Origin of the sequence: Grimontia sedimenti, assembly GCF_011045095.1 — a bacterium.
Lineage (GTDB): Bacteria > Pseudomonadota > Gammaproteobacteria > Enterobacterales > Vibrionaceae > Enterovibrio > Enterovibrio sedimenti.
In genome coordinates, this window is the sequence record NZ_JAALDL010000006.1 from 173,015 (window position 1) to 220,235 (window position 47,221).

The window sequence follows — 47,221 nt, forward strand, 5'->3', positions numbered from 1 at the left end:
TCAAGAGCTACCGGAGCGACGTAGTCCATCCAAGATTGACCACCATCTACAGAGTATTGCATTGGCAGACCCGGCATGCTGATGTTCATGTGCAGTTTGCCGTCTTGCATGATGGCGCCTGGAACAGGAATGCGGTAGTTGATACCTGATGCATCCAGTTTCGCCATTTCGCGCTGACCCATCACATTGGCAAAGCGCGTCCAGTCTTGCAGTTGCGCATCTTTATTAACGTGAGAAGTCTCTTGGTTGAATTGCTTACCCAATTGGTAATCCAATTCCCAGTCTGCTTTGTGCCATGCACGCTCAGCGGCGGCAATCACACGAGGGAATACCATGTATTCGTATTGCTCGTCAGTACGAACGGTTTCACTCCAAAGTTGTGCAGACAGACCGTGGAAGCCTTCGTTGTATTCAACGGTACCTTTACCATTGAATCCGTTACCATCGCGGTCCACAGATGTTTCTGCGTTCTGAGGCAAGTTTTCTGGCGCGAACCCAAACATCTTGCGAGTGTCAGTTGCACGGGTTGCCCAGTAGTAACCACGCTCTTTCGGGTCTACTTCGTATGGCATATCCATGTACACGTAGTCTGGGTTAGAGACGATCAGGTCGTAACCTTTTGCAGCCCAGTCGTATGCAGATGCATCACCGCCCCAGTACAGCACATCCCAGAAATTCACGCGGGTGTTTTCAGTTTTGAACGCTGAAGCATCTTTTGAGTACTTCAGGCCGTCTTGCCATGCCTGGAAGTTCTCAATGCCTTGCTCAGCAACTGCACCACTCACTTTCTCTGCAAAGAAGCTTGGTAGGTGACCAAAATCAGATACCACACCTTCTTCGATCAACTTCTGGCACATTGGAGACTTAGCGAATGGCTTGTCTTGCTGGCTCAGGTCAATATTGCCTTTCCACGCTACCTGGTCAGTTGCGTTGATATCTTGGAAACCTGCGTTCAGTTTGATGTTCTTCGCTTCGTCACCACCGAAATGCCAAGTGTTAAGCGGCATACCAGCAGCGTCATGCATCGCTTTTACTTCAGCGATCACTTTGTTCACGAAGTTCATGGACGAGTCCATACATGGGTTGATGAAGCTGCGCTTATCGTAGAACTGAACCGTGGTTACGTTAGACGTATCTTGCGGATCCATCAGACGAAATTCTTCTGCTTTCGCCAGATCGCCCTGCTCTGCATATTTCTGGTAACGCGCTTCCATAGAAACCACCGCCGCACGTGAGTGCGCAGGCATGTCGATTTCTGGAATCACTTCAATACCACGTGCTTTCGCATGACGCAGAATTTCCATGTAATCCGCTTTCGAGAAGTAGCCAGAACCAAAGTTGTCAGTGCTTGGACCTGAGCCCAACTGAGGCAGAAGACATGATGTTTCGCTCAGGTCGTGACAGCGGTTTGCACCTACGTCAGTTAGCTCAGGCAGACCTGGGATTTCCAAGCGCCAGCCTTCATCATCCGTCAGGTGAAGGTGTAGTTTGTTCAGCTTGTATGCCGCCATTTGATCGATAGTGCGCAGCATCGCTTCCTTCGAGTGGAAGTTACGCGCAACATCTACCATCACACCGCGGTATTCAAAACGAGGCGCATCTTCAATCGCTACCCAAGGCAGCATCTCGTCGTCACCGTTGTCCATCAGCGCCAGCATAGATTGCAGACCGTAGAATGCACCCACACTGTCGAAGCCCAGCACGTCAACACCACCAGCATTCACTGCCAGTTTGTATGCGCCTGATACCGCTTCTTTGCCTTCGAACGCATTAGAATCAACATTGATGTTCAGCGCGATATCACCCTCAACATTCACGCCCAGAAGCTCAGCGCGCTTTTCGAATGCCGCCAGTTGGTCAGCATCCAATGCGTTGTTGGTTACTGCGAAGCCTGAGGCAATGTGCAACGCGCCACGCATTTGCTTGGTTTTCAGCGGAGTTGGAATGATAGAGGCTTCAATTGCACCTTCTGCCAGTGCGGCGACATCGCTGTTTTTCGCATAACGGGATGCAGCAGTCGCCAGAATGTTGTTATCTTCCGGCGTGCGCTTCCAGTTCTTACCTTCGATCTCTGTCACGTAAGCGTCGACGTTTTCTGTATTCAGCGAAGCAATCGCTTTAGGAATAGCATTACCTGCGGTCACGTATGCACGAGGCATAAAATCAGTTTCAAACAGCGTCCAGTATTCCTGAACAAGTGGGATCTCAATCGTTTCGCCAGCAGCAAAACCATCGAAAGACGCTGTTGGGGTCATCACATAAAGATCACCGGTGATGTGTTCAATCGCGAAGTCTTTGTTTTCAACATCCAGAATGACACGAATACTGTGCAGGTAAATTTTCCAGTCATTGCCGGAAACCGCTTCACCATCATTAACCACAGTCATCAGGATCTTGTTACAAGACGCCCACTCTGCGCCCATATCCTGACATGCCATGCCTTCCTGTGCACCGTGGTTTGTCTCCACGTCGTAACTGATGTTCAGCTGAGAAGCCAGTACATCAACCTTTCCTTGTTGCGCTGCGTCTGACTGCAGAGAACTGCAACCAGCCAGACCAGAAGCAATCGCAACAGACAAGATACCCATCTTAAATGTTTTGTTCATTGTTCATTTTCCCTACGAATAGCCTTAAAAAAGGCCCAAAAAAAGCCGACCCCGTTAGAGGCCGGCTATGTTGACTGTTTAGTCAGTATTTTTTATTAAGGCAGTTTTACGTCAGACAGGTCTTCAGTAGTGCCGACTTTTTTCATTTCGCCAGCAACGATTTCTGCCAGTGGGCCCAGAATAACCTGAAGGTTGTTGGTACCCAGTTTAACAACACCCATCGCACCCAGTGCTTTCAGTGTTTTCTCGTCGATTTGGCTGCCGTCTTTAACAGTCAGGCGCAGACGAGTAATACATGCATCGATGTTAGTCAGGTTGTCGTGACCACCCAGAGCTTTCAGGTATTGACGAGCCAGAACACCAGTTTCTGCTGAACCTTGAACGTCTGAAGAAGTTTCGTCATCTTCTTCACGACCTGGAGTTGCCAGGTTGAACTTCAGGATAGCTGCACGGAATACGGTGTAGTAGATAACCGAGAACACCAGACCTTGAGCAATCAGCATGTACCAGTTAACCGCCAGTGGGTTACGGGTAGACAGAACCATATCCACCAGACCTGCAGAGAAGCCGAAGCCCGCAATCCACTGCATAGATGCTGCGATGTATACAGAGATACCAGTCAGCAGTGCGTGCAGTACGTACAGACCAGGTGCGAGGAACATGAATGAGAATTCCAGAGGCTCAGTTACACCGGTGAAGAAAGATGCGAAAGCAGCAGCCAGCATGATAGATGCAACTTTCTCTTTGTTTTCTGGCTTCGCACAGTGGTAGATAGCCAGTGCCGCACCTGGCAGACCAAACATCATGATTGGGAAGAAGCCCGCCTGGTACATACCAGTCACACCTACAACGCCAGTGCCTTCAGCGATAGACTTAGCACCGCCCAGGAAGTTAGGGATGTCGTTGATGCCAGCAACGTCGAACCAGAATACTGAGTTCAGAGCGTGGTGCAGACCAACAGGGATCAGAAGACGGTTGAAGAACGCGTATACACCCGCACCCAGCTCGCCCATACCTTGGATGCCTTCACCGAAGCTTACCAGACCGCCGTATACGGTTGGCCATACGTACATCAGGATGAACGCGATGAAGATACCAGCAAAAGAGGTCAGGATAGGTACAAGACGCTTACCAGAGAAGAACGCCAGTGCTTTGTGCAGTTCAACATGTGAGAAACGGTTGTACAGTTCAGCAGATACGATACCAACCAAGATACCTACGAACTGGTTGTTGATCTTACCGAATGCTGCAGGTACTGCGCTTGGGTCGATGCCCTGAATTTGCGCAACCGCACCTGGAGACAGCAGCGTGGTCACAACGAGGAAACCAACGAAGCCTGACAGTGCAGCTGCACCATCTTTATCTTTAGACATACCGTACGCAACACCAACCGCGAACAGTACAGACATGTTATCGATGATTGCGGCGCCCGCTTTGATCAAGAATGCTGCCAGTGCGCTGTTCGCACCCCAGCCATTCGGGTCAATCCAGTAACCAACACCCATCAGAATTGCAGCAGCAGGAAGCGTGGCGACTGGCACCATCAGCGCTTTACCTACTTTTTGGAAATAACCGAGAATATTCACCTTTGTTCCCCCTATAGTGGTTCTTTCTCAGATGTGTAATGACAACATGGGACTTTTTTTACTATCCAATGTGAGTCAGGAGGAGTTTATTCCATTAATTTCGCCCCGCAAATTAAAACGGATGCAATTGTGATTATCGTCACTCAAAACACTACAAGATCGGGTTTTTTGCTAGCACGCTCATAAAACTTATTTTATGATGAAAACTAAGATACAAATCCACTATCATGTATAGTCAGAATTTGAATTAACTGAGAGGTGTCCCGTGAGACTTATCCCGCTACAAACAGCACATGAAGTAGGCCTTTGGTCAGCACGCCATATCGTTGATACGATTAACAAATTTGCCCCAACCGAAGATCGTCCGTTTGTTCTTGGCCTGCCAACCGGTGGCACCCCTCTGAACACTTATAAGCAACTGATTAACCTTCATAAGCAGGGCGAAGTAAGCTTCAAACACGTGGTGACTTTCAACATGGACGAGTACTGTGGCATCCCTGCAGACCACCCAGAGTCATACCGCAGCTTCATGTACAACAACTTCTTCAATCACATTGATATTCAAGAAGAAAACATCAATCTGCTGAACGGTAACGCAGAAGATCACTACGCTGAGTGCAAGCGCTACGAAGACAAGATCAAATCTTACGGCAAAATTAACCTGTTCATGGGTGGCGTAGGTAACGACGGTCACATCGCATTTAACGAACCAGCGTCTTCTTTGTCTTCACGCACCCGTATCAAGACACTGACTGAAGACACACGCATTGCAAACTCGCGCTTCTTCGATAACGATATCAACCAGGTACCTAAGCACGCGCTGACTATCGGTGTTGGTACACTGCTTGACGCTGAAGAAGTCATGATTCTGATCACCGGTCACAATAAGTCACTGGCACTGCAAGCAGCTGTTGAAGGTTCAGTAAACCACCTGTGGACTGTATCTGCACTGCAACTGCATCCTAAAGCGCTGATGGTATGTGATGAGCCATCAACTGCTGAGCTGAAAGTGAAGACGGTTAAGTACTTCCAAGAGCTGGAAGCAGAAAACATCAAGAACCTGTAAGGGAAGGAAGTATTCATGTACGCACTGACAAACTGCCGAATTTTCACCGGTAGCGAAGTGCTGGATAATCATGCCGTTGTCGTTGATGGCGGCTTGATCCAGAACATCTGCCCAGAAAATGACTTGCCAGAAGGCATTGAAACCCGTTCATTGGACGGCGCATTCCTGACTCCTGGTTTCATCGACCTGCAACTGAACGGTTGTGGCGGTGTAATGTTCAACGACGAAGTGACGGCGGACACCATCCGGACGATGCACTTGGCAAACCTCAAGTCTGGCTGCACTAGCTTCCTGCCTACCCTGATCACATCTTCTGACGAAGATATGAAGGCATCTGTCAGTGCGATTCGTGATTACCAAGAGCAGTACGCTAACCAAGCGCTTGGCCTGCACCTGGAAGGTCCTTACCTGAATGTTGCCAAAAAAGGCATTCACAGCGTGGATTACATCCGCCGCTCTGATGATGCCATGATTGACTTCATCGCGGCTAACGCCGACGTGGTAACGAAAGTCACATTGGCACCTGAGCTAACACCTTCGGAACATATCGAAAAGCTGGCAAAAGCAGGCATCGTAGTTTCAGCAGGTCACACCAACGCTAGCTACGTTGAAGCACGCGAAGGTTTCAAAGCAGGTATCACGTTCGCGACTCACCTGTTCAACGCAATGACCCCAATCGCGGGTCGTGAGCCAGGAATGGTTGGTGCAATCTACGACACACCAGAGGTTTACACCGGTGTTATCGCTGACGGTTTCCACGTTGACTATGCAAACATCCGCATTGCACACAAACTCAAGGGTGAAAAACTTGTTCTGGTTACCGACGCAGCAGCGCCTGCAGGAGCAGACATGGATCACTTTATTTTTGTTGGCAAGAAAGTATATTACCGAGATGGTAAGTGTGTTGATGAAAATGGCACGCTTGGCGGTTCGGCATTGACCATGATTGAAGCAGTACAGAACTCTGTCGAACATGTAGGCATCGCTTTGGATGAAGCGGTACGCATGGCAACCTTGTATCCTGCACGAGCAATCGGCATGGATGACAAGCTTGGCGCTATCAAACAAGGATATGTGGCCAACCTGACCGTGTTCGACCGTGAATTCAATGTCAAAGCGACTGTGGTTAACGGCGAATACACATTGAATTAGGAAACTTATGACAGGCGGACAAATTGGTAACGTAGATCTGGTTAAACAGCTAAACGGTGCCGCCGTTTATCGACTCATCGACCAACAAGGGCCGATTTCTCGAATCCAAATTGCTGATGTAAGCAGCCTTGCACCAGCCAGTGTTACCAAAATCACCCGCCAGTTACTGGAGCGCGGCTTAATCAAAGAAGTCGCGCAACAGGCTTCCACCGGTGGCCGACGAGCCATATCGCTGACCACCGAATGTGCACCTTTTCACTCGTTGGCCGTCCGCCTTGGACGTGATCGCATCGAACTGACCTTATTCGACCTCGCTGGTAATCCGCTGGCAGAGCATGACGAACCATTTCACTACCCTAATCAGGACACACTGATTGAGGGGCTGATCTACAAGCTTCATACCTTCCTTGCATCAAACCAAGACGTCGTCAGAGAGCTGATTGCGGTGGCCATTTCCTTGCCAGGTCTTGTCGATGCTGAAGCGGGTATCGTTGAATACATGCCACATATTACGATTGATAAACTACCGCTTAGTGACTTAATTCGTGATGAGTTTGGCGTGCAGTGTTTCATTGGAAATGACACACGTGGTCAGGCATTGGCAGAACATTATTTCGGGGTGAGTAAAAATTACTACGACACCCTGCTGGTAAGTGTTCATAACGGCGCAGGTGCCGGTATTATCGTTAACGGTCAGGTGTTTCTGGGCTATAACCGTAACGTAGGCGAGATTGGCCACATCCAAATTGATCCACTCGGCAAGAAATGCCAGTGCGGCAACTTTGGCTGTTTGGAAACTGTTGCCTCCAACCCTGCGATCATTGAACATGCTCAACAGTTGTTGGCCCAAGGCCACGACAGCATGTTACAAGGAAAGAAAGATTTGAACGTATCAGACATCTGCCGTGCTGCTGTGGCTGGCGATGAGCTGGCACGTCAGGTTCTGGTGAAAGTGGGTAACCATCTTGGCAAAGCGATCGCCATGACCATCAACCTGTTTAACCCCCAACAAGTGGTTATCTCAGGCGAAATCACGGAAGCAAAGAGCGTTGTTTTCCCCGCGATTCAACGCTGTATTGAAAACCAATCTCTGCGTACCTTCCATCAGAACCTCCCTATCGTTGCGGCAGGGCTTTCTTCAACGCCAACACTCGGCGCATTCGCTCTGGTTAAGCGTGCTATGTTGAACGGAGCGTTGCTTCAAAAACTGCTGGAAGACTAGAAACTCATACTGATGCTGAATTAAGCGCATAGTTTGCAAAATGTTACAAAGGCAATGCTGGTGACCAGCGTTGCCTTTGTTTTATCATTGCAACCAACTTTTCAGAGTTGATACTCAGCATTTCCGTTTTCAGCTCTCACCTTCTTTCTAGGACGTTTACAGGTTTATGGATTTAGTCATTATTGCTGTCGCATTCATCAGCGGCTTTCTTATGCTCCGCTGTCAAATGCCACCTCTTGTTGGCTTTCTGATCGCTGGCTTTGTCTTGCATGCAGCGGGTTACACAAGTACACCGTTGATTCAAACCCTGGCAGATCTTGGTGTCACCCTATTGCTGTTTACGATCGGCTTGAAGCTTGATGTCAAATCCCTACTGAACAAAGAAGTCTGGCTCGGAGCAACGCTCCATAACATGGCAACCACTGCCCTCTTTACTCTGTGCTTGGTGGCCTTAAAAGGCATCGGCATGTCGACATTTGCCAGTCTGAATCTCAATGATCTTGCTCTGATTGCTTTCGCTCTTTCCTTTTCCAGCACCGTTTTTGCCATTAAAGCCCTTCAAGAAAAAGGTGAGATGAACGCAACCTACGGCACACTCGCTATTGGTATCCTCATCATGCAGGATATTTTTGCAGTGATTTTCCTTACCATAGCTTCAGGCAAAGTACCGGGTGTTGAAGCACTGTTGTTGTTTGCTTTGCCTCTCGCCCGCCCTTTGCTGTTTAAACTGCTCGACAGGGCGGGCCATGGCGAAGTGCTGGTGCTTTACGCCGTGTTCCTAGCGTTGGTCGCTGGCGCTGGCTTATTCGATGCAGTTGGTATGAAGCCAGACCTAGGTGCCCTTATTCTGGGGATGTTAATGGCAGGTCACACCCGCGCGTCGGAAATGGCAAAATCCTTATTCAACCTAAAAGAACTCTTTTTAGTTTGTTTCTTCCTAAACATTGGCCTGTCAGAACAACCAACACTTCAAGGCTTTTTCATCGCAGTAATACTTCTCTTCCTTCTGCCGCTTAAAGGCCTTTTGTATTACTTTATTTTCAGCGGGTTTAAATTCCGCGTGCGCACATCACTCTTCGCTACTCTGACTTTGTTTAACTACAGTGAGTTTGGTTTGATCGTTGGCGGTATCGCCTACCAGATGGGCATCATGCCTGGCAGCGTGTTAGTGGCGATTGCCATTGCTGTTTCTTTGTCTTTCGTTTTGGCTGCGCCTCTCAACACCTTCAGCCATAGAATTTACGCCTATGCGTCTGACAAGCTTCACGACCCCAACCCCAATAAGCTGCACCACAACGACCAACTTATCAGCTTGGGTAACGCTCGAGTCGTTATCCTTGGAATGGGACGTATCGGCACTGGTGCTTACGACGAACTGTCGGATGATTACCCACAAGCCGTGCTTGGTATCGAAGCACGTGAGGATTCCGTTGAACGCCACCGCAGTGAAGGGCGGGACGTCATTCTGGGAGATGCAACGGACCCCGATTTCTGGTCTCGGGTAACGTCTTCTAAACAAATTGAATTGATCTTATTGGCAATGCCAAACAGTCATGCCAACACCATTGCTATGGAGCAAATCAACCAGCTCAACTTTAAAGGCAGAGTAGCAGCTATCGCACGTTACGCTGACGAACTGGAACAACTCAAAGCGCTTGGTGTTAATGAGGCCTATAACATATACCGAGAAGCAGGTTCCGGCTTCGCTCGACATGTGAAAGAGCATATGCCTCACTAGGCTAACTTTGTCCCCCTAACCTTTTGAAAGCGCCATTTCATACTTGAAATTGGCGTTTTTTTAATCACCACCTAACCACCATTCACCTAAATACCGCATTTGATAAATTATTTCTAATCACACACTAAGTTTGATATTTTTTTTCTCGCTGTTGCTTGCTTTTTTTATCCAAGTTGGCAAATTGAACACAACACAAAATAAAACGCGCCTTTGAAAGGCGGCAGCAGGAAGTTTAGAGAGGGATTTATGTGTTCTGTATTTGGCATTCTGGATATTAAGTCAGATGCAACCGCACTCCGAGAAAGTGCGTTGGAAATGTCGAAAAAACTACGACACCGTGGCCCAGACTGGTCAGGTATTTATTCATCTGAGCGAGCTATTCTAGCGCACGAGCGTCTGGCCATTGTTGGCCTGAACTCCGGCGCCCAACCTCTCTATAGCCCAGATGGCAAAGTAGTATTGGCGGTAAACGGCGAAATCTACAACCACAAAGAAATTCGTGCACGTTACGAAGGCAAGTACGATTTTCAAACTGATTCAGACTGTGAAGTGATTCTGGCTCTTTATCAGGACAAAGGCGCTGATCTTCTCGAAGAATTAAACGGCATTTTTGCTTTTGCACTTTACGATGAAGAAAAAGACGAATATCTGATCGGCCGCGACCATATCGGTATTATCCCTCTGTATCAGGGCTATGATGAGCACGGCAACTACTATGTCTCTTCTGAAATGAAAGCGCTGGTTCCAGTATGTAAAACCATCAGCGAATTCCCTCCAGGTTGCAGCTACGGTTCTAAAGATGCTGAGCCTGTTCGTTACTATGTTCGTGATTGGAATGAGTTCGCAGCCGTTGAAAACAACACCTCAAGCAAAGAAGAACTGACAGCAGCGTTGGAAGCCGCAGTTAAGCGTCAGCTGATGACTGACGTACCCTACGGTGTTCTTCTGTCGGGCGGTTTGGACTCTTCTATCACTTCAGCTGTGGCTAAACGTTTCGCCGCAATGCGTGTTGAAGATGATGACCAAAGTGCAGCATGGTGGCCACAGCTTCACTCCTTTGCGATTGGCTTAGAAGGTGCGCCGGATCTAAAAGCTGCTCGTGAAGTGGCAGAGAAAATTGGTACTGTTCACCACGAAATGACCTACACCATTCAGGAAGGTCTTGATGCTATTCGTGATGTTATCTATCACATTGAAACTTACGACGTAACAACTATCCGTGCATCCACGCCGATGTACCTGATGGGTCGTAAAATCAAAGCCATGGGCATCAAAATGGTACTGTCCGGTGAAGGTGCAGATGAAATCTTCGGTGGCTACCTCTACTTCCACAAAGCACCAAACGCCCAAGAGTTCCATGAGGAGACTGTGCGTAAACTGCTAGCTCTGAATATGTTTGACTGTGCCCGCGCGAACAAATCACTGGCGGCATGGGGTGTGGAAGGTCGTGTTCCTTTCCTAGATAAAGAGTTTATCGATGTTGCTATGCGCCTGAACCCGAAAGACAAGATGTGCGGCAACGGCAAGATGGAAAAGCACATCCTGCGTGAGTGTTTTGAGCACTACCTGCCAGATTCAATTGCATGGCGCCAGAAAGAGCAGTTCTCAGATGGTGTTGGCTACGGCTGGATTGATACCCTACGTGCCGTTGCAGAAGAGAAAGTCACTGACCAGCAAATAGAATCAGCCAGCTTTCGCTTCCCATACAATACGCCACAAACTAAAGAAGCTTACGTTTACCGTGAGATCTTTGAAGAGTTGTTCCCACTGCCATCAGCAGCAGAATGTGTTCCAGGCGGCCCATCAATCGCCTGTTCAAGCGCCAAGGCGATTGAGTGGGATGAGAGCTTCAAAAACAGTGCAGACCCTTCAGGCCGAGCTGTAGCCGCGGTTCATAACGAGGCTTACAACAAAGCATAAGCTTCAGCACTTAAACCGCTATAAAAAAATCCGCCCATGTGGCGGATTTTTCTTTATGAAATAGGCAATCACAACTTAGTTGGTACTTAGACAAGGCGATAAAATGATTTCTGCTCGGGAGCTTAGTCCGCTAAGTGACCGAGAGAAATCATGAAATCAACGCCGCATAAGTGCCAAATAAGGCAGTGATTTAGCGTTCCCAGTAGGCCTCTTCGAGCGAATCCTCTTTCTCTGGCAGGCCACGAGACAAACGTGGCGAATGCTGCGCCAGCACTTCATAGCTTACGCGGTTCGCATATTTACATACCTGAGAGAACGAGCTGTAGGTCAGGAATGAATGGGCGTGCTTGCTGGAGTTTGGCACGTTATCACGGTGATAGCGGTTTGCTGACATATCGTGAAGCACCGCTGACAGCGCACCATCACCCGCACCATTGGTGTTTTTGATACGCTCTGGCCCCCCCATGTAAGGCGCAATGTGTGAGTAAACCTTAAATGGGTTCTCACAGTCCGATTTTTTCATTGGGCGGCTGAATTCGTAGCGGTTGAATTCGGCAATTGAACCAGGCAGTAATGGCAAACTGGTTTCACGCTTGGCTTCTTCTTCCGTGTAACCAGCCATGTAAAGTCCCACAGGACCAGCTGTACACAGCACCATGTCTACCCATTCAAGGGCTTTGTCTGCCGCCAACAAAGGATCAGATTCGCCCGTCAGCGCTTCCGCTTCTTCTTCGTTCATTGCAACAACAGAAACATGTTCTGACAAGAAGTCACGCCACCATTGCGGATTGTTTTGAATCACGTACTTGGTACCCATAGTCATTACCACAGGTACGTCGTGTTTCTTCGCGTATTCGATCGCTTTCATGGTTGCTTCCGGCATCGGGTCGCCCTCTTTACAGCGAACCAGATAAGCGGTCAGTACCAATGCAGATGCATTTTTGAAGATATGCTCTGGAATAGAATCAGCGTGAAGTTGATTCATCAAGCCTTCACTGATCGCAAAGGTACGTTCACCTTCTTCACTGATCAGAGTGTAACAACGACCGATTGGTCCTTGAACTGCCTGCAAGTAGTTAAGGTCCATGCGGCTTGAAGTGTTACAAAGATAGCGATATGCATAGCTGCCGATGGTGATGTCTTGGCTCATGACACCTAGCAGAATAGATTTGTCGTCGGCAAGCGTTGAGTAGTTGTGCAACGTGTTACCAATAGTACCGCCTGCAAACTCGTGACTAACCATGTTGTTATCTTTTAGCTCTTGATACAGCGCTTCTGCGCGCTTGTCATCAATCACCAAAGAATGCCCTTTACTCAACTCATATTTCGCAACGAAATCGTCGGCTACTTTCGCTTCAATATCCACCAGCGTCTGGTCGATACCGATAACATGTGGACGTTTCAGCTTGCGCTGCTCGCTCGATTGCACCAAAAGTGGATCGCGTGCATGGACAGGAAAGTAATGCTTAGACTTGCGTTGGCCCGGGAATTTCATGATTCAATGCGTCGTTGTTGTGGCGAAAGTGCGAATTCTATCACACAAATTTCAACGAGGAATCTTTCGGGCAAAAATATGCCTGGGTGAAAAATCAACCCAGGCATAAATAAAAATGAAAAGAAGGCGTTACCAACCTTTGGTATTTCTCTCCACTAACAACTTCATCATGTCGATATGTGCAGGAGAATCATTGAGGCAAGGGATGTATCTGAACGTCTCGCCGCCCGCTTCAATAAAGCTCTCATGGCACTGCTCAGAAATCTCTTCCAAAGTCTCCAAACAATCCGCAGAGAATGCTGGCGTGATCACATCCAGACGCTTCACCCCTTCACTTGGCAATCTTTCTAGCGTTTTGTCGGTATAGGGCTGTAGCCACTCTTCTCGACCAAAACGCGACTGGAAAGTCGTTTTGAGCGGTACGTCGCTGGACAATCTTGCCACCAGTTTTTCTGTTGTCCCTAAACAGTGCGTTTTGTATGGGTCACCGTTATCTGCGTAGCGTTTAGGAATACCGTGATAAGAGCAAAGCAGCATGTCAGGTTTACCATGCTCTGCCCAGTGCGCTTCAACCGATTGCGCCAGCGCTTCGATATAGCTGTCTTCACTATAGTAGTGGTTCACAAAACGGAACTCCGGCAATTCGGGCATTTGCTTAAGTGATTTCGCAATTTTATCGAAAACAGCCGCCGTCGTGGTGCGCGAGTACTGTGGATAAAGCGGCAGCACGAGAATTTTATCACAACCTCTGGCTTTTAATGCTTCAACACCTGTCAGAATGCTTGGGTTGCCATAGGTCATACCCAGTTCCACAGGCAGTCCAGTTTCACGCTCCAACGCCGCTTTTTGACGCTTGGAATAGACCATCAGCGGTGAACCCTCTTCCATCCAGACGGTTTGATAGAGTTTTGCTACCTTGGGAGAACGCACAGGCAAGATAATCCCGTGCAATAGCGGACACCACAGCCAACGTGTCATATCGACGACACGCTGATCATGAAGGAATTCGCTGAGAAAGGCTTTTACTGCTTGTGCGGTCGGTGCTTCCGGTGTGCCGAGGTTAGCCAGCAACACTCCTACTTTGTTGTTTTTGTTTTCCATTTCGTCCTGCAACACAGATTGTTTTACCACGAGGATACCACTACTTTTCTTTGGGAGAAAAAGATCAAAAAAGGGCAATCGTATTGATTGCCCTTTTTTTAAACACTGGGGTTATTAATCCAGCTGTTTAGCGATTTCTTCGCTGACTGCAGCAACTTGCTGAGTACCATCAAATTTCAGGTACTTGGTGTTGCCTGCTTCTGCTTCTTTCGAGTAGTAAGCGATCAGTGGCGCTGTTTGGTCGTGGTAGACACCCAGACGCGCACGTACGGTTTCTTCTTTGTCGTCATCACGAACAACCAGATCTTCGCCAGTCACGTCGTCTTTACCTTCTACTTTAGGCGGGTTGTAAACAACGTGGTAAGTGCGGCCAGAAGCCAGATGCGCGCGGCGACCACTCATACGCTCAACGATAACGCTGTCTGGCACGTCGAATTCCAGTACGTAGTCAACCACTACGCCGATGTCTTTCAGGCCATCTGCCTGTGGAATAGTGCGTGGGAAGCCATCCAGAAGGAAGCCTTTCGCACAGTCTTCTTGTGCAATGCGCTCTTTAACCAGACCAAGGATAATATCGTCAGATACCAGTTGGCCCGCGTCGATAACTGCTTTCGCCTGTTTGCCCAGCTCGGTGCCGGCTTTGATTGCTGCACGCAGCATGTCACCAGTGGAAATTTGTGGAATACCATATTTTTCCATGATGAACTGCGCTTGAGTCCCTTTACCTGCACCTGGTGCGCCCAGAAGAATGATGCGCATAGTTATCCCCTTTATTTACTTTGGAGTTTCGCAAAAACACGAAACATACACGTATATTGATACCTAAACAACCTCGTGCCCGACGTTTTCAACACAATTGGCGCTGATATCGGCTCAGGTCTCTTGGTTACTTCATTTAACACTCAGTAAGCAAAGAAAGCGTGACACCGCACAAAATCGTTTAGGTATTGAAGTTAATAAGCCCAGCATTCCCGCTGGGCTCGGTCATATTAATAGCGATAATGAATCGTTATTCAATTAGCCTTTAGTCAGAAGTTGGTTCACCGCACTCAGGAACTGAGATGGATCATCCATCGAGCCGCGTTCTGCAAGCATCGCCTGACCCAGCAGCATCTCGACCCAGCGACCGAACACTTCTTCGTCCGCTTCGTCAGCCATTTGCTTCACCAGAGTGTGCTCTGGATTCATCTCAAAGATGTATTTCACTTCTGGTGCTTCTTGCCCAGCCGCAGCCAGTAGCTTCGCCATCTGTGTACCCATTTCAAACTGATCGGTGACCACCACTGCTGGTGTGCCTGACAATTTGAACGTAGGACGAACATCTTTCACACGATCACCGAGATATGCTTTGGTTCTATCAACCACAGATGCAAACTCTTTTTCGGTTTCTTCGCGTTTCTCTTTCTCAGCGTCATCTTCAAACTTGCTGAGATCCAGATCCGCTTTAGTGATCGCCTGGAATTTCTTGCCGTCAAAATCTGGAAGATAACTCATCAACCATTCGTCGATGCGGTCGTACATCAGGATCACTTCAATGCCTTTGGCTTTGAATTGCTCCAAATGAGGACTGTTTTTTGCTGCCTGATAAGAATCTGCAGTCAAATAGTAAATCTTGTCCTGCTCTTCCTTCATGCGAGATACATAGTCAGCAAGAGAAACGGTTTGTTCGCTGCTGTCTGTTTCGGTCGAGGCAAAGCGCAGTAGACCCGCTACTTTGTCACGATTTGAGAAGTCTTCCGCTGGACCTTCTTTCAGTACCAAACCAAATTCTTTCCAGAAACTCTGGTATTTGTCCGCGTCATTGTTTGCCAAACGCTCAAGCATGGTCAGAACACGCTTGGTGCAGGCATTACGCAAAGACTGAGTCACTTTATTGTCTTGCAGTATTTCACGGGAAACGTTCAATGGCAGATCGTTTGAATCAATCAAACCACGGACAAAGCGCAAGTAGCTCGGCATGAACTGCGACGCATCATCCATGATGAACACGCGTTGCACGTAAAGCTTCAGACCGTGTTTATGATCGCGGTTGAACATATCCCACGGAGCTTTAGATGGAATGTAAAGAAGGCTAGTGTAGTCGTTTTTACCTTCTACGCGGTTGTGGCTCCACTGCAGTGGGTCAGCGAAATCATGGGACAGATGCTTATAAAACTCGTTATACTCTTCATCAGAAATGTCTGATTTTGAACGAGTCCACAGAGCCTGAGCTTTATTGACCTTTTCCCACTTACCTTCGCCAGTTTCTTTACCTTCTTCGTCGCGTTCCTGCTCCCACATTTCGACAGGGATACCAATGTGATCAGAGTATTTACCGATCACGTCACGCAAACGCCATTCATCCAGAAACTCTTTGTCTTCTTCACGAAGGTGAAGCGTAATAGATGTCCCTCGAGACGCTTTTTCAATGCCTTCGATGGTGTATTCACCTTCGCCAGCCGATTCCCACTGAACACCTTCTGAGGCTTCAGCACCTGCTGCGCGGGTCATAACGGTGACTTTGTCTGCAACAATAAATGCAGAGTAGAAGCCCACACCAAACTGACCAATCAGCTGGCTGTCTTTCGATTGGTCTTCTGACAGCTGCTTGAAGAAATCTGCTGTGCCGGATTTTGCAATCGTACCCAGGTTTTCAATCACCTCGTCACGGCTCATACCAATGCCGTTGTCTTCAACAGTCAAAGTGCCCGCTTCTTTATTGACGCTCAGACGGACACGAAGATCACCATCATTCTCGTACAGTGCTGAATCCGACAGTGCCTTGAAACGCAGCTTGTCAGAAGCATCCGATGCATTAGAGATCAGTTCACGCAGGAAGATCTCTTTGTTGGAATAGAGTGAGTGGATCATCAAGTGCAGCAGTTGCTTCACTTCAGATTGGAAACCACGAGTTTCCTTACTTTGTAGAGTCGCTTGATCGCTCATTTTAACCCCAAACTAAATGTATTTTGATTGAATCACTTCCTGTAAATATGGCCGCAATTTTCCAATTCAAGGGTAGGCAAGGAATTTTTGATTTCTTGAGCTATTTTTCGCATTTCAGGTATAATCGTCTTTATTTTTAGCCAATTTAGGCGCTATTCACCTCCAATTTCGAGGTTAACCCGCCAAACTTTTCAAGATTCGCGCAGGTAAGTAAATCGAATGTTAAATAAATCGAACCGTTACCTTCTGGGAGAGCGTTTTGTTTTTTCTCCCAGCGACAGTTCTTTGATTGATCTTTATGAAAATAACGAATTGATCCGACTGGGCAGTAACGAGTGCCGAGTATTGATGGTTCTGATAGAAGAGCCTCACGCTATTGTCACCCGAAACCGAATCCACGACTTTGTATGGCGTAAGCAAGGTTTCGAAGTCGACGATTCCAGCCTGACACAATCTATTTCTACCTTAAGAAAAGGCCTGAAAGACTCCACGAAAAGCCCGATGTTTGTCAAAACCGTGCCAAAACGCGGATATCAGGTAGTGTGTTCAGTAGAAGTCTATAACGATCAGGAAGTTGACCTGCCAAAATCTACGGTCACTGAGAAGGAAGACGACGTTGTCGAAGCAGAGATCGTAGCCGCTGAGGCTGAAAGCGAGTTGCAAGAGTCACCAACAGACGCTGCAGCACCCTCAGCTCAGCCAGAACAAGCGGACATTCCTAGAGCTCCGGTTGCGGTGAAAGTCCCGCTTGGCTCATGGGTAGCATTCGTGCTCGCATTGCTGGTACCTCTGGCGTTTTACGTTGCTTCCACTCCTAAATCTGAAGCATTTCGGAAAATCTTAACGATCGAAGATGTACCGGTTTACATTCCCGTGACCAATGCGCGTATCAACCAATGGCAACCCATGGTTCAGCGCTGTGTTGAAAAGTACATTGGTTTCTATCGTGAAGAGCGCGAATTGGAAGAAGTGATTGTGACGGGCGGTCAAGATAACCAAATTTCCCTGAACTATATCCACAGTGCCAGAGACGCAGATGACAACATTACTTATGTTCTTCTTACCAGCCAGCAAGGGAGCGACGGACTATGCCGATGAGTCTTCATGCACCTCGACGCCGTGATCAGATGAAGCGCTTCGGGCCATTTTTCTTGTTGTTGATATCATTTATTGCCAGCGCCTGGGTATTTCTGGGTGAAGACATGCGCACGGCTAACCTTCTGCTTTCTAAAGAGTGGAAGTCGCGCACAATTAATCACATTGAGGAAGCTAGATTTCGCGATGTAGCTGGGCTTACTGAAACCGAGCAACAAAGCAATATGGTGTTTTTGCCTGATAATACTTATTCCCGCGACACACAAATCGTGTTGAAAAATGAAGAGCAGAATACTCAAGTGGTGATGTCGATTTCCGAGTCTGGAGAGTGGGAAATCAGTGGCGGCTATCTGAAACTCAAGCTCGGTAGCATCAAAGATGTGACGACCGGAGATACGGCAGATTTCTCTGAAGAGGATTTAACACTGGTGCGTACCTTCTATCGCCTAGGCGCTGAAAAGGTTCGCCGCATTGATGTATTGAATGACGGTTCACTGCTGCTTACCAGTTTGAACCATGGTTCGCTGGTGCTTTACAGCAAGTCGTGATCTACACAAACTAAAAAGGCCGCTAAGCGGCCTTTTTTATCCCAGACGGTGACGTCCAATAATCGAATGAGAGAGCGTGGTACCATCCACCAACTCCAACTCTCCGCCCATCGGCACACCGTGCGCAATGCGACTGGCAATGACGCTATGCTCGAGACAAAGCTCACTGATGTAATGCGCTGTCGCTTCACCTTCTACCGTTGGATTAGTTGCTAGGATAAGCTCAGAAATTGACTCTGACGATAAACGCTTTTCCAATAAATCCAAACCGATATCAGAAGGACCAATGCCATCAAGCGGTGATAAATGCCCCATAAGAACAAAGTAACGGCCAGAATATTGGCCAGTAGCCTCAATCGCAGCAATATCAGCCGGGCTTTCTACCACACAGATCTGACCGTTTTCCTGACGACGAGGATTAGCACAAATCGCACACTCCTCTTCCTCAGTGAAGGTGCGGCATTTACCGCAATGTCCAATGTCTGTCATCGCAGAAAGTAACGCTTCAGAAAGCTTCACACCACCTTGGCGATTACGTTGCAAAAGATGAAAAGCCATGCGCTGTGCTGACTTGGGACCGACCCCAGGTAAACAACGCAAGGCTTCCATCAACTGCTCAAGCAGTTGGCTTGTACGCATACTTAGAATGGCATTTTAAAGCCTGGTGGCATCTGCATGCCGCCAGTGACTGAAGCCATTTTCTCTTTCTGAGCTTCTTCAATGCGGCGCGCTGCATCGTTAAAGGCTGCAGCAATCAGGTCTTCCAGCATGTCTTTGTCGTCTTCCATCAGGCTGTCATCCAGTTCAACGCGACGAACACTGTGGCTGCCAGTGATGGTCACTTTTACCAGACCTGCACCCGCTTCGCCGGTGACTTCCATATTCGCAATTTCTTCCTGCATCTTCTGCATGCGCTCTTGCATTTGCTGCGCCTGCTTCATCAGGTTGCCCATTCCGCCTTTACCAAACATACTCTTCTCTCTATTTAGCTTTGCGCTGAGATATCTAAATCACAGCCCTTTTAGGTTTATATAGGTCTAACGCTCTCTTCATCCAGCTGCGCGGAAAAACGCTGGCAGATAAAGCGAACATTGGGATCATCACTCAGGCTTTGTGAAGCCTGAGCCAATTTTCTGTATAAAGTCTGTCACGCCATTCCAGCGGTGTCGTTCCCGCTTCTCCCTGCACGACAGACAATGTAATTGAAGTACCCAGCTGATTGCTCAATGCCTCAAGCAAGGCAGACTGTGCTTTTTCGGTGTTCAAGTGCGCTTGCTCAGCACGCAAACAAAGATTGATCTGGTCGCCATGTCGCTCCATGGATGCGTTCAATGCCATCTGCTTGACCAATCGCGGCGCTTCCAGCGCGCTGGCAATGCGACTCCACTCATCCAACTCAATCGACTCTTTTTCCAGCTTATCGCGCATTTCCGGCGTGCGCTCGTGTTTCAGCGCTTTTTTAATCTTATCCGGCGTAACAGTAACGGGCTTTTCTTCGGCCGTTTCTATCTTGGTCGGTTTCCAACGATAAGCTTCATCTTGGGTCGCGGCATTTTCATTCGGCATCGACGCTTGCTGAAAAATAGCAGGATCAGCAGGTTTATGTTTTGCTGCGATCCGGTCGATAACCGACAGTGCATCACCGCCGGCTGTTGCCGCACTACCCTTTTTGGCGATTGGCCCTCTTGCTGGCGAACGCGACTTCTCAACATGTTGCGTGCGGCCACCAGACTCCCTGCGGAAGAAGGTGCTGTTTGTTGAGGCTGCTGAGGCTGCTGAGGCTGCTGAGGTGATGGTACTACCGTTGATTGAGACGGCAAATCGTAGTCAGCGTGGGACTCAGTTTCCCGCTGCGCTTCCATTTCCATCGCTGCCATGTGCGCAGACATCTGAGGATCGTCCTGAACCACATTCGGCTGAGCAGCTTGCAAAGGTTGAGACTGCGTTGGATTAAGCGCTGGCTGCGGAGGAGCAGGAGCAGGAGCAGGAGCAGGAGCAGGAGCAGGAGCAGGAGCAGGAGCAGGTTTGCTCACTGCACGACTAGCTTCAACCTGCGCTTTTAACGTTTCTAGTCTGGTGTTGGACTGAGGTGCAGATACCGCGGTTGCTTTGCCTGGTTCATTTGTAGGGACGCTAACCACAGAAGGCTGATATTGCTGGGACGTGACTGGCCTAAATGCCAGCATTCGTAGCAACACCATCTCAAGACCTGCACGTCCATCCGGTGCATAAGGCAAGTCCTGACGCCCTTGCAACGCAATCTGGTAGTAAAGTTGTACATCTTGCGGAGAGATGGATTGACCCAGCATTAAAATACGTTCTGCATCCGGAGATGAAGCATCAACAGACTCTGGTAAGGCTTGCGCCATTGCCACGCGATGCAATTGCCCCGCAATTTCTTTTAATAGTCCATCCCACTCAACACCCACTTCGGCTAAGTGCGTCAGGCACTGCATAACATGATTTGCATGACCTTCAGCCAACGCTTCAAGCAGCAAGATCGCCTGATCAGTGCTCAAAGTACCCAGCATTTCTGTTACTTGGCCTTCGAGGACGCTGCCATTACCCAAAGCAATTGCTTGATCAGTCAGCGATAGCGCATCACGCATACTGCCTTCGGCCGCACGAGCGATAAGGGAAAGTGCTCTAGGCTCTGCCGAAACCGTTTCTTGCTCAAGAACGTATGACAATTGATCTTTTATCTGCGTGGCGTCCAAATGCTTCAAATGGAATTGCAGACAACGCGACAGAATGGTGACTGGCAGCTTTTGTGGATCAGTGGTCGCCAGCAGAAATTTCACGTACTCAGGCGGCTCTTCGAGTGTTTTGAGTAACGCATTAAAGCTGTGGCGCGAGAGCATGTGCACTTCATCTATCAGATAGACTTTGTAGCGACCACGAGCGGGTTTGTACTGGACGTTGTCTAGAAGGTCACGCGTGTCTTCTACTTTGGTGCGAGACGCCGCATCAATCTCCAATAGGTCAACAAACCTACCTTGATCGATTTCCTGACAGGTCGAGCACACTCCACAAGGCGTTGAGGTTACACCCTGTTCGCAGTTCAAGCCTTTGGCAAAGATGCGGGCGATAGTGGTCTTACCCACACCGCGCGTGCCGCTGAACAGATAGGCGTGATGCAAACGATTGTGATCGAGCGCATTCGCTAAAGCGGTCAATACATGGGATTGGCCAACCACATCCTGGAACTGGTGTGGTCGCCATTTTCTGGCTAGTACCTGATAACTCATGCGTTATAAATTCTTCCAATAGTCTACCGCCATGCTAGCACAGACGTAAAAAGAGCGCGATCTTGACGATCACGCTCTTCTCGCTCCAACGGTTTGAACGCTCGATTAATGACCGTCAAACTGGCAGATGCTGTAAACGTCGATGCCATTTTCTTGAAGACGTTTTTCTCCGCCAATTTCTGGCAGATTGATGATAAATGCAGCATGGGCCACATCGCCACCCAAACGGCGGATTAGTTTAGTGGTTGCTTCAATCGTGCCGCCAGTCGCAAGCAGGTCATCAACCATCAGTACTTTGTCGCCTTCAACGATAGCATCCGTGTGAATTTCGAGCTTGTCTGTGCCGTATTCCAGTTCGTAGCTCTCGCTGATCACTTCACGTGGCAGCTTTCCTGGTTTACGAACAGGAACAAAACCGACGCCTAATTCCAGTGCCAATGGTGCTCCAAACAGAAAACCACGAGACTCAGTACCCACAATTTTTGTGAAGCCCTGATCTTTGTATTTTTCCACAAGCAAACCAATGGTCGCTCTATAGGCTTCTGCGTTTTCCATCAGGCTGGTGATGTCGCGGAACATAATGCCTGGTTTTGGATAGTCAGGAATGGTTTTAATGCTGTCTTTGATAAATGCGATTTTGTCTTGGCTCATAATGACTCACCACGGTATGTGGCTTCCGGTAATGCTGGAAGTAAATGACCCCATTTACGCCCGCTTTCAATAGCCAGCCGATGGGGAGACGAAGGGCTCATGTTATGTATTTTCTGAGGCTCCGGCAACAGCTTCGATTTCACGCAAACGGTTAAACCAAAATAAAAGTGCGACACACATGGTCACTAGCATGATCTTGTGCCAAAGCTCAGGAACAATCGCGATAGAGAGTGAAAAGCTGAGCACGATAAAGACAGTTGCCCGTCGCTTAATTTTTTTGTCAATGGCCCGGTGCTCATTCCAGTTATTGATCGCCGGACCAAAGGTTGGATGGTTATGGAGCCAGTGAGCGATACGGGGAGAGCCACGCATGAAACATGCGCTCGCGAGAAGCATAAAAGGGGTTGTTGGCAATAATGGGAGAAAGATGCCAATCACACCTAACAGTACACAGACCCATCCGATACTCAGAAGCAGTATGCGTTTAATCGACTCTTGCACTCTTCCTCCCAAACAGGGTTTTATCTGCTTAGCATGCCAATCCAGGTCAAGGTAGCTGGCAGCGTAGGAATGAGCAGCACAGCGATCATTCCCAAGAAATAAGCAAAGTTAAACGGGTCTTTAAAGTTAGTGTCCATCTCGTACATCCTTTTTGTTCTGACTTTTGTTGAGCAGGATGCAAATATAACCGTTTAGCGTACGGCTAAATACCGACAAACTGCAGGGTCAATATACGCATTGCTCAAACCTAACTCGTTTTGTCTTGATATATATCAGAACAAATAAGGCTGGTATCACTACACTGATCCGGTTACAACGCGCACCGAGAGATCACAATGATTGATACAGAAACTGTAGCACAGCTACAACAAAAGCTCGCGAATGAGAAGGAAGCGGTACGCAGCAGATTGGAAGATGCACTGATCACATTGACGGGGTTGGACGCGTCCAACGTCCCAACAGCGCATCTGATTAAATTATGTAGAAGGGAAAAAAGTACGACTTTACATGATGATGGCTTACGGCTAGAGAAAATCGATGCCGCACTTTGTGCTATTCATACTGGCCTATTTGGGCTTTGCGCTGACTGCGAAGAAGAAATAGAAGTCGAGGATATTCTTTCAGACCCTGCAGAATCGCGCTGTCGAGCTTGCAGAGAACATAGTCGATATCACCATGTGTAAAATGGCCTCATTTGAGGCCATCGCAATCTCCAGCTTTTACTATGTCGGTGACAAACCCGCCGCTACCGGCAAACCAGGTTCGTACACCTAGTCCTTGATCAATTGCATCACCAAAATCACGGCAAGTTTGCGCCAGTACATCATCTGAAATTTGTGACTTATGCATATCCCAAGTCCACCTCGCGCTTCGTAACTTCTGGACAATAGTTACAAGAGCTCTATCTTCTTGATAGATGACATGAACTGTCTGTCCGCGAAAAGACTGTATCGGTTGATCGTTTAGCTTTAATAGTTGCGCATTTAGGTCAGCCGGGACTTTCCCCTGAAAATCAGTTTCTGGTAACGATGTTCCAGTGGACTGACACCCGCCCAAGATCAATACCAATAAGCTCGACATCCATATTCTCATACCAACCTCTCTAACAATGGTTTACTGGAAATCCTGCTCTATCATCCACTTACGGAAGGATTTCTTTTCTTCATCCGTAGCCTTTGTATACCATAGTTTAAGCTGGGTGAATGTATCACCATCGATACTAACACTTCCATTTTCTTCAACTGATACAAGGACTTCCTCAAGGTTTTGAGCTTGGCCGTCCTCAAAAACAATACCATTTTTACGGTTATAGTCAGCAATCGCTTGTTCCATATTTTTAAATGAGCCAAAGCCACTGCCCACTAACTTTTCAGATTGCAGATTTGTATTTAATCCAGTGGTTTTATTCGTCAAAGTCCATGAAGGTTTTCGGAAAAAAGCCGTAGCTTGACTTTCGAACTTTAGACGAGGGATAGTCAATACCAGATCGTCCTCACCCATAGCTACCGTTAAAATATAAGGCTTAGATGTAAAAATTGTTGATCGTGCGCCACGTTTAACTTCATCATCAAACCTTGCAACTATTTGATAAGTGGCAGGATAAAGATCAACCGCTTTGTCCGCATGCTTTCCATAGCTTTTCGCTTTTTTTCCATTGATCAGTAACAACTCTAAACCATTTTCTGCACTCAACTGCGCAGCGAATACTGATCCAGAAAACCAACATAGCAGCGTAAATAGAATTATTCTTGGCATATTCTCTTCCCGTTTGAGACGAAAAAGCCGCCTAACAGGCGGCTTCATTGCACAGAGTCTAAATCAGATTAGAATTTAACTTCCATGCCCAAAACATAGCCAGTGTCAGTGTCTATATCAACACCGGCAACTTCCTCATCTGCTACACCGACTTCAGCGTACACTTTTGCGTTGCTTGCAAGCTTGTAAGTGACGTTTGCATACAGGCTTGAGCTTTGGTTGTTAGAGTCAATATCAATGATATCATAACCAAGTGCTAAACCAGTTTTTTCATCAGCTTGGTAACCTGCAGAAATACCGATTACATCCACGTCAACCTTCGCGTCAGTCGCAACAACTTTGTACTCGATCTGACCATAGCTAAGTGCTACATCGAACGCTTCGTTGATCGCATAATCAACTTCTGCGTTGAAACCGCTAACGTCCCAAACAAGCCCATCGCTAGGTAGGTTTTCGCCGTCGTACAGGTATACTCGCGCATCCAAGCCCTCATATCGTGCACCAACGCGTCCACCGATGATTTGACGGCCATCTACTGACTCAGATTTATTATTGTCAAGATCGATGTTAGCACCAGCATAGAAAGTACCGTTGTCGTATACCCACTTAACTACTTGGTTACCTGAGGTTTGTACAAAGTCAACTTGCTCAGTACCCAACTCATAGTCTTTTTGGTTGCCTGCATCGTCAGAAATCAGCAGCTGACGACCAAAAGTAATAGTACCGAAATCACCACCAAGACCTACATACAGCTCGTCGTTTTTAACAGCGCCGTTGTCTTGACCAACGGTCCCATCAAACTGGTCTTCATACTTGAAACCCATTCCAGCAACTGCATCCAAACTGTCAGTCACTTCGATAGATGTAGTCAAAATCAGATCGGCGTCATCAATGCGCAGGTGCGCGTCTTCAGTGTTGCTATAGCCTTTGTAATATTGGATTTCTGCAGCACCTGATAAATCAACGGTAACACCGTCTGCATCGTACAGGTTAACGCTTGCTTGTGCTGCACCAGCAGCCAGCAGAGCTGGTACTGCCATCGCTAGGATAGTCTTTTTCATGTTAATCCACTGCCTTTTCTTTATTAGATTGGAATTCCTGTTCCAGGATCCCTTTTATGTTTGTACGTGTCACAACGTCACTAAAACATCACAACAAGTACGCTTAAACTTCGAAACTTAGAGTGCAGAGAAATCTAAAATCTGTCAAATCAACCAAAATCAATATCAAAAAATAAAAATACCCTTAAATACATATAGATAAACACAACCTATCGAGCGGGGTCACGGAAACGAAACCACATTGTCAAAATTCTGTAAAGTTGATCGCAATGCTTTATCAGAGTATTAATCTGTTAATCTCAACAAATAACACGTTTAATAGAATTATATTCTGCACGTAAGCAATTTGTGCAGTGAATGGCATTCCCTTTGGATTTCATAGTGATAGCTAATATTAGTTCAATTGATATTCGTGATCTAAATCGCATAAATTGGAATAAATGATCGAATACTTGAACTCTTTCACATTCTCCGCGCGTGATATACTGCGGCTCTGCCATTCAGACTGTGACAAACATGCTTAGCCCATCAACCAAAAAAGACATCCGCTCCAGCTACGAGAATTTGAGAGCCCAGCTACAGAATTTTATTCCAAGAAAAGCGCAAAACTACCTCGTTGCTGAAATTGCAAAAACACTCGCAGGGGAATACAACCCCAAAAGACGTATTCTGGTGGCGGAAGCGGGAACGGGTATCGGTAAGTCAATGGCTTACCTGATGGGATCCATTTGTTACGCCCTCAACAACAATAAAAAGGTGGTGGTTTCCACGGCCACAGTCGCTCTGCAAGAACAGCTAATAGAAAAAGATCTGCCGCTTTTTCGCCGAGTGGTTTCCAGGGAGTTTAGCTTTGTACTGGCAAAAGGCCGTCAGCGCTATTGTTGTGGGGAGAAACTCGCAGCCGCTGCCAGTGCTGAAGGACATGGGCAGCAAGCCTTGTTTACAGAAAAACCCAAAAAGACAGATATCGACATGGTCAACACCATGTATAGCGCCTATTCCCGCGGAAAATGGAACGGCGACAGGGACGCTTGGCCGAAAAGTATTCCTGATCACCTCTGGCAAACTATTGTGTCCGATAAGCACACCTGTCACTCAGGGTTGGCCGCCCACCGCAACTGCCCATTCGCAAAGGCCCGCGAACATCTGGACAAAGCCGATGTTGTTGTTGCTAATCACAGTTTATTGATGGCGGATTTAGAACTTGGTGGGGGGGTAATCCTGCCTGAGCCAGAGCATGCTCTTTATATGATCGACGAAGCGCACCACTTGCCCACTGTCGCTCGAGATTTCTCTGCCGCATCTGCAAGCTTGGTTGGCGCTGCATCCTGGCTGGAAAAACTCAACCAAAGCGCATCCAAGATTGCCAATGGCGGCGACATCAAACGCAGTGGCCGCTTTTTAGATGCCTTGCAATCAGGAATCCAAGTGCTTATTCCCGGGCTTCGAGGCATCCGGCACATGCTGATTGGTTTCCCTCTTAATAATGACGGCGTCTATCGTTTTACCGATGGTGAATTGCCAGAAGCTTTGCATCTTGAGTCTAAAGAAATGCAAAAAGCCGCAAAAAAAGCTAATCAGTCGCTCGCAAAACTCCACGACCTTATCTCAGAGCGTTTAAAAGACGGTGAACTTGCTTCAAGGCTTGCGGACCCTCTTCTTGCCGAATCCGCCTTTTTCTTGCAGCGCTTAGAGAATCTCGAAAAGGTGTGGACGCTGATGGCGCAACCTAATTCAGACAAAGGAGCGCCACTGGCGAGGTGGATTCAAAAATGTCCCGAGCGAGAATCTGACCTTATTGTTCATGTATCACCGTTGGAAATCGGTTGGCGACTGGACCAACTGCTTTGGTCTCGCGCTGCAGGAGTGTGTCTTCTTTCAGCCACCTTACGTGCTCTAAACTCATTCACATACTTTTGTCGACAGGTGGGATTGGACGAAAACGATGGCACACGGTTTCTTGCGCTGCCCTCCCCGTTCAATTATCAGGAAAACGCGCGCCTGGTCATCCCAGCTATGCCTTGCGAACCGCAGGACGAGAAGTTTACCAGCTACCTTCCCGATATATTGATGGAATACCTCGAAGCTGAAACTGCCAGCTTGGTACTTTTTTCCTCTTACTGGCAGATGAATCAGGTCGCTGAAAAGATGCGTGCCGATATCAAAAAACTTGGCTGGCACCTTCATGTGCAGGGAGAAGCATCACGCACCTCTATATTGGATGCGCACCGCAAATGTTGTGAAAAAGGCCAGGCCAGCATCCTTTTCGGAACAGGCAGTTTTTCTGAAGGTCTCGATTTGCCCGGAGAACAGCTGACCAACCTTATCATCACCAAAATTCCGTTTGCGGTACCCACCTCTCCGGTGGAAGAAGCTCATGCTGAGTATCTAGAGCGAAAAGGCGGTAATGCATTCCTCCAGATCTCCGTGCCGGAAGCCAGTAAAAAGCTTGTTCAATCAGCAGGTAGACTGCTGCGCAAAGAACAGGACTCTGGTAGAGTCGTGTTGCTAGACAGACGAGTTGTTACAAGGCGTTATGGAAAAGCCTTGTTGGATTCATTGCCTCCCTTTAAGCGTGTTATCGAACACTAAGAAAAATAAGAATGCTCGAACTTCTAGATCCCAATACCCTCATTATTCTGGGAATGGTCGCACTTGCGGCAGGTTTTATTGATGCTGTTGCCGGTGGAGGTGGCATGTTAATGGTTCCTGCCTTGCTTTCCATTGGCTTACCGCCGCATATCGCATTAGGCACCAATAAGCTGTCAGCAACGTTTGCCTCCTCGACGGCTGCATTTACCTATTACCGGAAAAAGCTGTTTTCGCCCTCATTTTGGATTCATGCCTTTCTCGCCACTTTCATTGGCGCAATTTTGGGTACTTTAGTCGTGGACTATATTTCCACCGAGTGGCTCGAAAAAGCCCTGCCGCTAGTGGTGCTGGCAACCGCCGCCTACACCATCTGGCATCGCCAACCAAAAGCAGAGAATCACAATCTGCCGAAGGATGAGCCTCACCTAAAAGAAAAGCAGTGGGCTCAAGGGCTCACCTTAGGATTCTATGATGGGGTTGCAGGGCCGGGAACCGGCGCATTCTGGACTGTGTCTTCGATGTCGATGTATAAAATGAATATTCTGCTTTCGTCAGGTTTGGCCAAAGCGATGAATTTCGTCAGCAACATTACATCACTCGTTACCTTTATCATTTTGGGTCATGTGAACTGGGCGCTTGGGCTGACTATGGGTGTCTGCCTGATGGTAGGTGCTTACATCGGCGCACATTCTGCTATTAAGTTTGGCGCTAAGTTTATCCGTCCTGTGTTTGTTACTGTGGTTGTGGTTCTATCCGTTAAACTGGCCATCGACGCTTGGCTTTAAGCCCAATAGGTATTAAGAGCTATGGATTTATCATCCCTCAGAACCGAGCTTCAAACGCTGGCAAACCGCGCAGCGGAGATTGACCGAAAGCGCGGCGAAAGTGCAAAGCCGCTGTTCGATGAACGCCTGTTTTCTTGTCTCGCTAAGCTGCTTACACCTTGTGTGTCGGAAGCAAAAAGTGTCGTTGATACCATCGAACGGGAGCAGGCAAGCGGACGCCTTTCAGCGATGCGTGCCGAGCACCTATGCGAAAAACTGGTAAATCAAATCGGTGCGCTTCAGCGTGAAATGGCTACATTGGCTATACGACAGCAAGAAAAAGCCATGGCTCCGAAAACCGGCGCTTCTATCAGCCAGCTCTACCAGGATCTAGCACAGCATCAGGGATGGGAAAGAAGACTGGAAGATATGGTTCGCGATGCTGAAGCAAAACTGGGGCAATACGCCAGTTTTCCTGAACAGCAGCAAGCCCAGAAGCAGTTGCTCGCACTTGAAAAGCGCCTATCACGCTGTCGTGAGGCCAGACAAAAAATCGAATCCCGTATTTCTTTCCGTGAGCGTAAAGGCTGAAGTTTTCATGCTGCCTATTGTTTACCATCCGATCTATTCTGACTTTCCATTGCCTGAAGGTCACAGGTATCCGCTACAAAAATACCGGCTGCTCAAAGAGCACATTGATAAGTTGGGCTGGCCAGTTAAGGCCTTCCAACCAACGCCACTCGATAGCGAGCACCTCAAGCGCTTCCATGATGAAGACTATGTTGATGCTTTGGTGAGCGGCTCTTTATCTCTGGTAAAAATGCGCAGAATTGGCTTCCCCTGGAGTGAAGCACTGATACAACGTAGCCTCACATCACTGGGAGGAACCACTCTCACCGTCGATAAAGCGATAGAGCACGGTGTCGCTGTCCACCTTACTGGTGGATACCATCACTCGCATAAAGACTTTGGCAGTGGCTTTTGCCTATTCAATGATTTGATTCTCGCAGCCGACCACGCACTTTCCTATCCGAATATAAACAAAGTACTTATCGTCGATTGCGATGTTCATCATGGCGATGGCACGGCGACACTCGCTCAAGAGAAGGAAGACATCATTACCCTTTCGGTGCACTGTGACAAAAACTTCCCATCACGAAAGCCAGACTCGGACATTGATATCCCGATGCCTATTGGCGTTGAGTCAGATGCCTACCTTTCTGAGTTCGTGCCTGTGCTAACCCTTGCTATCGCACAACACCAGCCCGACATGGTGATATATGATGCGGGCGTTGATATTCATGTAGATGATGAACTTGGCTATATGAATGTTTGCCAACACGGCATCGCTGAGAGAGATAAAGCCGTCATGGAAGCTTGTCACCAACACGGCGTTCCTATCGCCGCGGTTATCGGCGGCGGATATCGTACAGAACAGAGCGCTTTGGTTCCGCTTCATGCCGAATTGATAAAAGCAGCATTCAATATCTATTTCCCAAATTGGAGTAAAGAATCATGAGTCAATCAGGACTAGACAATGCCCTGATGAAATCAAACTTGCTGTTGATTTAATCTACCTTTGGAAAGCAATGAGGTCGATCCTGAGACAGCATTAAAAGCACTGGAGATCGTCAGATCGGACCTTGAACAAAAAGTGTCGAAAGCAAACGATTAACTCTCAGTAACGTCTTCTAACTCCCTCGATTGAGTGGCCAGATTCCCCCTTCGTAAATGTTAATGTTGATAGTAAATAATGTTGTAAAAACATCCTTCCATTAAACTATTTGCCTAACATTTAATCTTTTAGTGAAATTTACAGATGCCAGAAGATCAAATTTGGAGTATTATCCCGCCGCTTTATTTGCTTATCTTGACGTCAAGTGAGCAAAAAACGGCCACAGATCATGCTCAAATGGATTTGTAAGTAGCGCAATCGAAGCGCAAGTCTGCTGGCTGGAATCTCTGCACGGAAGCGTCGCCAGGACAAGTTATTTGTCCGGGGCAGAGAGCTGAAAAGGAAGTTTCAGATCCCTTGTCTCCTCCTTCTCACTCAACTGCCACTCTAAATTTGACGACAGTAGAGTTTGTATATGACGGAACTAAAAGAACTATTCGTTTCCTTTATCGACGCCGGGAATGGCTTGTTGTGGGGAAGCGTGCTTATTTACCTTTTGATCGGCGCTGGTCTTTACTTCACTTTCCGCACCGGTTTCCTCCAATTCCGCTCTTTCGGGCACATGTTTGAGCTCATCAAAGGTAGCCGTGAAGGCGCCGATGGTGGTATCTCATCATTCCAGGCATTCAGCACCAGTCTCGCAGCCCGCGTAGGTACAGGTAACATGGCAGGTGTTGCCGTGGCTATTTACCTTGGTGGCCCTGGCGCAGTTTTCTGGATGTGGATTACTGCATTGGTCGGTATGTCTACCAGCTTTGTGGAATCTACACTGGCACAGGCGTATAAAATCAATCACAAAGACAACACCTTCCGCGGTGGTCCAGCCTACTACATTGAGAAGGGTTTGGGTCAGCGCTGGTTGGGCATCGCCTTTGCTATCTGTTTGATCATCGCGTTTGGTCTGGCATTCAACGGCGTTCAGTCAAACTCTATCGCCGCGGCGATGAACACCGCTTTCGGCACTGATAACACTTGGGTAGGTGTGATTCTAGCGCTGGCAACGGCACCTATCATCTTTGGTGGTATGCGTTCTGTCGCCAAAGTGGCCGAGCTGATTGTTCCATTTATGGCGATTGGTTACCTGGTTGTGGCCTTCTACGTTATCGGTATCAACATCACGCTGCTTCCAGACGTTTTCGGCACCATCATCGGCAGTGCGCTTGGTTTTGAACAAGCAGCAGGCGGTGCAATTGGTGCAGCCATGATGCAAGGTATCAAACGCGGCCTGTTCTCGAACGAAGCAGGTATGGGCTCTGCGCCTAACGCGGCGGCAACAGCGACCACCCGCCCTAACCACCCAGTGGCGCAAGGCTATGTGCAAATGTTGGGCGTGTTTATCGATACCATCGTTATCTGTACCGCGACCGCATCTATCATCCTGCTATCAGGTATGCTGGACACTGACAGCGGCGTCACCGGTATTGCGCTGACTCAAGCGGCTCTGGTTGAAGAAGTGGGAGCTTGGGGTGCAGGCTTTATTGCTATCGCCATTCTGCTGTTTGCATTCACCTCGCTGATTGCCAACTACTCATACGGTGAATCAAACATTGAGTACATCTTCAAAAGCAAAAAGGCCATCAATGTCTACCGTGTTGCTGTTCTGGCAATGGTAGTGATCGGTGCTGTTGTTGACTTACCGACGGTTTGGGCATTTGCCGACCTGTCTATGGGTATGATGGCCCTCATCAACCTTGTGGCAATTCTTGCGCTGTCTGGCATCGTATTTGCGCTGCTTAAAGACTATGAAACCCAGCGTAAAGAAGGCAAAAAGCCGACGTTCGATCGCACCAAGTTCCCGAAGCTGGACAAGCAGATCGACAAAGACGTTTGGTAATCTAATACCTAACGTCAACAGACCCCAAAAAACACAACATCAAAAAAGGGAGCCGATGGGCTCCCTTTCCTTTTCTTTTCAGTTCCATTCCGGTTTATTCAGGGTGTGACCTTAAAATGCGCAGCGCTTCTTTTGCATGCTCAACCGCATCTCGACCAATCGAAGTTAAGTAACCACCGTCTTTTGCTGTGATCAGCTTTTTGTCATAAAGGCGTTCTGTTGCAGCCACAAGATCAGGATCCGCATCACTGTGAACCTTGATACCCATGAGATCAGAAGAACGAGAAAACTTCACCAGGACGTTCATTTCGTCGACCAGTTCAGACGTAAATGGCATAGCGCCTCCAACATTTATCCGTGTTTCGTTACCCTTGAATATAGTTGGTCGTGCCACATAGAATTTGTGCCGAGATCAAGAACTGATCGATAAGCACAATCAAGCAGCTACAAATAGACAGAAGTTTGAATCACGCCACATCCTGAGCACGTTTTCGACCTAAGAAACTGACTTCGTTACCGGATTCTGGTGCTAAAGGAACCATTCTAGACAAAGTCAGTGACCCCAAAGCAAGGCCGGTACCGACTAAAAAGACCGTTGTTGGTGAGTACAACCACACCACACCCAAAGCAGCAGGAATCACCACTGCCGCAATGTGATTGATGGTAAAACTCACACCCGCCGTGGATGCAATGTCTTCCGGATCGGCAATCTTCTGGAAGTAAGTTTTAATCGCGATCGCCATGGCGAAGAACAGGTGGTCCACAATGTATAACACACCTGCCATCGTTGCACTTTCCACAAAGGCATAGCCGGTAAACACACACGCCAATCCGACATACTCCACGGTCAGGGCGCGTCGCTCGCCCACTCTGCCAATCCAAGCACCAATTTTGGCTGCAAACAGCATGTTGAAGAGGTAGTTGATGATAAACAGCAGACTGACATCACCCACGGAATACCCAAACTTCTCAACCATCATGAAGCCGGCAAAAACAATGAAGATCTGACGACGAGCCCCACTGAGGAAAGTCAGGCCGTAATAAAGCCAATATCTTTTACGAATAATCAGCTTTCGGGTCTGAACGTGTGGGCTTTCAAAGGAAGGAAACATTGCCCAAAGCACAAGCACTGCTATCAAACTGACAAAGCCAAACAGCATATAAACTGTGTTGTAACTGACCGCCATCCATTCCATCAATAGCCAAACGGCAGCATAAGCGACAAGGCTTGCTGCGCCCTTCCAGGCAAGAATCTGCCCCATAAAGTGCGCGCTTTTATCTTTATCTATCCACTGTAAAGTCAGAGACTGATTAACGGTTTCGAAATAGTGAAAGCCAATCGACATCACAACCGTGGTCAAATACAGCCCCCATACCGTTGGAAACCAACCTGTCACCGCAACACCGAGACACATCACAGCCAGAAACACCAAGGCAAAGCGCTGCTCTTTGATAAACAACAAGAGATAAATCGCCGTAAACGCCAGGAAGCCAGGGACTTCACGCAAACTTTGCAGCATGCCGATCTCTTTACCGGTAAACGCGGCTTTTTCTACCACAAAGTTGTTGAGTAATACGTTCCAGACAGAAAACGCCATGGCCATGATAAAAGCCATCGCGATAAGAAGATGGGCGGGAGTTCTATAGCGTTCCACGTTGTTGTTTCTCGATATTTATTTGAAGTTGTTTCCGCCAATGTAACTGCGAATCAATAAATAAGCTAACGGGAATCATTGAAGTCATTGTTCAAAAATCATGAACAAAAAAAGAGCAGCCACTTGGGCTGCTCTTGATTAGGGGGAATGTTTGCGAATACTTTACGCTTGAATGCCAACGATCAACCAAGGTGCGTTTGGTTGTGTCATATCACGCTCTAGGTGCCAGATATCAGTAATGTCCTCTTCAACACCTTCCTTACGGTCAGTGTAGCGGCCGCTGAACTGCAGGCTCAGTTGAGCAAGTTTGCCGTCGTAATCAGCACGGACGATTTCCGCATCGACATACATGACTTCTGTGTGCTGCTCGCCTTCCAGCTTACGGCGCTCTTCAGCCAGATCGTTATATAGCTCAGGCGTCACGTATTCCTGAATAGTTTCAAGCTGGTTGTGGTTCCATGCACCTTGCAGAATGCGGTAATGCTCACGCGCACCGTTTACAAATCCAGCCATATCGAAATTCGGCGGGAAGTTAAACGGTACATCGTTATTTACTGCACCAAAACCACCCGTCGAAGATGTCGCCGCTGACTCACGGAACTGAGGCTGTTGTTGCTCGTGGTAGTAACCTTTGTTTTGCGGCTCTTGGCCACCAGCGTAAGCTTGTTGATGCGGTCGGTTCATCGAACCGTTCTTCGCCGCCATCAGGCTCTTGAAGATCTTAAACAGTACGAATGCGATCAGTGCGATAATCAGGAAATCCATGATTTGGAAGCCTTCAAATGCCCCTCCCATCATGGCTGCGATCAGACCACCAGCTAGCAGTCCACCCAGCAAACCACCCATCAAGCCTTTCTTAGAGGACGACTTCGCTGCAGCCGCAGGATCGTTTTGCTTATTGATGGAATTAGTATTGGTAGGTTGTGATTTTGGCGCTGGTGCCGTCTTAAAGCTTTTACCGAAAGACTTACCGCCACCGAACTTCTTCGCCTCAGCGTGTGGTGCAGATACCACCATCACGAACATCAGCGCGAATAGAGTAAAAAAGCGTTTCATTGCAAACCTTTTGTTTCAATGTCAAATAACGCAACAAGCGTAAGGTACTTTCATGCTATGTCAGCGGCACGGAAAGTCAAACCCTGTTGCGGGCGAATATGTTACCAATCGTTTAAATTTTCCCTAAATGGCTATACGTAACTGCGAGCAAGATTTCTCCTTTTGGCGACTTTTTAATAAAAATGCGGTAAACCGTTGAGGAGATAGCGCTCTTAATGGAACGACTACCTTACAATGCAGTCCATATTCACAGAGAGAAAACAAATAAAGGTTGATGCGATGAACGATACACACAGTAAAACCGTTGGGTACATTTTATGGATCTTCGGTTTTCTCGGTGCACACCGTTTTTATTACGGTAAGCCTGTGACAGGAACCATCTGGCTCTTCACGCTCGGGCTATTGGGTATTGGCTGGTTAATTGACCTGTTTCTGATCCCGTCAATGGATCGCGAAGCAGACCTTCGTTTTAACAGTGGACAAGTCGATTACTCGGTCGCTTGGATATTGCTGACCTTCCTAGGCATCTTCGGTATTCACCGTATGTATATGGGCAAATGGGTGACTGGCATCATTTATCTGTTTACTGGTGGCTTCTTCATCGTTGGTGTGATTTATGATTTTTGGACACTGAACGATCAGGTTTCGATTAAAAACGCAGAACGTTTCAGCTAAGCTTTTGCTTCCAAAGCCTCTCAGTTGTTGGCATTTAGCTAAACTGAGAGGCACATAACTTGCCCTTTCCCGACCCCACTCCTAAAATATCGAACATTGTTCACTATTTGCAGCAGAAGTAATGGCACGCAGGAACGACCACAGCCGCGAAGAGCTGGTAGAAATGACGCTTAACTGCGTTGAAAAGTATTTAGACACCCAGCCTTACCACGCCCTGAGCTTGCGAAAAATCGCCGCTGAGATCGGGTATGTCCCAAGCACCTTGGTCAATGTCTTTGGCAGTTATAATATACTGCTACTGCATGTTGTCGCTCGTACGCTGGACGATCTGCGTCATCAGGCACAACAAAAGCTGACCGACACATCAAACTGTCGGGATGCACTGTTCACTCTTGCGCACCTTTACCTCGAGTTCGCATCGAAAAATCCTTACCGTTGGCAGCTGGTGTTTGAGCACAGCATGAAGGGTGACAAGCTTCCTGATTGGCAAAGTGACCGCATCCAAAGTATGACGGGCATGCTGGAAAGCCTGCTTAAGCGACTTTCTCCCACCAAAAGTGATGAGGAAGTAGTGGAAGCAAGCCGCGTGCTTTGGGCGGGAGTTCACGGCATCACGCTGCTCGCGGTTGACGACAAATTCTTCACCTCAGTGCCTGTCAATGGCGCAGAGCTTATTGATAACCTACTGACAGGCTACCTTAAGAGCTGGATTGACGCTTAAGAGCCGGGAAGGAAAGGATGACAAGCCAAACCGGGCTTCTGAAACAGCGACGTTTCCTGCCATATTTTATCACCCAAGCACTCGGCGCGTTTAACGACAATGTCTACAAAAATGTCTTGTTGATCCTTGTTGCCTTTGCTGGCCCGGGTGTTATCGGGATAAGTACTGATCTTTTCATCAACCTCGCTGCTGGCCTGTTTATTCTCCCCTTTTTTCTGTTCTCTGCTTTTGCCGGAGAGCTCGCGGATAAGTTCGAGAAATCCCAATTTATCCGCGGCGTGAAGTTACTGGAAATTGGCATTATGAGCCTCGCTGCCATTGCCTTCATCTACGAAAGCTACATGGCACTTTTAGTTCTTCTTTTCTTGATGGGTACGCAGTCTGCATTCTTTGGCCCTGTGAAATACGCCTTACTGCCTCAAACCCTCAAACCACAGGAACTGGTTTCGGGTAATGCTTTGGTTGAAACGGGTACATTTCTTGCGATTTTGCTTGGCACCATGGTGGCCGGGGTTATCGCAAATATGGATGGAGCGCGAGATATTGCTGCTATCTCTGTAGTGGTGTTTGCAGTGCTCGGTTATTTGAGCGCCCGTTCTATTCCTGAGGTAGCTGCCGGAAACCCTTCTCTCAAAATCCGTTTCTCTCCTATCCGGCAGATGAAAACCACGCTGGCGATTGCACGAAAAGACAAAGTGGTGCTGCAGTCGATTCTCGGGATCAGTTGGTTTTGGTTTCTCGGTGCCAGCTATCTCACGCAATTCCCCAATTACGCCAAGCTTCACCTTGGCGGTAATGAAGCGACCGTTTCGTTTCTACTGACACTATTCTCCGTCGGCATTGCTGTTGGCTCTTTGCTTTGTGACAAGCTTTCAGGCCATCGTATTGAACCAGGCATTGTGCCAATTGGTGCACTGGGATTGACTATTTTCGGCATTCACCTGATGTTCTCGACACCTGCGATGCCTTCAACTGCGGCAAGCTTTGTAGAATTTATTGCCGACCCGTCTCTGTGGTGGGTATTTGTCGATTTACTCTTGATCGGCATCTTCGGAGGGATTTTCATTGTTCCTCTGTATTCCATGATGCAGGCACGTTCAGAAGATAGTGAGCGCTCACAGGTCATTGCCGCCAACAACATTTATAACGCTCTGTTTATGGTGACCAGCGCCATTCTCGCCATGATTCTTCTGGGTGCTGTGGGCATCAGCATCCCTGAATTTTTCCTGGTACTCGCCCTGCTGAATCTTGTTGTCACCCTCTATGTCGGCAAGCAGGTACCACTGTTCGCTTTACGCTTTGTTATTTGGTTTTTAAGCCACAGCTTCTATCGCGTGACCCACAAGAATCTCCAGAACATTCCAAAGGAAGGCGGCGCATTGCTGGTATGTAACCATGTCAGCTATGTCGATGCCTTGATTCTGGCAGGCGCTTGTCCGCGCCCCATTCGTTTTGTGATGGACGAAGATTACTACCACCTGCCCGTGCTGAATTATTTCTTCCGAGCCAGCCGCGTCATTCCTATCAAGCTCACCAGTGGCTCCATACGCTGCGCACTCAAGGAAGTCAAAAAGCAACTGAATGACGGCGAGATAGTGTGTATTTTCCCGGAAGGCCAGCTCACGTCAGATGGTGACATGCAGCCCTTCAAACGTGGCATAGACCTAATTCTGAAACAATCACCAGTTCCTGTGATACCTATGGCGTTGAAAGGTTTATGGGGAAGTTATTTCAGCCGAGAAGGTGGTCGCGCCCTCCTGAAATTTCCCAAGCGGTTTTGGTCGAAAGTGGAAGTCGAGGCGGGGAATCCGGTTCAGCCAGAAGATGCAAGATGCGACCGATTGTTTAGTGATGTGAAAACGTTAAGAGGCGATTATCGTTGAGCCAGCTTTTCGTTAGCCAGCCAATCAGCTAACGCGCGGCGGGAGATTTTTATCCCGCCATCCAGCAAATGCTTCGGTATCGAGTATGCGGCTTTAGGCACCTGATGTGGCGGCAGCAACGACTTTGCGTAAGCAAGAAAATTACCTTGATTAACATTGCCCATCACCAACGCAACAGGAACCTGTCCCCACTTGGCATCCACTACGGGCAAAATAAACAATTGCTCAATCCCTTCAAAGCCTGAAAGCACCCTTTCAATACTCTCGGGCTGCACATTCTCCCCGCCACAGATAAACATGTTATCCAAGCGACCAAGAATCTGAAGCTCGCCATCTACCCATTCACCTTTATCTTTAGTCGCAAACCATCCGTCCGAAAAAGGCTCCAACTTTCCGCCAATCAGGTAACCCGATGAAAGCGTGTCTCCTTTCACCATGATTTCACCAAGGCTGGAAAGCATAAGTTCACGATGCGGAAGCGGGCGACCTACCGAGAAAAGTCCATTCGCCCGTTTTGCCGTGATGGTCGATGCCATTTCTGTCATCCCATAACCACACCAACAGCCAATACCTTTTGCTTCTGCTTCATCCACCAGCGCTTGAGGGATAAATGCACCGCCCAAAAGTACGGATGTCAACGAAGCAGGACGCTCTCCTTGCAGCAATCGCTGCAATTGCGTCGGTACCAAGGAAGCGTGAGTCACACCTTCTAAAGCTGAGCGCAACGCATCACCTTTGGTGTCTGCAATCTTCAGAGTCGCTCCACGTTGTAACCACCGCCAGATAATAGCAAGACCAGAAACATGGAATAACGGCAGGGAAAGAAGCCAACAATCACTTTCACCAAACGGCATCAGTGAAAACAATCCGCTGGCACTCGCTAAATGGGCTTTGGCATTGTGAGTAACCGCTTTGGGTGTCCCCGTCGAGCCGGAAGTCAGCACAAGGGTTAGGATATCCTGGGTGTCAAATGGCACCAGTTCCGACTGTTGCGACTCAGTAGAAGGAAAATCGGTATGCGGATCGATAACCATCTCAATCCCCGCTTTATCGAGCACTTCTTTCTGATGTGCTTGAGAGAAAGCCGGATTGATCAGCAGCGTTTTCAAGCCTTGTTGCCAGGCAGCAAGGATAACCAAAAGGGTTTGGTAATCATTTTGCGAGAGGATGGCTACGTAGCGACTCTTAGGCTTAGGTAATGTTGGGATATTGCCAATATCTGAAACAAGGCGCTGCCAGCTAATAGCTTCGCCTTCCAGAAATAAAGCTGTATGTCGAGGTTTAACCTGACCCCAGTAAAGCCAGGGCCAAGTGTCGAAGTTTATTGGTGCGCCTGCCATACCACTTCACAGTCAGTCAGTGTTTTCAGTGGTAACTCACAGTTTGGCCACGCTTGCTCTAGCTGCTCACCAAACAATGAGACCGTATCAAGCCCAGGTACGGTTTCCGGCGTTAGCCAGTGGGCGATGCGCGCCAGTGTATTGAGACCCAAGCTGGATTCAATACTGGAGCTGATCACCGCTTCCATGCCCATGGTATGTGCCTGCTCAACCAGTGCTTTCACTGTTTTCAGTGAGCCCACTAAAGTGGGTTTAATCACAATCGCAGACAATCCGGTTTTGCATTCTAGCGAAAAGCTTTCATCGCGCAGGGTTTCATCCCACGCAATGGCAATTCCGGTTTCTTCACTGAATGCGAGGCTTTGCTCTGGCGTCTGACAAGGCTCTTCTAAAAAGGCGATGCGGGAACGGAAAGCGGGATTCACATAATTGGCAAACTGTGTTGCTTTTGCCGGCGTCCACTGGCGGTTGGCATCCAGTCGAAGGCGCAAGTCTGGAAGGATTTCCAGAAACATATTCACCACCATGCCATCGCGAATAGGCTCGTAAAGGCCCACTTTAATTTTCGCGACTTTCTCGCCCGGCAATTCGGCGAGCTTTTCAACCAGCTCATCCGGATCGCCGCTACACAAGGGCGCAGCGAGGAAATTACCTTCAGCCGGGATTTCACCATCAAGCTCTGCCAGTGCAACGGACAAACCAAAAGCGACGGATGGATAGAGCGAGTCCCAATCTATTTCGCGGCCTTCCAGCCACTGCGCTAAACAGAACTCAATCTGAGTTTGTGCTTGCTCGATGGTTTCAGCGCTGAATTCAGGCAAAGGCGCAATTTCGCCTCGGCCAGATTTCTCACCATCTTTAAGTTCGACAATCAAGCCATCTCGCTGCGCCAGACGGGTGTGACGCAAAATCACACCACTGTCCATCGGCAACGAATAACGGTAAAGCGTTGCGTGCTTCATCTTCCCGCCCTGTTATGGGTTACGTGGGAATTTGTCGAAGTCTGGGCGACGTTTTTCATTGAAAGCGTTGCGGCCTTCCTGACCTTCTTCGGTCATGTAGAACAACATGGTCGCATTACCTGCCAATTCTTGCAGGCCCGCCTGACCATCACAGTCAGCATTCAGTGCCGCTTTCAGGCAGCGCAGCGCCATTGGGCTGTGCTGAAGCACTTCACGACACCAACGCGCAGTTTCACGCTCAAGCTCTGCGTAAGGGACAACGTGGTTAACCAGACCCATATCCACCGCTTCTTGCGCATCGTAGAAACGACATAGGAACCAGATCTCACGGGCTTTTTTCTGACCCACGATACGCGCCATGTAAGATGCGCCCCAACCGCCGTCGAAAGAGCCGACTTTTGGGCCAGTCTGACCAAATTGCGCGTTGTCTGCTGCGATCGTCAAGTCACACATCATGTGAAGCACATGACCACCACCCACAGCGTATCCTGCCACAGAGGCAATCACAGGCTTAGGACAGGTACGGATTTGGCGTTGGAAGTCCAGCACGTTCAAGTGGTGTGTGCCTTCGTCGTCACGGTAACCGCCGTAGTCGCCACGGATCTTCTGGTCACCACCAGAACAGAATGCATGTTCACCCTGACCACGCAGCACGATCACACCCACTTTTTCGTCGTAGCGTGCATCGGCCAGCGCTTTGATCATCTCTTTCACTGTTTGAGGGCGGAATGCATTGCGGACTTCAGGACGGTTGATAGTGATTCGCGCGATACCGTCTTCCGATTTTTCAAAAAGGATATCTTCATAGCCTTCAGAGCAATCATTCCACACCACTGGTGTATACAGTTCCTGTTCGGTTAAACCTGTTGTTCTAGCCATAGTGTTACCATTAAATCATTGAATTAATAAGGTTCAATCAGTTGTCTGACCAACTGGCAAAACAGCTTGGGCTGTTCTGCATGAATGTTGTGGCCGGCGTCTGGGACAACGGAATAAGACAGCCCCGAATGCATCGCCAATGCCAGAAACTTATTGTCCTTCTCGCCACACAGGTAATACACCTTTGCTGGCAACGTTCTAAGCAAATCGCCCAGAAAATCCTGTTGGGATAAGGATGTAGCACGCAGCATACTTGCCACTTTTGTACCGAGGTTATCACTGCGCTTAACGATCAAACTTTGTCTTTGCGCATGATTTAGTGAGGAAAATACAGGTTGTTGGTACCAATCTTGAAGCACATCAACAATGGGCTCACTTTCAAAACGCACCGCCCATTGTTCATCATGTTCACGCCTTGCCGCTCTCTCGGGTTCAGGTAAACCTGGGTGCCCATTTTCGATAATGAGCCCAACAAAAGGCGCGTTGATTACCTTCAGAGAGCTTGAACAGTGAGTGGCGAGATACATCGCAATGCGTGCGCCCAGCGAATAGCCCACCAGCCAAAAAGGTGAAGACAATGTCTCACTGATCGTTGCTATTACTTTGATGCAGGTATCTTCAAAGCCGACCGCTTCGATATGTTGGCTACCACCGTGTCCCGGCAAATCGATAGCCAGGCATAGATACTCTTTGGAAAGCTCATCAATGACAGGTTGCCAATCCCTATGATCGCCAAGCAGACCATGAAGGAAAACAAGGGCAGGTTTGTCTGCCTGCCCTTGGAGGGAATAATTCAATCTTTCAGAGCAGTTCTGCATTGGCAATTTCACCAAACAGCGCTTTAAGTGCCTTGCCGCACTCGCCCGCCCCAACCTTGAGTTCAATCACCGTCGTTCCCGGCGTAGACTGCGCATCGATGCATTGTGCTCGCGCGGTTTCCAGCGATGAAGGGCATACATAATTGAGCCCGAACATCGCAGCTGCATGGGAGAAATCGATGCCATGCGGCATACGATAGAAGGTTTCTTTGTTCTGATCAGGCACCGGTAACATGTCGAAAATACCGCCGCCATCATTGTTAATGATGATCAGCGCAAATGGCTGCGGGTTGTTTGCCAGTAACGCAAGGCTGTTGAGGTCATAAAGTGCGGAAGTGTCGCCCATCAACATCAACATCGGCCGCTGTCTGCTGCGTTGAACACCTGAAGCCGTGGCAATCAGACCATCGATACCCGATGCACCGCGATTGGCAAACACGGCTTTTTCTGGCAGCTGGCTGCACATGTCCAGCAGGCGGATTGCCATGCTGTTTCCAATAAAGAGCTCGCTCTCTTTCGAAAGCCAATGGCTGAAGTCAGCAGCTAAGGAGACTTCTGACAGCGATTCATCAGACGAACCGTTGAAAGCCGCCAATCTCTCAAAATATTGTTGGCTCGCCACAACCAACGCATCAGCCCAATGCGCGTGTTCGTTATCACGGGTGATATCAGACAAAGCCAGCGCCATATCTGCCAGTGGCGCATTGATGCGCAAACCCTTTCTATGACTTGGGTCCAGCCTCCCGGGATGTCTCTCAACCAACCAGTAGTTGCCCTCAAACTGGTTGATAAACAGGCCGAGGCGCTTTGACACCAAACGGCTGCCAAATTGAACGATAACATCGGCTTGCTTTAGCACTTCGAGACAGGAAGGGTTTTGCAGCCAAACATCAAAGCCTGCGAATGCAGAGCCTTGGCTCGCTTGCGGATCACAGAGAATAGGCCAGTGAAGTTTCTGAGCCAGCGCATCAATGGCTTGGCGTTCGCTCACAGAAGCTTTACCCACCACCAACACACCTTTTTCGTGCTGGAACTTAGTCCAATCGCGCAAAGGCTGGCTTAAATCTGCCTGTGAAGGAGTGAAAGACAAGTAAGGCTTATCACTCTTCAGCCAAGTTCGAACTGGCTCAAGGTAGGACGAAGGGTCTTCCATTTCTCCGTATAACGGTTCAGGGAACGGACAGTTGATATGATAGCTCCCGCCCAGCTCTGACTGACGATGCAGCCCCTCTGACACTGTCGACAACAACCAAGCAGGCGAAATGTGTTCTGCGGGTGACGGCAAGAAACTCGTCACTTCTGCATGCTCGCTGAAAATGCCCTGCTGGCTGATTGCCTGATTGGCGCCACATTGAATAAGTTCAGCCGGACGGTCGGCAGTTAGCAGCACCAGCTTTTCACGGGTTAAACGGCTTTCTGCCACAGCGGGCAGCAAATTCGCCACCGCTGTACCGGACGTAACAATCACAGCCACAGGACTGTTAGAAGCTTTCGCCAATCCCAACGCTAAAAAGCCTAAACCACGCTCATCGAAATGGGTATGCAGACGAATAGAGGAGTCAGCGCTTTGAAGTCTTTCCGCTTCCAAAGTCAGCGGTGTTGAGCGCGAGCCCGGTGCAATACAAATGTCTTTCACACCCGCACGTTGCAGCGACATCAAAATCAGTCGCGCCCAGATACGGTTGATGGTTGAAGGCTTCATCCGGCCTTTTTCTCCATATGTTTGTCCGGCGAAGGACCCAGCAGGTTTCTGAGTGTCGCCATTTTCCGGTCGAGCTCTTTCCACTCGCTTTCCGACACTGAACCCGGCACGATACCTGCGCCCGCAAATAGATGCACCTTGTTATCAACAATCAGAGCGCTGCGGATAGCCACGCAGAATTCACTTTGCTCAGGGCTAAGGTAACCCACCGAGCCGCTGTACCAGCCGCGCACAAAGGGCTCATTCTCCACGATAAAATCCACCGCTTTCTCGCGGGGTAAACCTGCCACCGCAGCGGTTGGCTGCAATAAATCCAGCAATGTGGATGAAGGTACGTCAGGGATTAGATTCGCTTCAATATCGCGCTTTAAGTGCTGCACATTACGAAGACGCACTAAATGTGGCGTGATCTCAACATCCAATTGTTCGCTATGCGGATTCAGTCGCTGGGTAATATCATCAACAACCAAACGGTTCTCATAGATGTTCTTGCTGTCATTGAGCAACCAGGTCGCCAGTGAAAGGTCTTCCTCGGCGTCTTTGCCGCGACCTATGGTACCTGCGAGAGCTTCAGTATAGAGTTCGCTGTCATTGCGCCAGAATAAGCGCTCCGGTGTCGAGCCAACAAAACAGTGCTTTTCATCCAGCGCCAGCAGGAAATGGAAGTTGGACTTATTGATCTCGACAGAGGCTTTAAGCAGGCTGGCTGCGGGTAAGGTTCGATCAAGCTCAAGCGTTGTCTTGCGTGCCAGCACCACTTTTTGCAGTTCGGTTGTTTCAATCGCCGACAACGCATCACCAATCATGGTCGACCATTGGTCAAACTCTGGTTGATGCTGGGTTGCCAACACGTCGCAATCCGGGGGGGATAAGCGTTGGGATTGGGTGACTAGCTTAGATAATGCCGCGCGAACTTTTAACAGGTCATCGCAAAGATTCAGCGTGATGTACCACTGGCCTTTTCGGCAGGCCATCTCGATCTGTGGAAGGAAAAAGAAGGACTGAAGACAGCGCTGGTTACGTTCCGTACGCCCATCAAAAGAACGTCCGCCCCAAATGCGCTGACCTTTGACGAGTTGACGCTCAGCCGAGGCAGGATCAGAAAAAGTTTTAACCTGACCAAGTGCCAATACCTGCTCTGTATCGTCTCGGGTTTGCCAATAGAACTTAGGGAATAATGGCTGGGTATTTAGCCAGTCGATAGGATCGGTACGCTCAGGCCATTGGAATGGCAGCGTGATCTGCTTGGGGAGTGGCGACACTGTCGACAGGGATTCAACAAGCCTGGCGATAGCTTGGCTTAAATCGGTCAAACTAACCTCACTTACACTCACAACCTGAAAGGTAATGTCCGATTCCCTGGGAGACCCAAATGCTGCATGGCGTGGCTGCGAAGACTTTCTTTTCTGTGTTTGTCAGAACATCCTGCGATGACGAATGCGCAAAATACCATCACTCCGGTTAATTTCGCATCAAGCTCCGCCAATTTACGACAAACTCGATAAAATTTCCTGTTGGAAAGCCATTCTACAACCTTATTGATTGTGATGAAATCCGAATGTTCTAGAATAATATTCCAACAAATCAGGATTTAATTGCTTATATTTCTTCTTTTCCCCGTTTTTTACTATTCGCTACTTATATATGCCCTTTCGTTAGTGTAATTTACTGGAAACACTTAAAAATAAGCTCAGGAATCATGATGCAAGAAATCGGGATGTCGACGAAGCTGGACAACGTTTGTTATGACATTCGTGGTCCAGTGATGAAAGAGGCAAAGCGCCTCGAAGAAGAAGGCCACAAAATTCTAAAACTGAACATCGGCAACCCAGCCCCATTTGGTTTCGACGCACCGGATGAAATTCTGGTCGACGTGATTCGAAATCTGCCGACCTCTCAGGGTTATTGTGATTCCAAAGGAATTTACTCCGCGCGTAAAGCGGTCGTTCAGCACTACCAAAAGCGCGGCATGTTGGATTTGGATGTTGAAGACGTTTACCTGGGTAATGGTGTCTCTGAGCTGATCGTGATGGCAATGCAGGCATTGCTGAATAGCGGTGACGAACTGTTGGTGCCTTCTCCGGACTATCCACTGTGGACAGCAGCCGTCTCTCTGTCTGGCGGTAAGCCCGTTCATTATATGTGTGATGAAGAATCGGACTGGTACCAGATCTGGATGACATTAAAGCCAAGATCACGCCAAATACCAAAGGTATCGTGCTGATCAACCCAAATAACCCAACGGGCGCGGTTTACAGCCGTGACTTCCTGTTGGAAATTGCGGAAATCGCCCGTCAGAACAACCTGATCATTTTCGCGGACGAAATCTACGACAAGATCCTGTACGACGGTGCCCAACACCATTCTATGGCGCCGCTGGCTCCGGATGTTTTCTGTGTGACCTTCAGTGGCCTGTCGAAATCCTACCGAGTGTGTGGCTTCCGCTCTGGCTGGATGATCCTGTCAGGTCCTCGCCATCTGGCAAAAGGCTATATCGCAGGCTTGGAGATGTTGGCGTCAATGCGTTTGTGTGCAAACGTACCCATGCAGCATGCAATCCAAACCGCGTTGGGTGGTTACCAGAGTATCAATGAACTGATTCTGCCAGGTGGCCGTTTGCTGGAGCAACGAGATAAAGCTTGGGAATTGTTGAACCAGATCCCGGGTATTAGTTGCGTGAAACCAAAAGGCGCGCTGTATCTGTTCCCGAAAATCGACACCAAGAAATACAGCATTCATAACGATGAAAAGATGATGCTCGACTTCTTGCTACAGGAAAAAGTGTTGATGGTGCATGGCACGGGTTTTAACTGGCACAAGCCGGATCACTTCCGTATTGTCACGTTGCCTCGTGTAGATGATTTGGAAATGGCGATTGGTCGCTTCGAACGATTCCTAACGACGTATCGTCAGTAAGATAATAGGTCCTGGGTTCTAGGGTCCTGGGTCCTGGGTCCTGGGTCCTGGTCCTGGGTCCTGGGTCCTGGATCCTCGG

38 protein-coding genes and 3 pseudogenes (1 of these 41 only partly in view) are annotated in these 47,221 nt (G+C 48.4%); 18 read left to right on the forward strand and 23 right to left on the reverse strand.

The window, feature by feature from the left end:
- Together G5S52_RS10510 and nagE are read right to left on the reverse strand one after the other, a co-directional pair.
- On the reverse strand, positions 1–2,606 hold the 5' portion of the coding sequence (locus G5S52_RS10510; protein WP_165013370.1) for a beta-N-acetylhexosaminidase. Its footprint begins 73 nt before the window's first position; the window shows 2,606 of its 2,679 coding nt (coding positions 1–2,606); its start codon is at positions 2,604–2,606; its stop codon lies beyond the left edge, outside the window.
- Positions 2,607–2,701: 95 nt separating this feature from the next.
- On the reverse strand, positions 2,702–4,192 hold the full coding sequence (gene nagE, locus G5S52_RS10515; protein ID WP_002539582.1) for an N-acetylglucosamine-specific PTS transporter subunit IIBC: 1,491 nt from the start codon (positions 4,190–4,192) through the stop codon (positions 2,702–2,704).
- A 265-nt stretch (positions 4,193–4,457) separates the two neighbouring features.
- On the opposite strand from nagE, the gene nagB reads away from it, so the two are divergent.
- The 5 genes from nagB (at position 4,458) to asnB (ending at position 11,290) form a co-directional block, all read left to right on the forward strand.
- Complete coding sequence (gene nagB, locus G5S52_RS10520) at positions 4,458–5,258, forward strand: glucosamine-6-phosphate deaminase (RefSeq protein WP_002539584.1); 801 nt, start codon at positions 4,458–4,460, stop codon at positions 5,256–5,258.
- Between the two features lie 15 nt (positions 5,259–5,273).
- On the forward strand, positions 5,274–6,410 hold the full coding sequence (gene nagA / locus G5S52_RS10525) for an N-acetylglucosamine-6-phosphate deacetylase (protein ID WP_165013372.1): 1,137 nt from the start codon (positions 5,274–5,276) through the stop codon (positions 6,408–6,410).
- 7 nt (positions 6,411–6,417) lie between these two features.
- Positions 6,418–7,632 (forward strand): DNA-binding transcriptional regulator NagC, encoded by a 1,215-nt coding sequence (gene nagC / locus G5S52_RS10530; protein ID WP_002539586.1) that lies wholly within the window; start codon positions 6,418–6,420, stop codon positions 7,630–7,632.
- 166 nt (positions 7,633–7,798) lie between these two features.
- Complete coding sequence (locus G5S52_RS10535) at positions 7,799–9,370, forward strand: cation:proton antiporter family protein (RefSeq protein WP_165013374.1); 1,572 nt, start codon at positions 7,799–7,801, stop codon at positions 9,368–9,370.
- A 246-nt stretch (positions 9,371–9,616) separates the two neighbouring features.
- On the forward strand, positions 9,617–11,290 hold the full coding sequence (gene asnB / locus G5S52_RS10540; RefSeq protein WP_165013376.1) for an asparagine synthase B: 1,674 nt from the start codon (positions 9,617–9,619) through the stop codon (positions 11,288–11,290).
- A gap of 190 nt (positions 11,291–11,480) precedes the next feature.
- Here the strand turns inward: asnB and G5S52_RS10545 are convergent, their stop codons facing one another.
- From G5S52_RS10545 to htpG, 4 genes are all read right to left on the reverse strand, one after another.
- Entirely contained in the window at positions 11,481–12,785 is a 1,305-nt protein-coding gene (locus G5S52_RS10545; RefSeq protein ID WP_165013378.1) for an inosine/guanosine kinase, read from the reverse strand.
- 129 nt (positions 12,786–12,914) lie between these two features.
- Complete coding sequence (gene hemH / locus G5S52_RS10550; protein WP_165013453.1) at positions 12,915–13,886, reverse strand: ferrochelatase; 972 nt, start codon at positions 13,884–13,886, stop codon at positions 12,915–12,917.
- 114 nt (positions 13,887–14,000) lie between these two features.
- Positions 14,001–14,645 carry an adenylate kinase gene (gene adk / locus G5S52_RS10555; protein ID WP_165013380.1) on the reverse strand — a complete coding sequence of 215 codons (645 nt, stop codon included), beginning with the start codon at positions 14,643–14,645 and terminating at the stop codon, positions 14,001–14,003.
- A gap of 258 nt (positions 14,646–14,903) precedes the next feature.
- Positions 14,904–16,811, reverse strand: a complete 1,908-nt coding sequence (gene htpG / locus G5S52_RS10560; RefSeq protein ID WP_165013382.1) for a molecular chaperone HtpG — start codon at positions 16,809–16,811, stop codon at positions 14,904–14,906.
- 219 nt (positions 16,812–17,030) lie between these two features.
- Here htpG and G5S52_RS10565 point away from each other — a divergent pair, with 219 nt between their 5' ends.
- Together G5S52_RS10565 and G5S52_RS10570 are read left to right on the forward strand one after the other, a co-directional pair.
- Positions 17,031–17,909, forward strand: a complete 879-nt coding sequence (locus G5S52_RS10565) for a transcriptional regulator (RefSeq protein WP_165013384.1) — start codon at positions 17,031–17,033, stop codon at positions 17,907–17,909.
- Complete coding sequence (locus tag G5S52_RS10570) at positions 17,900–18,454, forward strand: regulatory protein ToxS (RefSeq protein ID WP_165013386.1); 555 nt, start codon at positions 17,900–17,902, stop codon at positions 18,452–18,454. The genes G5S52_RS10565 and G5S52_RS10570 overlap by 10 nt, the downstream gene beginning before the upstream one ends.
- 36 nt (positions 18,455–18,490) lie before the next feature.
- Here the strand turns inward: G5S52_RS10570 and recR are convergent, their stop codons facing one another.
- The 5 genes and pseudogenes from recR to G5S52_RS10595 form a co-directional block, all read right to left on the reverse strand.
- Positions 18,491–19,093 (reverse strand): recombination mediator RecR, encoded by a 603-nt coding sequence (gene recR / locus G5S52_RS10575; protein WP_002539629.1) that lies wholly within the window; start codon positions 19,091–19,093, stop codon positions 18,491–18,493.
- Positions 19,094–19,095: 2 nt separating this feature from the next.
- Positions 19,096–19,425: a YbaB/EbfC family nucleoid-associated protein gene (locus G5S52_RS10580; RefSeq protein ID WP_002539630.1), complete on the reverse strand. Its 330-nt coding sequence runs from the start codon at positions 19,423–19,425 to the stop codon at positions 19,096–19,098.
- A gap of 56 nt (positions 19,426–19,481) precedes the next feature.
- Positions 19,482–21,702: pseudogene (gene dnaX, locus G5S52_RS10585) on the reverse strand (DNA polymerase III subunit gamma/tau).
- Positions 21,703–21,807: 105 nt separating this feature from the next.
- Positions 21,808–22,353, reverse strand: a complete 546-nt coding sequence (apt, locus tag G5S52_RS10590) for an adenine phosphoribosyltransferase (protein ID WP_046305665.1) — start codon at positions 22,351–22,353, stop codon at positions 21,808–21,810.
- A gap of 102 nt (positions 22,354–22,455) precedes the next feature.
- Positions 22,456–22,854, reverse strand: coding sequence for a YbaN family protein (locus G5S52_RS10595; protein WP_165013388.1), 399 nt, complete (start codon positions 22,852–22,854; stop codon positions 22,456–22,458).
- A gap of 335 nt (positions 22,855–23,189) precedes the next feature.
- Between G5S52_RS10595 and G5S52_RS10600 the strand changes: the two genes are divergently transcribed.
- A complete protein-coding gene (locus G5S52_RS10600) occupies positions 23,190–23,537 on the forward strand; it encodes a TraR/DksA family transcriptional regulator (protein WP_165013390.1) in 348 nt (115 codons plus the stop codon).
- A gap of 7 nt (positions 23,538–23,544) precedes the next feature.
- Here the strand turns inward: G5S52_RS10600 and G5S52_RS10605 are convergent, their stop codons facing one another.
- The 3 genes from G5S52_RS10605 to G5S52_RS10615 form a co-directional block, all read right to left on the reverse strand.
- The gene (locus tag G5S52_RS10605) at positions 23,545–23,946 is read right to left on the reverse strand and encodes a hypothetical protein (protein WP_165013392.1); all 402 of its coding nucleotides are present in this window, start codon (positions 23,944–23,946) and stop codon (positions 23,545–23,547) included.
- A 21-nt stretch (positions 23,947–23,967) separates the two neighbouring features.
- Positions 23,968–24,609, reverse strand: a complete 642-nt coding sequence (locus tag G5S52_RS10610) for a YccT family protein (RefSeq protein ID WP_165013394.1) — start codon at positions 24,607–24,609, stop codon at positions 23,968–23,970.
- A gap of 68 nt (positions 24,610–24,677) precedes the next feature.
- Positions 24,678–25,670 carry a porin gene (locus G5S52_RS10615; RefSeq protein WP_165013396.1) on the reverse strand — a complete coding sequence of 331 codons (993 nt, stop codon included), beginning with the start codon at positions 25,668–25,670 and terminating at the stop codon, positions 24,678–24,680.
- Between the two features lie 516 nt (positions 25,671–26,186).
- On the opposite strand from G5S52_RS10615, the gene dinG reads away from it, so the two are divergent.
- The 6 genes and pseudogenes from dinG (at position 26,187) to G5S52_RS10645 (ending at position 32,535) form a co-directional block, all read left to right on the forward strand.
- On the forward strand, positions 26,187–28,262 hold the full coding sequence (gene dinG / locus G5S52_RS10620) for an ATP-dependent DNA helicase DinG (RefSeq protein WP_165013398.1): 2,076 nt from the start codon (positions 26,187–26,189) through the stop codon (positions 28,260–28,262).
- An 11-nt stretch (positions 28,263–28,273) separates the two neighbouring features.
- Positions 28,274–29,047, forward strand: coding sequence for a sulfite exporter TauE/SafE family protein (locus G5S52_RS10625; protein ID WP_165013400.1), 774 nt, complete (start codon positions 28,274–28,276; stop codon positions 29,045–29,047).
- A 21-nt stretch (positions 29,048–29,068) separates the two neighbouring features.
- Positions 29,069–29,617: a primosomal replication protein PriC gene (priC, locus tag G5S52_RS10630; RefSeq protein ID WP_165013402.1), complete on the forward strand. Its 549-nt coding sequence runs from the start codon at positions 29,069–29,071 to the stop codon at positions 29,615–29,617.
- A 7-nt stretch (positions 29,618–29,624) separates the two neighbouring features.
- A complete protein-coding gene (locus G5S52_RS10635; protein ID WP_165013405.1) occupies positions 29,625–30,545 on the forward strand; it encodes a histone deacetylase family protein in 921 nt (306 codons plus the stop codon).
- A pseudogene (rsmS, locus tag G5S52_RS10640) lies at positions 30,542–30,701 on the forward strand (pleiotropic regulatory protein RsmS). The gene G5S52_RS10635 and the pseudogene rsmS overlap by 4 nt, the downstream one beginning before the upstream one ends.
- 415 nt (positions 30,702–31,116) lie before the next feature.
- Complete coding sequence (locus G5S52_RS10645) at positions 31,117–32,535, forward strand: alanine/glycine:cation symporter family protein (protein ID WP_165013407.1); 1,419 nt, start codon at positions 31,117–31,119, stop codon at positions 32,533–32,535.
- A 94-nt stretch (positions 32,536–32,629) separates the two neighbouring features.
- On the opposite strand, the gene G5S52_RS10650 is transcribed toward G5S52_RS10645, so the two are convergent.
- The 3 genes from G5S52_RS10650 to G5S52_RS10660 form a co-directional block, all read right to left on the reverse strand.
- Positions 32,630–32,872, reverse strand: a complete 243-nt coding sequence (locus tag G5S52_RS10650) for a TIGR02647 family protein (RefSeq protein WP_002535529.1) — start codon at positions 32,870–32,872, stop codon at positions 32,630–32,632.
- A gap of 130 nt (positions 32,873–33,002) precedes the next feature.
- Positions 33,003–34,190, reverse strand: a complete 1,188-nt coding sequence (locus G5S52_RS10655) for an MFS transporter (RefSeq protein ID WP_368737467.1) — start codon at positions 34,188–34,190, stop codon at positions 33,003–33,005.
- A 162-nt stretch (positions 34,191–34,352) separates the two neighbouring features.
- The gene (locus G5S52_RS10660) at positions 34,353–35,246 is read right to left on the reverse strand and encodes a Tim44 domain-containing protein (protein WP_165013417.1); all 894 of its coding nucleotides are present in this window, start codon (positions 35,244–35,246) and stop codon (positions 34,353–34,355) included.
- A gap of 279 nt (positions 35,247–35,525) precedes the next feature.
- Here G5S52_RS10660 and G5S52_RS10665 point away from each other — a divergent pair, with 279 nt between their 5' ends.
- The 3 genes from G5S52_RS10665 to G5S52_RS10675 all read left to right on the forward strand — a co-directional run bounded on the left by G5S52_RS10665 (position 35,526) and on the right by G5S52_RS10675 (position 38,525).
- A complete protein-coding gene (locus G5S52_RS10665; RefSeq protein WP_165013419.1) occupies positions 35,526–35,921 on the forward strand; it encodes an NINE protein in 396 nt (131 codons plus the stop codon).
- Positions 35,922–36,042: 121 nt separating this feature from the next.
- Positions 36,043–36,642 (forward strand): TetR/AcrR family transcriptional regulator, encoded by a 600-nt coding sequence (locus tag G5S52_RS10670; protein WP_165013421.1) that lies wholly within the window; start codon positions 36,043–36,045, stop codon positions 36,640–36,642.
- A 17-nt stretch (positions 36,643–36,659) separates the two neighbouring features.
- Complete coding sequence (locus G5S52_RS10675) at positions 36,660–38,525, forward strand: MFS transporter (RefSeq protein ID WP_165013423.1); 1,866 nt, start codon at positions 36,660–36,662, stop codon at positions 38,523–38,525.
- Here G5S52_RS10675 and menE read toward each other — a convergent pair.
- From menE to G5S52_RS10705, 6 genes are read right to left on the reverse strand one after another with little or no spacing between them, the layout of a single operon-like run.
- Positions 38,516–39,865 carry an o-succinylbenzoate--CoA ligase gene (menE, locus tag G5S52_RS10680; RefSeq protein ID WP_165013425.1) on the reverse strand — a complete coding sequence of 450 codons (1,350 nt, stop codon included), beginning with the start codon at positions 39,863–39,865 and terminating at the stop codon, positions 38,516–38,518. The two genes, G5S52_RS10675 and menE, sit on opposite strands and share 10 nt — an antisense overlap.
- Entirely contained in the window at positions 39,847–40,827 is a 981-nt protein-coding gene (gene menC, locus G5S52_RS10685; RefSeq protein WP_165013427.1) for an o-succinylbenzoate synthase, read from the reverse strand. The genes menE and menC overlap by 19 nt, the downstream gene beginning before the upstream one ends.
- Positions 40,828–40,839: 12 nt before the next feature.
- Complete coding sequence (menB, locus tag G5S52_RS10690; protein WP_165013429.1) at positions 40,840–41,706, reverse strand: 1,4-dihydroxy-2-naphthoyl-CoA synthase; 867 nt, start codon at positions 41,704–41,706, stop codon at positions 40,840–40,842.
- A 23-nt stretch (positions 41,707–41,729) separates the two neighbouring features.
- Positions 41,730–42,524: a 2-succinyl-6-hydroxy-2,4-cyclohexadiene-1-carboxylate synthase gene (gene menH, locus G5S52_RS10695; RefSeq protein WP_165013431.1), complete on the reverse strand. Its 795-nt coding sequence runs from the start codon at positions 42,522–42,524 to the stop codon at positions 41,730–41,732.
- Entirely contained in the window at positions 42,508–44,226 is a 1,719-nt protein-coding gene (menD, locus tag G5S52_RS10700; RefSeq protein ID WP_165013433.1) for a 2-succinyl-5-enolpyruvyl-6-hydroxy-3-cyclohexene-1-carboxylic-acid synthase, read from the reverse strand. Before menD ends, menH begins: the two co-directional genes overlap by 17 nt.
- Positions 44,223–45,539 (reverse strand): isochorismate synthase, encoded by a 1,317-nt coding sequence (locus tag G5S52_RS10705; protein WP_165013435.1) that lies wholly within the window; start codon positions 45,537–45,539, stop codon positions 44,223–44,225. The genes menD and G5S52_RS10705 overlap by 4 nt, the downstream gene beginning before the upstream one ends.
- Positions 45,540–45,928: 389 nt before the next feature.
- Here G5S52_RS10705 and G5S52_RS10710 point away from each other — a divergent pair.
- Positions 45,929–47,142: pseudogene (locus G5S52_RS10710) on the forward strand (pyridoxal phosphate-dependent aminotransferase).
- The last annotated feature ends 79 nt before the right edge of the window (positions 47,143–47,221 follow it).

Excerpts from the sequence above, each read along its gene's own strand:
- hemH (WP_165013453.1), bottom strand. The coding sequence starts at position 13,886 with ATGGAAAACAAAAACAACAAAGTAGGAGTGTTGCTGGCTAACCTCGGC.
- G5S52_RS10660 (WP_165013417.1), bottom strand. The coding sequence starts at position 35,246 with ATGAAACGCTTTTTTACTCTATTCGCGCTGATGTTCGTGATGGTGGTA.
- G5S52_RS10605 (WP_165013392.1), bottom strand. The coding sequence starts at position 23,946 with ATGAGAATATGGATGTCGAGCTTATTGGTATTGATCTTGGGCGGGTGT.
- nagC (WP_002539586.1), top strand. The coding sequence starts at position 6,418 with ATGACAGGCGGACAAATTGGTAACGTAGATCTGGTTAAACAGCTAAAC.
- G5S52_RS10535 (WP_165013374.1), top strand. The coding sequence starts at position 7,799 with ATGGATTTAGTCATTATTGCTGTCGCATTCATCAGCGGCTTTCTTATG.
- G5S52_RS10665 (WP_165013419.1), top strand. The coding sequence starts at position 35,526 with ATGAACGATACACACAGTAAAACCGTTGGGTACATTTTATGGATCTTC.
- G5S52_RS10570 (WP_165013386.1), top strand. The coding sequence starts at position 17,900 with ATGCCGATGAGTCTTCATGCACCTCGACGCCGTGATCAGATGAAGCGC.
- adk (WP_165013380.1), bottom strand. The coding sequence starts at position 14,645 with ATGCGCATCATTCTTCTGGGCGCACCAGGTGCAGGTAAAGGGACTCAA.
- menE (WP_165013425.1), bottom strand. The coding sequence starts at position 39,865 with ATGGCAGGCGCACCAATAAACTTCGACACTTGGCCCTGGCTTTACTGG.
- menH (WP_165013431.1), bottom strand. The coding sequence starts at position 42,524 with ATGCAGAACTGCTCTGAAAGATTGAATTATTCCCTCCAAGGGCAGGCA.
- G5S52_RS10675 (WP_165013423.1), top strand. The coding sequence starts at position 36,660 with ATGACAAGCCAAACCGGGCTTCTGAAACAGCGACGTTTCCTGCCATAT.
- G5S52_RS10645 (WP_165013407.1), top strand. The coding sequence starts at position 31,117 with ATGACGGAACTAAAAGAACTATTCGTTTCCTTTATCGACGCCGGGAAT.
- G5S52_RS10610 (WP_165013394.1), bottom strand. The coding sequence starts at position 24,609 with ATGCCAAGAATAATTCTATTTACGCTGCTATGTTGGTTTTCTGGATCA.
- G5S52_RS10670 (WP_165013421.1), top strand. The coding sequence starts at position 36,043 with ATGGCACGCAGGAACGACCACAGCCGCGAAGAGCTGGTAGAAATGACG.
- menB (WP_165013429.1), bottom strand. The coding sequence starts at position 41,706 with ATGGCTAGAACAACAGGTTTAACCGAACAGGAACTGTATACACCAGTG.
- G5S52_RS10600 (WP_165013390.1), top strand. The coding sequence starts at position 23,190 with ATGATTGATACAGAAACTGTAGCACAGCTACAACAAAAGCTCGCGAAT.
- G5S52_RS10580 (WP_002539630.1), bottom strand. The coding sequence starts at position 19,425 with ATGTTTGGTAAAGGCGGAATGGGCAACCTGATGAAGCAGGCGCAGCAA.
- menD (WP_165013433.1), bottom strand. The coding sequence starts at position 44,226 with ATGAAGCCTTCAACCATCAACCGTATCTGGGCGCGACTGATTTTGATG.
- htpG (WP_165013382.1), bottom strand. The coding sequence starts at position 16,811 with ATGAGCGATCAAGCGACTCTACAAAGTAAGGAAACTCGTGGTTTCCAA.
- recR (WP_002539629.1), bottom strand. The coding sequence starts at position 19,093 with ATGCGTACAAGCCAACTGCTTGAGCAGTTGATGGAAGCCTTGCGTTGT.
- G5S52_RS10565 (WP_165013384.1), top strand. The coding sequence starts at position 17,031 with ATGTTAAATAAATCGAACCGTTACCTTCTGGGAGAGCGTTTTGTTTTT.
- G5S52_RS10545 (WP_165013378.1), bottom strand. The coding sequence starts at position 12,785 with ATGAAATTCCCGGGCCAACGCAAGTCTAAGCATTACTTTCCTGTCCAT.
- G5S52_RS10615 (WP_165013396.1), bottom strand. The coding sequence starts at position 25,670 with ATGAAAAAGACTATCCTAGCGATGGCAGTACCAGCTCTGCTGGCTGCT.
- menC (WP_165013427.1), bottom strand. The coding sequence starts at position 40,827 with ATGAAGCACGCAACGCTTTACCGTTATTCGTTGCCGATGGACAGTGGT.
- dinG (WP_165013398.1), top strand. The coding sequence starts at position 26,187 with ATGCTTAGCCCATCAACCAAAAAAGACATCCGCTCCAGCTACGAGAAT.
- priC (WP_165013402.1), top strand. The coding sequence starts at position 29,069 with ATGGATTTATCATCCCTCAGAACCGAGCTTCAAACGCTGGCAAACCGC.
- nagA (WP_165013372.1), top strand. The coding sequence starts at position 5,274 with ATGTACGCACTGACAAACTGCCGAATTTTCACCGGTAGCGAAGTGCTG.
- asnB (WP_165013376.1), top strand. The coding sequence starts at position 9,617 with ATGTGTTCTGTATTTGGCATTCTGGATATTAAGTCAGATGCAACCGCA.
- G5S52_RS10635 (WP_165013405.1), top strand. The coding sequence starts at position 29,625 with ATGCTGCCTATTGTTTACCATCCGATCTATTCTGACTTTCCATTGCCT.
- G5S52_RS10625 (WP_165013400.1), top strand. The coding sequence starts at position 28,274 with ATGCTCGAACTTCTAGATCCCAATACCCTCATTATTCTGGGAATGGTC.
- apt (WP_046305665.1), bottom strand. The coding sequence starts at position 22,353 with ATGAGCCAAGACAAAATCGCATTTATCAAAGACAGCATTAAAACCATT.
- G5S52_RS10650 (WP_002535529.1), bottom strand. The coding sequence starts at position 32,872 with ATGCCATTTACGTCTGAACTGGTCGACGAAATGAACGTCCTGGTGAAG.